Here is a 55,542-nt window from a genome sequence, read left to right as displayed (position 1 = left end):
GAATACGGTCTACATAATCGATGGTTACGCTATACTGTATCTCATAATCCATGTGAAATACGCATAGTTTCTTGTTCAGACGGTTACGCCGGATATAATCAATACACAAGTTCAAAAGCACACCACTGTCCTTACCTCCCGAAAATGAGACACATATCGTATCAAACTCCTTGAAGATGATATCCAGACGTTCTTGCGCCAGTTCATATACATTTTTAGGTGCACTCATAGTTCTCTCTCCCTCTTCATTTTCACATAGCGAGTCCAGACCTTTTCCTCCGTAAAACCCATCTCCTTAAACACATCGCAATCTTCAAGAAAACAGACGGCAGTGAGATCTTTCTCTTCATCCACCCCAGCAATGACCTTCTCCAACAGCCGCTTCAGCACTTCGTTACTCTTGCCTTTTATGTAATAGTTATTAATTACACATTCATATTTCTTGCATTCCACCGGAATGAAGCCGACAACCCGCCTGGATTCCGAAGCTATAAACCAATTATAATCCTCCGAAGTCCGGAAAGGATAGTTATAATTTTGTTTTAACACTTCCGGATTCATCACCAATGGGGCTACAAGCTGGTACAGCCGCTTATCTGTGCCTTGTAATTGCAAAATTTGTATCATCACTGTATCCGTTTTAAGAATTAGGTGTTAAATATAAAGGTTTATTAGGTCGCTGTATTCACCTTTTAAATAGATTTAAGAATAAAGCAACTTTATATCAAAATGCAAGGACAACAAATACATAAAGGCAGCAATGTCCGGTTTACTGCCCATCTCCGTTTTGCTGATAGCAGCTGCTGCCCTGCCAATATTGTCAGCCGGTGCATCCGGTTATCTTTTATACTAACACGCCTCACGCACCATCTTGCGCGCATATCCCCATACCACGCAATAGGCTGCCAACGGCACAATGAATGCCATCACCATGGTGAAATGGTCGGCCACCACCCCCATCAACAAAGGGCCTACCACTCCCCCTACCGGAGACATCATCAAGAAAGAAGAAGCACGCTTTGTATGGCGGCCCAGACCTCTCAGCGAGAGGGCAAATATCGTAGGGAACATGATGGCTTCAAAAGCATAACCGCATAACAGGGCTACCAATGACACCATACCTACATCAAGCAGCACCAGCGAAGTAGTAACCACCGTTCCCGTGGCGCATACCAGCAACATTCTCTCCGCACGGACGCGTCCCATAATCCAGCTACCGGTAAAGCGTCCCATCATGAACAATCCCAATCCGCCAAAAGAGAGTACCCATGAGGCATCACGGGCATTCATCCATCCCTGTTCCACGACATAATTGATAAAGAAACTATTGATGGAAATCTCCCCCACCTCATAGGAAAACAAAGCTATCAGCCCGAATACAAACAGCTTATGCGACCACAGTCCTATCCGGTTACCTTTATCATCCACCTCTTCCCGATGCTCTATTTCCGGCAGCCTGATTCTTGAGAAGACCAAGGCAACCAATAACACCACTACTCCCATACAGACATACGGCAACGCCACATTTCCCGTCCCACTCTGTCCGTCTTCCGAGAATAGAAGCAATCCGGTAAGCACCGGTGCGCAGATACATCCCAATCCGTTGAAAGACTGGGCAAAATTCAGACGGCTGGCCGCCGTATCCTTCGCACCTAGTTCCGTGGCGTATGGATTTGCCGCTGTCTCGAGGAACGTCAGCCCGCAACCAATGACAAACAAGGCAAACAAGAATAGATTGAACGACAGATAGTACTGCCCGGGGATAAACAACATAGAACCCAGCCCATAAAGCAACAATCCGAAAACCACCCCTCTACGGTATCCGAAATGGCTGATAAACAGTCCCGCAGGAATAGCCATAACAAAATAGCCCATATACATCGTTACCTGGATAAATGCGGAATGAGCCTTTGAAATGCTAAGCAGCTCCTGGAAATGTTTGTTCAGCACATCCAGAATAGCGTGGGCAAATCCCCAAAGAAAAAAGAGAGAAGTAATCAATATAAACGGGATGGTGTATTGCTTCCCGACCAATGGTATTCGTTTCTGATTCATAATATAGAATAAAACCTCTTCTGATTTATTAATGTATAGTTCGCCATGCTACATACGGCAAGACATCTCTTCTCATGACAAAACTTTAGTTATTGAGGCTGCAAAGATAAATAAAAGTCCCGTTCATTATCCAGAATTTTCATTTTCACTGTTAAACCGGGGAAACTTAACCATCTCCCACCTGCCTTATACACTGAATCTCTTGTCATAATCACCTCTCGCTCTTATGCAATACATTATCTGTACGATTTCGTCTCCTGTATGCCATGGGGGAAACTTTCTTGTGTTTCTTGAAAAATTTGCAGAATGCCGCCTGGTCCGAAAAATGAAGTTGTTCCGCAATTTGTGCCACCGAAATGCTGTCGTCCTCAAGCATGGCCATAGCCTGGTGTATCAGTTCATTGCAGATGACCGTATGCGGCGTCTTACCTGTCATCTCCTTGACAATACGTGTAAGATGCTTGTTAGAGATGCATAAGGCTTCCGCATAAAAATCGATATTGTGTTCTTCCATAAAATGTCTTGAAACAAGCTTCATGAAATTCAACGTGACAAAATCCCTTTTGCTTATACAAGAAGCTGCATCATCCATGTTCTCTGCGTGGGTGAACATGATGTTTCCCAATTCAAGACTGAAACTTCTGAAATAAGTCTCACAGAGTTCCTGCCGGTAATAATGTTGCGGATTTTCAAGTGTTTCTTTCAGCAGAAGCAGTTGTTTCTCAAGGATACCGTTTTCTTTCTGTGAGAGGTTCCAGACGGGAAGGCACAACCGTTCCAGCAAATGGTTCAGCGGACCGGGACGAAGATTCTTCAAGGATTCGCTGGCAAACTCGAAAGTAACGAACAGACACCAGGCCCGCAGATCCGGACTGGCTCCATTTATCCGGACCGTAACAGTATCCATGACATCGAGAAAGGAAGGTCCTCTCATTTCATATGCTTTTCCATTCAGTTCCAGCTCCAGAATACCATCACATACGAGCATATGCAAACGGCTTCTCTCAATAGTCTTACCTTCCAGTTTATGAAAATTTCCGGGAGATACCAGCAAGAGCAATCCCTCCCTACAAAAAGCGGGAGGAAACAACAAAGATAATTCCTTCTGTGTCATTTTAATTCCGTTGGGTTTACGTGTCACTGCAAAAATATAAAAAGATGTCCCGGTTGAACAATTTCATGCGTCAAATAGACATACTATTTGCTAATGTTTTTTAATGGAGGGCAATTCGGACAAATCCTTGCGCCGTTTGTACAAGAATGGAGTGGGATCCCCGGTTTATTTTCGCAGCATAAATAACAAATTTAACTAAAAAAGAAATGAAGGTAAGAAGTATTTTTGTATCAGTATTATGTTGCATGTGCCTGCTGACCGGTTGCCGGCAAAATGCAAGGCAACAGGAAGATGGTGGGAATTATCCCCTTATGACACTGAAGCCGGAAGACCGGCAGCTTTCCGTCAAATATTCAGCAGTGATAGAGGGAAAGCAGGATGTGGAGGTGCGTCCTCAGGTTTCGGGAACAATCACGCAGGTTTGTGTGGAGGAAGGGGCGCGTGTCCGTAAAGGACAAGTGCTGTTCATTATTGACCAGGTACCGTACAAGGCAGCCTTGCAAAAGGCAGAGGCTGCTGTGGCAGCGGCGGAAGCGGGCGAAGCGACTGCCAGACAGACATTGGAGGGCAAGCAGTCTTTGTTCGATGATAAAGTAATCTCGGATTTTGAACTGCGCACGGCACAGAATGACTACAAGAGCGCCAAGGCCGCCCTGTTGCAGGCGCAGGCTGAAATGACAGAGGCTCGGAACAACCTTTCCTATACAGAAGTGAAAAGTCCCGTGGACGGGTATGCAGGCATGACGTCCTATCGTATCGGAGCATTGGTCAGTGCGTCCATGACGGATGCCCTTATCCGTGTTTCGGACAATTCGGAGATGTACGCTTATTTCTCTCTGACGGAGAAGCAGGTACTTTCCCTGACAGCCCGGTACGGCTCTTTGGATAATGCCTTGCGGTCTTTTCCGGAAGTGTCGCTGGAATTGAATGACGGCTCGGTTTACGGACAAAAAGGAAAAATAGACGTTATCAGCGGTATCATTGATAAAACGACCGGGACGGTAAGCATGCGCGCCGTGTTCGGGAATAAGGATAAACGTCTGATGAGCGGCGGACAGGCGAATATCGTCATACCATACAACCGGACGCAATGTATCGTCATTCCTCAGGGGGCAACCTATGAGATCCAGAACCGTATTTTTGCCTATAAAGTGATGGACGGCAAGGCTGTTTCCACTCCGATAAAGGTATTTGAAATCAATGACGGGACGGAATACATTGTAGAAGAAGGATTGCAGGAAGGGGATGTAATCGTTTCCGAAGGCGCGGGTTTGCTGAAGGACGGTACGGTTGTATCCGCTGCAAGAAAAGAAGAAGCCGCAGTAAAAGAAGAAAAGGAGGGATAGCTTATGAAACTGCAAAGATTTATAGACCGGCCGATTCTTTCGATAGTCATTTCGGTCGTTATTTTAGTAGCCGGATTAATCGGTCTGTATGCATTGTCCGTGGAGCAATATCCGGACATTGCTCCTCCTACCATCCGTGTTTCTACTACCTATAGCGGAGCCAATGCGGAAGCCGTACAGAAAAGTGTTATCGTGCCGCTGGAAGAAGCCATCAACGGGGTGGAGAACATGACTTACATGACATCCACCGCCAGCAATACCGGCAGTGCGGAAATCACGGTTTATTTCAAGCAGGGCAGTGATCCGGACATGGCGGCCGTCAATGTGCAGAACAAGGTGTCCACTGCGACCTCGCTGTTACCGGCGGAGGTGACTAAAGTAGGTGTCACCACCATGAAGCGGCAAAGCAGTATGCTGAAAATCTTCGGACTTTACAGTCCGAAAGGGACATACGATGAAACATTCCTGACCAATTACCTGACTATCAATGTGAAACCGCAGATACAGCGTATCTCGGGTGTAGGTGAAGTCAATGTGATGGGAGGAGATTATGCGATGCGTATCTGGTTAAAACCGGAAGTAATGGCACAATATGAACTGGAACCAAGCGATGTGGAGACGGCGCTTTCCAGCCAGAACATCGAGGCATCCACCGGCTCCATCGGCGAAGACTCCAAGAACGTATACCAATATACATTAAAATACCGCGGAAGGCTGGAAACCGAACAGGAGTTTGAGGAAATCGTCATCAAGGCTTATGATGACGGACGTGTACTGAAACTGAAAGACATCGCCACCGTAGAGTTGGGAGCGCAGAGCTACTCCTATACCGGTACGGTAAACGGTGCCCCGGGAAGCACCTGTATGATCAACCAGACGGCCGGAACGAATGCCAATGAAATCATCACTAATATAGACAAGTACCTGGACGAGTTGGAGGAAACCCTTCCGGAAGACATGGAAATCGTGGAGCTGATGAGCACGAAGAACTTCCTTGACGCTTCCATCAACGAGGTCATCAAGACACTGCTGGAAGCTATTATACTGGTAGTACTGGTGGTATATGTATTTCTCCAGAATCCCCGTTCCACACTGATTCCCACCATCAGCATCTTTGTGTCGCTGATCGGTACGTTCGCCGCCCTCTATGTCGCCGGGTTCAGCATCAACCTGCTGACGCTGTTCGCGCTGGTGCTCGCCATCGGTACAATCGTGGACGATGCCATCATTGTGGTTGAAGCGGTGCAGACCCGTTTCGATGAAGGTTACCGTTCGCCCTATAAGGCATCCGTTGACGCCATGAGCGGTATCTCGTCGGCCATTGTCACCTCCACCCTGGTTTTTATGGCGGTATTCGTTCCGGTATCTTTCATGGGGGGAACATCGGGCATTTTCTATACGCAGTTCGGTATCACGATGGCGGTTGCCGTAGGTATCTCGGCCGTGAATGCCCTGACGCTTTCACCTGCCTTGTGCGCCCTGATACTGCGTCCGAACGAGATCCTGGTGGAAGGGAAAAGACCGGAGTTCTCCACCCGTTTCCGCATGGCTTTCGACTCGGCCTTCAAACGCATTGTGCTGAAATACAAGTCGGGAACCAAGGTCTTTGTCAAGCATAAATGGCTGGCATGGTCCTTGTTGGGGCTGGCGGTCCTGTTGCTCGGCTATCTGATGAACACCACCAAGACCGGCCTTGTCCCGTCGGAGGATACCGGGTCCATCTTTGTCAGCCTGGACGCGCCCGCGGGAAGCACGCTGGCCGAGACCGCAAGTATCATGGACAAGGTGGAGAAAGAGCTGAAGGAGATTCCGCAGATCGACAATTTCAACAAGGTTGCCGGATTCGGCATGGGTTCGGGCAGCGGCTCCTCTCACGGCATGTTTATCATCAAGTTGAAACACTGGGATGAACGGCAGGATGAGGAGAGCAGCGTGGATGCCATTTCCGAGGAAATCTACCGCCGCACGGCGGGCATCAAGAATGCCAACATCTTCGTGTTCTCACCGCCCATGATTTCAGGTTATGGTACAGGAAACAGCTTTGAGCTTTATATTCAAGACCGTAGCGGAAAGGGAATTGACGCCTTGAGCAAAGTGACCGACGGGTTTCTTGCCGAGCTGAACAAACGGCCGGAGATACAGATGGCCTATACGTCGTTCAGTGCCAATTTCCCTCAATACCGTGTGGATGTGGACGAGGCGCAATGTCAGCGTGCAGGTACTACCACGGATGCAGTTCTCGAGGTGTTGTCCGGCTATTTCGGAAGCATTTATGCCTCCAATTTCAACCGTTTCACTAAACTGTACCGCGTCATTATCCAGGCTCCTTCGGACAGTCGCAAGAACATGCAGTCGTTGGACAATATCTTTGTGAAGACAAGCGGCGGGATGGCACCGGTCAGCCAATTCGTTAAACTGACCAAGACCTACGGTGCGGAGTCACTGACACGTTTCAACATGTTCTCCTCCATCAACGTGCAGGGAATGCCGGCAGAGGGATACAGTTCGGGAGACGTCATCAATGCCGTGAGCGAGGTGGCGGCACAGACCCTGCCTACCGGCTACGGATACGAGTATTCCGGCATGACAAGGGAGGAGGAACAGATGGCGGAATCGCATGACACCGTTATTATCTACGGTGTATGTATCCTGTTCATCTACCTGATACTCTGCGCCCTCTACGAGAGTGTGTTTATCCCGATGGCGGTGATTCTTTCTGTACCTTTCGGGCTGATGGGAAGTTTCCTCTTTGCCCGTATATGGGGAATCGAAAACAACATCTACTTGCAGACGGGGCTGATCATGCTGATCGGGCTGCTTTCCAAAACAGCAATTCTGATGACTGAATATGCAACCGAACGTCGCCAAGCGGGTATGTCATTGACACAAGCCGCCATGAGTGCTGCTACCGTCCGCTTCCGCCCGATCCTGATGACAGCACTTACCATGATTTTCGGTATGCTTCCGCTGATGTTCGCTTCCGGAGTAGGTGCCAACGGCAACCGTTCTTTGGGTGTAGGTACAGTAGGCGGCCTGCTTATCGGGACTGTGGCCTTGTTATTTGTAACACCTGCATTCTTCATCGTATTCCAATACATCGAAGAACGGGTGATGGGTAAACGAAAAAAAGAGAGACAATCATGAAGAAGATAATATATATGATACTGTGCATGGCAGCGATGAGCAGCTGCCATATCTACCGCAATTACCAACGGCCGGAGGGCTTGCCGACGGACAGTCTTTACCGGGATACGGCCAACGGACCGTCGGAAGAAGATTCCCTGACGCTGGGCGACCTTCCCTGGCAGGAGATGTTCCGGGACACCTTGTTGCAGGACCTGATCCGCTACGGGCTTGAAAACAACACCGACATGCAGACCGCCCTGCTGCGCGTCGACCAGGCCAAAGCGCAGCTAAAAGCCGCACGCTTGTCGTTCCTGCCTTCATTAGCCCTGTCTCCACAGGGTACACTGACCGGTACTGACGGAAGTAAGACGGTGAAGACTTATGAATTGCCCATTCAGGCAAGCTGGGAGATAGATCTTTTCGGGAACCTACGCAACGCCAAGAAAGGCTCACAGGCCACGTTGTTGCAACAGGAAGCCTACCGGCAGGCAATCCGTTCGGACTTGATAGCGAGCATCGCCAACGGTTATTATTCACTCCTGATGCTGGACGGGCAGCTGGAAATCAGCCGTGCCACGTTGGAGGTATGGAAAGAGCAGATACGGGTCATGGAGTCGAAATTCAAAGTGGGTGAGGAAACAGAGAATGCCGTAAGCCAGGCCCGTGCCAGCCTGCACGAACTGGAGGCCACGCACAACGACCTGCTGCGGCAGCAACGCGAGGTGGAAAATGCGCTTTGCACGCTGTTGGGAACAACCGCTCGAAGCATTGAGCGGGGCAGTCTGGAGCAACAGACATTCCCGGAACGGATCAACGCCGGACTTCCCGTGCGGTTGCTGTCCAAACGCCCGGATGTGGTGCAGGCGGAAATGGTGCTGGCAAACGCCTATTATACGGTCAACCAGGCACGCTCGGCTTTCTATCCCAATCTCACACTGTCCGGAAACGCCGGCTGGGCCAACTCTCTGGGACAAGTGGTGAGCAATCCCGGCGGCTGGATACTTTCGGCTGTCGCATCCCTGACACAACCCATCTTCAACCGGGGAAAGCTCATATCCAACCTGCGTGTGTCCAAGGATGAGGAACAGATAGCCCTGCTCGCCTACAAACAGGCGCTGCTGGATGCCGGACAGGAGGTGAACGACGCGCTGTATGCCACGGAGTCGGTACAAAGAAGCCTTGACAGCCACCGGAGACAGTGTAAGGAGCTGGAACGTGCCGTACAGACTTCCGAGGCGTTGTACCGAACCGGCAATGCCACCTATCTGGAGTTGCTTACTGCACGCCAGTCGTTGCTGAACGCTCGGTTAAATGCGGTTTCCGACAGGTTCACATATTGCCAGTCTATTATTAATTTGTATAATGCGTTAGGAGGAGGATGTGAATGAAAACACTGATAATGAGAACACTGACAATAAAAACGGGATCCTATAGGATATTCCTGTTGATTTTCCTAGGATTGCTGACAGCCTTTGGTCCGTTTGTCACCGATATGTACCTGCCTGCCTTGCCGGCCATGATAGATATGTTTGGTACCAACACATCAATGGTACAACTAAGCCTGACCTCTTGCATGGTTGGACTGGCCGCAGGACAGTTACTCTTTGGCCCCATGAGTGACCGGTATGGCAGAAAACCGGTATTATCATGGACGCTATTCCTCTTTATCCTGTCCACGTTGCTTTGTCTGTTTTCGGCTGACATATATCTGTTTGTCATATTCCGTTTGTTTCAAGGAATTGCAGCGGCCGGAAGCATTGTCATTGCCCGTTCCATATCAACGGATATGTTTACCGGACGTGAACTGGCCAGAGTCCTGGCGATTGTAGGTTCCATCAACGGTATAGCCCCGGTACTGGCTCCGGTATTGGGAGGAGCAATGACCGAGGTTGGAGGCTGGGAGGGCATCTTTGCCATCCTGCTGTTTATCGGCATATTACTATTATTCGCCAGCCTGTATTACCAAGAATCCATACCCGTGGAGAGACGTGCCTCATCCGGTCTTTTACGTTTACCTTCATATTTCATGCCTTTATTGAGAAACCGTCCCTACATGGGGTATATGCTGCAGCTTGGGTTCGCCCAGGCTGCACTTTTCGCCAACATCTCTTCCGCACCGTTCATTATGCAGCAATACTACGGCTTTACCCCATTGGAATTCAGCATGTGTTTCGGCATGAATGCGCTCGCCGTGGTCATATCGGCTGCTCTTGCCGCCAAGTTCAGGCGTATAGAGAGGGGAACGTTATTGGGCAGTGCCGGTTTGCTTGTCTTTTCGGCTTGTGAAGCGGTGGCATTGTTTGCCGGTTGCAGTTTCCCCATTTATGAGGGGTTCATGCTCGGCATCCTTTTCTCGCTGGGGCTTTGCTTCACCTCCTCCACCACCCTTGCCATGGACAAAGGCAGGGAGCATTCGGGAAGCGCTTCCGCCCTGTTGGGAGCCGTCTCGTTCGCATTCGGAGGGCTTGTCTCGCCACTGGTTGGAATCGGGAATCCGCTACAGACCACAGGAATCGTGTTTGTGGCGTGCGCAGTGTGCTCTCTCGCCTGTGTGTATATGACCGAAGGGAGAAGGATCAGACATATACATTGACTTTTTAATCATTTATATCCTTTTGAATATGAACAGACTATTTGTTATGATGGCAGTACTGTTGGCCGGAATGTCAGCATATGCCCAAAGTGAGAAACGTATCTATACGAAAGCGGAGCGGAAAAGTGCCGAAGAGCGCAAGTTTCAGAAAAGAATGGAAACCGTCATGGATTCCATAAACTATGCGGATGCTGTCAAAGCACTGGAAGAACTGGATTTTGTTTTGGAAGCGGACCGTCTTGTCTTCAAACGGGGAGAGACGGCCTTTGTAACTTCCAATACGAATTTTATCTCCCTGTCGGATGACAATGCTGTCGTGCAGATAGCCCCTTTCAATGGCGGAGGCCCCAACGGCGTAGGAGGCATAACGGTGGAAGGACGTGCGTCGAACATCAAGATGAAGACGGACAAAAAAGGGAACATCACTTTCTCCATGAGTGTCATGGGGGCAGGAATTTCGGCAACGGTTGACCTTTCATTACCCAAAGGGACAAACAGAGCATCCGTTACCGTCAACCCGAATCTCAACTCCAACCGGATCACACTGGGCGGTTACTTGCTTCCCAAAGAGCGTTCATCGGTCTTTAAAGGGACCTCGTTCTAATTGAAATGCAACTATGGATGTAGAATAACGTAATGTACACTAAGACCTTTTTATATAACTTCCTCAAATATAAAGTATATTGATAATCAGTTAGTTACTGTTATCAAGATACAAATGATATGCAAATGTAAGTATAAAACCATATAGAAAAAGTACAAATGGACATTACTTTGTATGATAACATCCTTTTCTACAGATTAAGGGTTAACACAATGTTATACTACTGATATTCAGCATATTGAAGCTGTTCTTCCTTGCATTCAACAAAGAGTGTTAAATTATATTAAATCCTACAGGGCAATTATGATTCGTGCAAAGATAATATTTTGCAGTCAAAGGAAGAAAGACTTCTTGAACCACTTCTATGGTTCTATACTTCTGTTTCTGACGTAAGCTGACCCGTACGGTTTTCGGGTTTTAGACGGACATATATACAGTTTACTTTAGGTTAGCATATATATAAGAGCTAACCAAGGTAAACTAAAGTGTTTTTGTCCTGTAGATACTGCACTTTGTGGACTCTTTTCTCCTTTGACTGCAAAAACCTCTTATAGCCTTATCTCCACCTATAACGTCACTTCACACTGCTGTACCATGCAGTCTGCCATGTACCACCCCATCGGGCTTTGATAAGAATTGTGTTGCAAAGGTACCTGTCATGGCGTTCATCCTGCAAGGTCGGTGCCTGTGGTTTGTCCGTGAAATCTCCACGCTCTGATTGTGGCAGAGGTAGTATTTGACGGCAAAACCTTGCATTGATGAGCCATAACACCTTTTGGGGCAACATAATTCTTTAATCAATCCCGATGGTAGTTGGTTCTACATAAGGGAAGAAAATAAAAATTTTATCTTATGGCTAACATTTGCGACACTCAGTACAAGGTGACAGGCTCACGCAAAGCCGTGGCAGACCTTTGGAACACACTCCAAGAGTTGGAGGTGAACAGTAATAATGTGTATCTGTATCTCTTGGCAGAACACTATGGCATTGACTACGAGAAGAAAGGCATCTCGGTGAGAGGACACATCTATTGGGCAGAGTATGAGGAGAACGTGGAAGACGATTATGCCCTCTTGTCCTTTGACACCGAAAGTGCTTGGTCTTCATGCGACTTGTTCTTTGAGGAGGTGAACAAGGCACTTGGCGATGAACTTTCAATCAGTTGGCGAGAGGTTGAGCCAGGTTGCGACATCTTCTATACGCACGATGAGAACGACTTCTTCCCCGAAGAGTGCTACGTCACTGCATACGGAGAACTCTTTGAGGATTGTGAGGGTGCTTACTCCACCTTTGGTGATGCTATCAAGTTGTGGTGTGAGAAGACTGGTGTCTCACAGGACGGAAGAAGCGAACAGAAGATGATTGACTTCATCAATGAATACGAGTATGAGGCAGAGGACACGAATTTCTGCATCAATCCAATCACATTCGGCTAACAAGGAGGAACGGATATGGCAACGATAGACATGGAGCAGTTGGACGGCGTTGTAGGGTGTTTCTGCACCTTGCTTTATCCCCGAAGAGGTCAGACAGAGGGAACGATTGTCGAGGACTTGGGTTGTGAGGTCATTGTCCAGCTCATCAACGGCAAGGAAGTGACGGAGTACAAGGATGATGTTGTCATCTGTGAATAATCAGGAGAGAGTCTGTTGGCTATGTGGCTTGCAGACTCTTTCTTCCTTTGACTGCAAAAACTCTTTTAGGACAATCCTCCAATGAGGTTATGGCTGTTGTAACTGAAATACCTTGGGAGCAAGTTGTGCGGTTTGCTCACTTGCTCCAGTCCTGTTATAGAAGCGATGCTTCGACACCTGTATAGCGATACGTCGCCAAAGTCCCTTCGCCGTTTTAAGCGTCTCTGTACCTTGTTATAGGAATGGTCATTTCGCCTTTTGGTTTTACTCGTCTGTCTTTTGCGACTCTTCCTTGTCGGACACAGAACTTGGTCTTAGCATGATGACAGTGCTATCGCCAATCCTCTGATGTCTGTCCTCTTTTGGCTTGATGCCTCTATTGCTAAGCTGACCCTTAGGCTTGTCGTTCATCGTGCATCAGTGTTCATGCTCCTCACTCTTCTGATGATACAGCTGTAAGGTCGGATTTCCCGCTTCGTTTCTCCAGGCATACAGCCATAGCAGTGCCCCTGTCTGTTGCATACGGATTGCCTCCTTGCTTACAACCTTTGTTCCATTGTTTGGCCCCGTCTTTTTCTGAATTGAGCTATTTGAAAGCCACTTATTTTCTAAGTAGGTCTGCGGGGTTTCCCCCGCTTTCCCCTTCAAGAACCGTGCATGCGACTTTCACCGCACACGGCTCGTGTAATTCTTTTAATTATCTCTCGTTCTAAATAATCGGCTCTGTGTGCTGTCATGCACTGCATTTGAGCGGGCGTGTACGGCTTTTTGTTTCTTGCCGTTGCTTGAAGTATTCGTCGTATCGTGGGTCAAACGGATTGGCTTTCGACCTTATCTTCGTGTAGCGGAGTATCGGTGTGTGGGTCAGTTGGATAAGGCGATAGATTTTCTCCTTGCCTTTCTTATCCTTGCCCTTTGTTCCAAATATCCATCCACGTTTCCCGTCGTGTTGCCAATACTTCTTCTCTATCCACTTCAACGACTTGTCATGGTGTCTTCTTATCGACCATCTCCTCAGTTGGAGGAAGATTATGTGGTCGAGCTTGGAGAACACCTCCTTCGAGGACACATATCTGTAATAGTTCGCCCAACCGCTTATCTTGGGGTTGAGTTTGCCAATTACATCCGTCTGCTTGGCTGAGCGCATTTTGTATATTACTTCATGTGTCGACTCCGCAAACTTCTTCTGATTCTTCTTGCTCGGTTTAATCAGCAACATGCCGTTGCCATATTTCCGTATGTTGAAACCGAGGAAGTCAAAACCATCCTTGATATGTGTTATCAGCGTCTTTTCCTCTGAGAGTTCCAAACCTCTGTCCTTTAGGAATACGATTAGCTCTGACTTTATCTCTTCAAGTACCTCCTTCGTATCGCCAGTGACGATGAAGTCGTCTGCGTAGCGTACGAGGTTTACCTTGTTGGAGTAGGTCTTGCCGTTGTCCCTTCGGGTTGAGTGTTTGGCTACCAATGCTTCCATCCCATCAAGTGTGATGTTCGCCAATGTCGGGGAGATTATTCCGCCTTGGGGTGTCCCCTCGTCGGTCATGTGGAACACATTCTTTTCTATCACTCCCGCCTTAAGCCACTTGCGGAGCATTTCCTTGTCGATTATGACATTGTCAAGCAACCATTCGTGGCTGATATGGTCGAAGCATCCCTTTATGTCACCCTCAAGCACCCATTGAGCCGAGGTCTTCTTGTGAAGGCACTTGTATATCTGGTCTGTCGCATCCGCACATGAGCGGTATTTGCGAAAACCATAGGAGTTGCCGTCGGCAAGTGTCTCTGCTATGGGTTCAAGTGCCATTAGGAAGAGGGCTTGCATAGCCCTGTCCTTGATGGTAGGGATTCCGAGCGGGCGCATCTTGCCGTTTTTCTTCGGGATGAAGACACGGCGAAGAGGCTTTGGCTTGTAACCCCTCGTTGTCAAAGAGCTGATGGCTTTGTAGCGTCTTATGGGAGTGAGCCAGGTTTCCTTGTCAACCCCAGCAGTGCTACCGCCCGAGTTTGATGTCACGCGTCTCACTGCCAATGCCTTGGCGGAGAACGAGCTAATCAAGATGCGTTGGAGAGATTTCACCTTTCCAATGCGGTTTGCCTTTAGAGCCTCTACTATTCTGACTTGCAGCTTGCGTACCTCCTTCTCACACGACACCCAGTTGATGGTCTGCCATGCGGTCAGTGCGGCTGAGGATGCACACTTGGCTTGCGCCTCGTCCAATTGTCGTTTCTTCATTTACACAAGTTCTACATTTCATTTCGTAGCGAATTACCTGATGGAAGTCTGCCCGCTTTCGCGTGGGGTGATGTCCCAACCCCTATCCCCGCCATTACAGAGGGGCATTCGCTTTCTCCATCGTCATTTACCTACAAGCCGTTCGGTTGCTCTTGCGATTGACTTACCTGTTCCCATAATGAGATGAGGAGACCTATAGGCTTACCATGTTCCGTACGGATAACTTCGACTGATTTAGGACCCGCCTATCCACCGGTGGAGCGACATCCGTGTGGCTATTAGATAAACATAGCCAACCTATCCACTTGCCGTTTTGGCATGGCTCATAAACATCCGTGAGCCAATTCTTTGTCACGATGGTTGGTAACGGCGGTTACTTTACGTTGTCCTTGTCAGTCAGCCTAACAGCTGCGTCTTGTGATGTTCAAGACCTCGCCATATTGTCCCGAAGGCTTCGCACCCAGTCGTTGCCAACTACGCACGCTTCGGTAGGCTACTCTTAACGGAATAAGAGGTTCATTAGTTTCAAAGAACAATTATCTGTACGACTTCATGTCGCAATTACCATGCAAAGGTAGCGTGATGCTGCGAAGGACTTCCTCCTTCTTGTGTGGCCGCTATCGCTGTGACCAATAAAATAGTGCGTAATCTTCCTTTTTCTCCCTTACCGCCAACGACAAAAAGAGTATTGCGAACGATTTTCATGGTGCTTCCCACATGGTGCCACATCCCTGCTTTTGAATGCATGTAAAAATTAAGTTTCACTTTTAAATTCAATTCAAAATGAAAAAGATCGAGAACAACTTCACAGTTTCAGGTTTCGTAGGTAAGGATGCAGAAATCCGTCAGTTCGCAAACGCCAGCGTAGCACGCTTCTCATTGGCAGTAGGCCGTCAGGAGAAGAACGGCGAGGAAACCAACCGCGTATCGGCTTTCATGAATATGGAGGCATGGCGCAAGAACGAGCACACCGAATCATTCGACAAGCTCACCAAGGGCACGTTGCTCACCGTCGAGGGTTTCTTCAAGCCAGAGGAGTGGACAGACAAGGATGGCGTGAAGCACTCCAGAATCATCATGGTTGCAACCAAGTTCTACGAGTGTCCCGACAAGGAGGAGACTCCTGCGGAAGAGCCGGCCAAGCCAGCAACCAAGAAAGGCAAGAAATAGCCTTTCCTCTCCATAACAAGGCGACCTTCGGGTCGCTTTTGTTTTGCTCAGGGACATCAATCTGCTGTTATAGCGTGTGATAATCTTCTCTAATAACAACCATGTGCATTTATTAACCATAACGGCAACGCCGTCTTCCTTTATTCTAACCACTTCGTCCCTCACCATTTGCGAAACGTCACCAAGATGGTTGGCATACAGATATTCCCGGCTGATGGCGACAAAGTCGCTATTAGCCAAGAAAGACAGTATGCCAAGGTCTGAACGCGAGAGGACTGCCATCTATGCCACAAGATGCCGAAGCCGAGGCTTCTGATAATTGTGTCCTTTACTGGCTATCCACTCGCCTTGATATTCAGACCGTCAATCTTGCGACAGCTTCACTACCCACCCACACCTGCTTTACTATTCTTCTTCTCTTTGACTGCAAAATATTTTCTGTTATAAGCGGTGGTTTCGTCCAAGTGCGTTGTATCGCTTCGCCCCACACCTTCAGAACGGCATTACTGTACGGACACCGCACGAATCCCATGTGACAGGCAGCCAACAATGTCACTATCAGAAACTGACACTTCTGATAACTGCCTTTATTGCTGTCTGGCTGTCCCATTATCGGGCTTCGGCAATGTCCGTGTAATGCCATTCTGCCCACCCATACCACCTTTACCACTAATCAACTGTTTTACAATTTCTCTTCTGCTATACAAGAGGCAGTTCTTGTCCACTCAGGCATATTGAATGTGGCAGACATGTCTGCTACGTCCAATCTGCCTCAGTGTCCTGCGGCAAGGACAAGGCACATTTGTCATGCTGACAGGAGTGCCCGATTTGTCCGTTGCGCAACTGTCTCTTCTTGCCTGATATACGTTACTATCTACTTCTAAATTATACTGCTTTGCCCCACGCCTTTGCGAAGCGTTACATGGTCTGTCGTCATACAGACATCCTTGGCTGATGGCAACACGTTGCTATTAGCCAAAGCTGACAGTATGCCGAAGTACCGACGCGAGAGAATTGTCTGTCCGTGCTACAAGCTATCAAGGCTGAAGCTTTGATGACTTGCATCCCGGTCAGCCAACACACTCGCTTTATGTCGGTACAGCAGACCTGCAAACACTTCACTGCCCACCCTTACTGTTTCAATCTTTCTTCTTACCTCTTTATATATAACACATCATTCCTCTTGCAGCCAATATCAATAATCTTCTTCCAATCAGCGCAGTGGTAGGCATATTTCCTGCAAAGTTAGCCGCGTCTGAGACAATCGTCAAATTCTGCTTGAGGTCTTGTGACTGTGAACAATCTTCCTTTTCCTCGGAAAAGAGTATTCTTCACACATAATTTGTCTTTATGTCTTTTCTTGCGGCTTGTGGGAGCAGAAAATATCCCTCCACAGGCTGAAAGGTCTCGAAAGGAGGGAAGAGAAAGAAACGGTTAAGCGAACGCAGAGGGAATTTATTCACTATGCTGAGCGTAAGTTTCTTCAACGTAGTTAAACAAGTCCAGCGACATGGGCGACAAACTTATTTGTATCACTAAAAATAGAAAGGCAATGAAGATTATCATCCTGCATGATGCTGACGCACGCATCGAGTATCTTGACGTAGCCGACCACCTTCTCGGCTCAGACATCGAGGAGTTCCTCACCAGACAGGGCTTCTCAGTGAACAACATCACATGGCTTGTCACATCGGCAGACCATATCCCAGTGGTTTACCACAAGTATGACATCGACTGCAAGACCGGCGAGGCAACCCACACCAAACGAGAGGCAGAACTGCAAGACCTCACTATCCACGGACAACTCCAGGCATTGCAGCACCGGGAGCAGGACGAGCTGAAAGCGGCTCTTCGCAAGTACGGCACGGAGGTGGACGGAGGCTTTGAGGTGCATTTCGAGGGAGAGCAGCCCATCGTGGCAGGTTATCTCTTTGACGAGCCTCGTGACATCGTCATAGACGCAGCACGTTTGGATGCCGACGGAAACTTGTCGCTTCTTGGAGAGGACAAGGAAGTGAGGGATGGACAATACGACATAGAGCCAAGCGACATATTTGGCGGTCAGTTGGACTATGTCACGTCGAGTATAGGTGCATGGATGAAGTAGGAGCATGTATGACCCAGTGCATCGTATATGACGAGACGACCAAGGAGAGCGAGACCTTTTGCTCATTGACCGCAGCCAAGAAGTGGATGCGAGAGCGCATCAAACAGAAGCATGAGGTAAGCGGACAGAAGTACAGAGTCTATTCCGACGGAGAGTTTGTTAATTGCGGCTCTATCAGTCTCACAGGCAGCAACAAGTCTTTTGTCGCCAATACAAGGCAGACGAAGAAAGGATATTAATAACAAGGTAACGGCAAGCCTAACCAACTTGCCACACATATATTGATATGGAAAAGCAAATATTGAGTTTTAATGACTTGCCATCAGCATTGTCATTAGTAATAAACAAGCTGGAGATTTTAGAAGAAAAGTTTTCCACACTAATGACTCAAATTCAGCCCGATAAGGGATTGGAATGGCTTAGTGTTTCCGAATTGAGTGAGTATCTCCCTACCCATCCAGTTGAACACACAATCTATTGTTGGACAAGCAATAAACAAATACCATTCCATAAGAAGGGGAAACGTATCATGTTCCTCAAATCTGAAATTGATGAGTGGATGCAAGATAACAAGAGTAGGTCACGAGCAGAAATTATGAATGAAGCAATAGCTTATGTTCAATCAACAAGAAAAGTCATTTAAATAACAAGGTAACGGCAAGTCTAACCAACTTGCCACTATAACATTTTCACATTATGATTTACACTCACACTATCGGACGCATCGGAGCAAAGGATTGCCGCGTCATCACAGGTACACACGGAACATTCATGGCTGTTGACATCGCAGTGGACGACTACAGTAAGGGCAAGCAAATCACCACTTGGGTAAGGGTGAAGAGCAGCAAGGAGAACCATATCCGTTTGGCTGAATACCTCACCAAGGGTCGTATGGTGCTTGTGGAAGGCACACTGACTTCTTCCATTTGGACAGACCGCAACGGAGAGAACCACATACAGCATAGCATCATAGCTGACTCCATCGCCTTTGTCAATGCAGGGAAGAAGGATGCAACCGACACACCTGCAACAAAGGCACGCAAGGCAGCCAAGGCAGAGGGCGAGGCTCCCGTACCGCCAGCCGATGCACCGCAGGACAAGAGCGAAGACCTTCCCTTCTGAGGGTAGTATCAACTGAGAGTAGTACGTACTAATCGTAGTAAATCCGCTTTTACTATGGTTAGTATGTACTATCAGTAGTAGAATAGTAAAGTAGTATTCACTAATAGTAGTATCATGTTATGACACAGATAATTGCAGTATTAAATCACAAGGGTGGTGTAGGGAAAAGTACGACCGCAGTAAGCCTTGCGGCAGCTCTGCAACTGAGTAAGAAGAACGTCTTGGCTATTGACATGGATGGACAAGCCAACCTCACGGAAGCCTTGGGATTGTCCATCGAGGAAGAACAGACAGTCTATGGCGCAATGTGTGGACAGTACACCTTGCCGTTGGTCAAGTTGCACAACGGCATCACCGTCTCACCCTCATGCCTTGACCTGTCTGCGGCTGAGTTAGAGCTTATCAGCGAGCCGGGACGGGAGCTTATCTTGAAGGGACTTATCACCAAAGCCATCGCCAAAGAGCATTTCGACTACATCATCATCGACTGTCCACCGTCATTGGGCTTGCTGACCTTGAATGCCCTCACCGCAGCCGACTACATCATCATCCCTGTTCAAGCGCAATACCTTGCCATGAGAGGTATGGCAAAGTTGATGGACATCATCCGCATCGTTCAGGAGCGGCTCAACTCCAACCTTAAAGTGGGCGGCATCGTCATCACCCAGTTCGATCGCCGCAAGACGTTGAACCGAAGCGTGAGGGAAATCGTCAATGACAGTTTTCACGAGAAGGTTTTCAAGACCGTCATCCGTGATAATGTGGCTTTGGCAGAAGCACCCATCAACGGCAAGACTATCTTTGAGTATAATCCCAAATCCAATGGTGCCAGTGATTATATGTCTTTGGCAAAAGAAGTGTTAAACTTAAAATAGCATAGCCATGAGCAAGAGCAGTATGTTGAAAGAGGGAATGAAAGGCGGTCTCAACGGACTCCTTTCTTCCACAAAGAAGCCGAGTAAGGAGCAGATAGTCACAGAAACTACACCAGCACCACCTGTGTCTGTTTCTGAGACTACCGAAGTGCCGGTGCATTGCAATTTCCTTATCAACAAGAGCATCCACACGAGGATGAAGTACCTCGCCATCAAGAAAGGGATGTCCTTGCGTGATATTGTCAATGAGGCAATGACAGAATACCTAAAGCGGCATGACACATGAGTGCCGCGCGGTATCATCGCCGAACAGACGATGATACCGCTATCTCTTCTATAAACAGACTTTACTATCCGTAGTATGGTAGTAAAAACTATTCGACTATTATACTATTCGTAGTCGATACTACTTTTAGAAAATACTATCCAACTCATTTTTAGGGCAATAGTTTTCTCTGCTTGTAGGACTGTCTCCATGCTGATAAAAGGCAATGTCGTTCCCTATTACAAGATTTTCTCTTTTTCCCTCATATCAACTATCGTCCTTCCCCATATACAGCTTCGCCCCACGCCATCCCGCCCGTTTCCTCTTTTACATAACAGATTTCTTTTCGCCTGCCTTGCCGCTGCGGATATTGTTTTGCAAAGGTAATGCTGGCGATTGTTCAAACACCAAATCGTCCATTGCATTTGACCGAAAAATCTTCCTCTGCGTGCAGAGCGTATTTTTCGCTCCCGATTTGGCTTTTTGATCGCCATCACTCTTGGAAAGCAAAAAATATCCCTTGGGCAGGCAGGAAAAGCCTCCGAAATAAGGGAAGAAAAAACATAAGAGCAATGGCACACAAGAATGACTATCAAATCCAAAAGCAGTTAGACAAGCCTCAGACTTGGTTCTGCAAATACTATCCCGCACGCATCCGCAATGTGGGTGAGAAGGAGATTGCCGACAGACAATTAGTGTTTGACTTCAAGGACGGAAGAGCCTACGAGGAAGTGGCGCAGCGCACCGCAGAGAATATGCTGACACTCTACGGCAAGGGTTGCGTGAACATCGTCTTCGCCCCCGTTCCAGCATCCACAAGCGAGAGCAACGAACTCCGCTACAAGGCTTTCTGCCACAGGGTGTGTGAATTGACAGGAGCGGAAAACGGCTACGAGCACGTGAGGGTATGCGGAGAGCGTAAGACCATCCACGATAACCGCAAGAACGAGGATGAAGTCCGCAAGGCGAATGTCGTTGAGTTTGATGAGCCGTTCTTCGACAACAAAATGGTGTTGGTCTTTGACGATGTGATAACCAAGGGTCTCAGCTATGCCAAGTATGCCAACCAACTCGAAAGGCTCGGGGCATGTGTTATTGGCGGTATGTTCCTCGCACGCACACATTATAAAGTAAGGTAAAGTATGACAAAGTACGACAAGGCAGTGTCCGTATGCTTCAGCGGACACCGCAGCGTACCTTTCGCCAAGCGGAGGGAGTTGAAGCAATGTCTCAAATCGGAGATAGCCAAGGCGTATGCCGACGGCTACCGGTATTTCTATTGTGGCATGGCAATGGGATTTGACCTGCTGGCGGCAGAAGCCGCCCTTTCGTTGCAATGCGAGTTGAAGGACTTGCAGGTGATAGCCGTTGTGCCGTTCCGTGGTCAGTCTGACCGGTGGAGCAAGGAAGAGCAAGCCAAGTATGATGCCATCCTGCGCATCGTGGATGACGTGGTCGTATTGAGCGAGCAATACTACAATGGCTGCCTTCTGAGGCGCAACGACTATATGGTCAACCGCAGTTCACGTCTCATAGCCTACTTCGATGGCAATCCCAAGGGCGGCACGTTCTACACCGTCAGAGAAGCCAAGAGGCAGGGATTGGACATAGTGAATCTTCATAATAGTGTATAACCCATAAAACAGAAAATGCTTATGGACGATATTGTTGCAATCATCGTTTGCTACTTCGTGTTCGGAGCTTTGGGCAATGTGCTCAGAGCTTTGTTCGGCGGAGAGAGACGAAACGACTTCCGCCGTGACCGCTAAGCGTCTTTAAACCAAGATACGCTGACAGCCATACGTCTGCACCTTACCCCAAAAAGATGCAGCGGATAATTGTGTCCGTAGGCAAGGATATTCAGATTCCTCACCTTAACATTTTGATAAAAATAAAGATACTGCTGCCTATATTTCAAGACAGCAGTATAAACCTTACTCTGCAGGTGCCCATTTGCAACGCACAGGAGAGACGATTGCACCCTCTGCTTTCAGCTGCTTCATGGCTGCATCTACCTCTTTGCGGTCGAGACCGCTGAGTTCTGCGATTTTACCTGCGTTGAGAGGCTGACCAGCCTCTTTCATTGTTGCCAATACTTTTTCTTTTGCGTCCATTGTTTTGATGATTTGATGTTTTGTTTATAATCTTGTTATTAACTCTTGTATTTTGTCTTCCCTTATAATCTTCGGTTGTGCCTTACCTGCCAGAACGAGAATTTTCTTCCCGTTTCTGTAGATGTGCAGCTGTCTGCTTCGTACCACTGCTGTCAAGGTCTCATCATCCTGCATGGCTTGCCATATAGGATAATACACACCTTCTGGTTCAAACAACTTCTTCTGAAGGTGTGAGCACATGTTGGTTGTATCTATTGTCATATCGTTACGTCATATCATTAACATGATTCTGCCAGCTTCTTTTGTGAACATTTCAGGGAAACGGCAGATTGTTGCATACACCTGCTTGCTTGTCACAGGCTGACCGTCCTTTCTCAGGTGCAGCCTATGACGATTGATGGCATCGGCAATCTGGTCGGTTGTCATGCCGCCATTTCGCTTTACCATCACATATACTATGGCTTCTTCTATCTTCATCCTTTATTCATCTGTTTTTCAATCCATGCCATCAATACGGCAACAGCATATTCCTGTTCTTCCTTGGTCAGTGCCCTGCCTGCTGAGATGTGATGCCACTTGAAGAAGCATCCCCGGCAACAACAGCCAGTGGCATGTTGAGCCAGGAAAACAGGATGCCCACGCATGGGAGTCTGCTTGCCGTCGTTCGGTATGACAGCCGGAGCAAGTCTTTTTGCCACAAAGTCCTCTGCGTGTTTTCGTATCGTCGGCAATCCCTTTTCCATTACATACTCCCTGTCTTGCTTGGACAGATGGAACCGGCTGCGAAAATCAGACTTTGCCAATCTCTCAAAGAGATTCGTCAGGTCATACTCTTTCTTATCACCAGGAACGCTTTCTTGCGGCTCTTCCTCTTGGAACAACGATGGATATATGTATTTCTGTGACATCATTATCTGTTGCTTCTGATTTCTAATGTTATATCCATATATGACCGCTTGCCGTCTATATAGTCTGCATAGAGTATTTCTTCGCTTCTGCCTTTCAGAATATGGCACTTACCGCACAGCTCACAGTTGTGCAGACATCTCCATTCATTCAGAACGTAATCCAAACGTTCCTCTCGTGTAGATGATTCAATAGAGGGTGTGCTCATAATCAGTGTCTCCCACAGCGTGGTCAATCAGTGCCTGAAACTCTTCTTCCGTATAGTCTTCTTCCCAACCATACGTTACGTCCTTTATGCCCAAAGTAAACCCTAATGCCTCAGAATAGGATATGCCAATTTCAGCTGCAAGGTCTCTTGCCGCTTGAAAAATCTGCTCTTCTTTGCTTAAGGGCAGTTGTTTCGCTTTCTTATGTTTTTTCTTTGGTTTCCCCATTTGAGTATATTCGTTTAATAATCAGCGTTGATGGGCATCTTGAAATTCCTGTATTTCTTTCGGAGTTCCTCATTTTGCGCCTTCATTTCCTCATACATATCATTCAGTGCGTCAGGAAATCCCCATCCACAAGGGCTTGCCCAACGAAGGCATTGCTTGATTCGGGAATCATACTTGTCCCAAAGGTCATAAAGCACGATGTGGCGCAATGTCTTGTCGAAATTACTCTCAACAGAATCATAGAATTGCTCCCACATGTCTCCATAGTCATAAGTGAACTGACAGGCATTCTCCATATAGAACACCATCAATTCTGCGACTGAATCTTCCGAAGGCTTCAGTTTCTTGAAGTCGGACAATGCCTTGCGGCACACTGAGAAGCGTGTCTTTGGCTCTCTGTTTCTGCTCGGATAGAACTCTTCCCGTATGATGTGCTTATACTCTTCCAGCTTCTGGCCCTCATTCGGCTCTGCATAGAAGTCAAGATATTCCTTTGCCTCTTTCCGTGCAGAATAAAGTTCCAATACCATTTTTATTATTTCACTCTTGTCCATGGACATGAGGACAGACTTTAATTTAGATTTTGACATTTCTGCTCTTTTATCTTAAAAACGGGTCAATCGTTGCCAGCAACTCTGATTTCTGCATCACACCGCTCGTCCTCCACAACACTTCGCCGCGTCTGAACAGCATCAATGTGGGCACAGACTGTATGCCATACTGACTTGCAGTCACCCCATACTTGTCCACATCTACCTTGATGATGCGGATTCTGTCACCCAACACTTCCTTCACCTGCTCAAGGATGGGGTGCATCATCTTGCATGGCTGGCACCAGGTGGCGAAGAAATCGACCAAGACAAGTTGGTCACTTGATATAACGTCTTTGAATGTTTCCATTACGATTTTCTGTAAAATTATGCTATTTTCTTTCCTGTTATCTTACAATACTGCCCTGCAAATGTTAAAATCGAGAAGAATTCAATGAAAAACCTTCGTTATTTCAAAGAATATTCGTACCTTTGCAGCGCTCATCTATAGATAGAAGGAGTTTCGAGACCCGGTTGCCTTTGATGCAATTCGGGTCTTGCGTTTTATAGTGGTGTCTGCAATCTCTTTTTCATCTTCTTTTCCAAAGCCTTTAGTCCATACTCTTTGTTAAGATGGTATGCTGTCAACAGATAGAATCCGTTGCTACGTTGTTGTTCCAAGACAATAACATACTTTTCCACTTTATCATAGATGTATGTTTTCTTGACCTTACGCTTTTTGCCGTCCCTCTCTTCTATGGTAAATACATCCAGATTGTCTGGTGTCAATTCTCTCACATGGTGATTTATCCAATGAAGCCTTTGTGAACGAGCCATCTCGAATACTCGCTTTGGATAAGTCGTACCGTCTTCGTTCTCAACCATGATTTCTTCACAGGTAAGATGCTTGAACAATCTTGCCATGTCAATCTCGCCATCTGTCTTTATAGGATAGATGCGCCACCCTCTGAATGAGAATTGACAGTTATCTTCTATATCACGCTTGAATATTGCATGAAGATCATGCTCTCTTTCTCGTTCACTGAGATATGCCAGTTCCAGCAGCTCAGGGTATTTCTTGATAATATTCAAACTGCTCATTGGCTATTTCAGTGCGATAAAAAACAAATTAAACTTCTTTCTAAATTTGGGAGTTGTGGTGTTGAGACTGATATTACTGTGTTTTTTTATCTTTTCAATCAGCTTCATTTTGGCTCTCACCCTTCCTTCAACTTCTCCCTTTTCATATCTAAGGTTGTAGTTGATGGCTCCCATTAGAACATCTGCCAATTGGATGAAGACACTTTCGTGTGAACGTATAAACTGAAACCTGCCAATGGAAGAGTTGTATTCCATTATTTTTCTGAGCCTCTCCAGCTTATCGCTACTGCATGTGTCCTTGATATCCATATATATGTTATATGTATAATCCATGTCCATCTTGTGATGCAGCAATTGGTAGTACATGCGAAAGTAGAAATCATTAAACGTATAGTCTTCTCGTTTCTCGTCAATCTGACTCTTGTCAACAACCACAGCCCTAAATTCCATGTCATTCATAAAGAACCAGTCTATAAGCTCTGCATAGACTTTATACGTGGCCTCGTGGACATTTGTCCATTTCAGCTCATCACTATAGCCGTGCTTCTTCTTAATATCTTTTATGGCATCTTTTGCCATGCGGATTTGTGTGTATGCTATACTTGTACATCCCAAAAGCATGTAGGGATGACCGTCATGCACCATGTGGGTGCTTTCATCACAGTAGATGTTGAATGTCTTATTCATTGTATCTGTTTTTTGTTTATTCTTTATTCCTTTTCTTCAGCGGTCCACTATGAGGTCCACGGTTCAGCGTCACACCATGCTTGTTGAGTATGCGGAACACGGAACTTCGGCTTGTGAAGCCGCTGATGGCAAAGATGTCATCTATGCTGTGCCCCTCGTTGTACATGTTCACGATATTCTTCTCACGCTCCAGTTTCGACAGTGCCCTTTCCGACTTCTTGGGCGGCCGGATATTCTGTTGCAGATGGATGATGTGTGCCGATGCCTTGCGCAGCACGGCACACTCCTCAGAGAGTGACCCGAACATACGGATGACCTGTGAGGGCTTGGTGTCGGGGAAAAGTTCGTCAAACGTATCGATGCGGTCTTGGATGGAGATGATGCGAACCACCTTCACACGGCAGTATTCTATGAATGTAGCCAGTTCACGGGTGCCACGCAGTGCGTTACTGAACCTCGACACCACCAGCTCGTCGCCGCGCTCCAGACTCGATATGAGCTGCTTCCACATCGGGCGCAGCCTCTCGTGTTCGGACAGTTCCTCTATCACCTGAACACAGCCGTATTGCTGCATCCAAGCCTTGTCTTCTGCATACTCTTCGCCATTGGTGGCGATAAAGATGTAACCTACTTTTGCCATACTGTTGTACGCTATTAAATGAAATCAAGTGCAAAGGTACACTATTTTTCCGAGAAACAATCATACTTGAACGAAAAATCATACTTAAACACGATAATTTGCCATTTTCTTTTCACTTGATTTCATTGAAAATCATACTCGCAAGTATGATACACAAATAAGATTAAACTTACTGTCATTCTTGCAAATATATCGCTGAAACGCATTAACTTTGCACCGTCAATTTCAAAATCAGACTCAAAATAATGACAACAATGAAATATGAAACCCAACTTTTCGGAGGACAAACCAACCTCCATTGCATGAAGCAAATATTGCATAATGCAAAATCAAACTCGCATGGCTGTATCAGACTTGCCATTTGTATTGCCACTGCGTTTGCCGTAGTCATGCTGACAGCATGTTCAGACGGAAACGGCACGAAGTCGTTCCATTCGAGCGATGAAGCCATCAGAGAGTATCATGGCTTTCTGACCACTCTTCGACAGAACGGCAAGGTCTCAATTCAGACATTAGTTAAGATTGTCAACGAATGGCGCGTGTTGGACGATTCCGTGACATCGTGCATCTCACGTGACACTGTCAGGAAAGCCCACTCATACCCGTTCACGGTATATCATGAGTTGAACGACTCCATCCACATCGAGCTGTGCCGTATGGCGATGTCTAAGCAACGCACCTTTCACGACCTGCTCTATCTCAGAGAACAGACCTCTTCCCATGTTGGTGATGAGGAACTACAGCAAGCCGTGAAGGAAGCACAGCCATTCTTCGCTTCCTTGGATAGCCTGCCTATATATAATAAAGGTGGTAAACAGGCGGTACTGAAGCGTTACCTGCTGTTCCTGCAAAAATCCGCCAAGCAAGGCATTCACGGCAAGGAAGACCTGCTCGCTTTCATCAAGGAAGAGCATTTGTATTTCAAATCCTTCCTGCAATACCTGCCGGATTTTGCTGACGATGACATCGGTGACATCAGACGAAACACCGAACACTGCTGTCGGGAGATACTCCGTGCCGCCGACCGCAAGGATTTGTCCCACAAGGATGCAATGATATACCTCTCCATGCGCACCAACCACCGTCTGCTGCGCAACGCACAAGCGGCTATCGAGGATCTGAATAGTGGCAGGGTAAAGGACGAGCACACCATGCACGCCTACCTCCTGATGATGATGCAGCCGTTCATGACGATGGATGACCTTTCCGTGAGCGTGCTCTCCGACAAGGACAAGGCAGACCTCTACAAAATAGCCGATGCGCTCCCCAAGGAGATGGACGGTCTGGCCAAGAAACTGCACCTCGACAAGCAACGCCTGTCGGATATGCCCATGCTCATGATGAAGATTTATGTCACAAGATTATAAACACCCCAAACAGAGAATACGATTATGTTAGAACAGTTTTGCGATGATTTCCTTGCCGTCGTGCCTTTGCAGTTGCCAGAACTGCTGGACAAGCGCAAGATGGAGAAGCCTGTCAAGTATGACGATTACGTGCTTCTTACTTTCCAGTTGAACACCCCTTTCACGATAGAGGAGGTGATGGATATGCTCGAAGACGAGATGGAAATGATAATCCTCTATCACCACATTCCAAGCCGTCATACGGAGTTCGGACACAGCTGCTGTGCCTATTCCAACCCTTCTTTCGGACGGATGTTCAAGGTCAACGGCTCCACAGATGAGCGTGGCATGGTCAGCCAGATAAAAGTGACCATCTATGACTCGCTGGAGCACATGTCGGCAGATGTATGCCTCGACCTCAGTCTGCATTGCAAGAACGGGTTCTTCAAATACATGAAGCCCAAGGAGGAAGTCCTGCTCGACTTCATTTGAAAGTTACATTTGCCAGATGACAGTCCTGTTCTACCGCAACAACGCTCCATTCTGTTGTCCACAACAAAGGCCAAAGTCATGCCACAAGCTCCCGACCATCTGATGAAGGAAACGCTTTACATGAAGATTATCCATCTTCTCGACCGTCACCGCACATGGCTGGAGATTGAGAGCATCGCCACTGTCCGCAACCACACGATAGTCAGGAACGGCAGAATGACCGACATCCTCAGCCGTGTGCTTGTGGTCAAGGCCATCCACCATCATTTCCCCTACACGAGAGGGCAAGTGTGGCAGATAGCCGAGTACGACTTGGAACAGGCTATCAAGAGCCTTCGGACAACCGACGGAGCTTTCCGTCAGAGAATAATCAAGGGAGAACTGACACTGGAGGATGTGGAGCGTATCATATCCACTGCCACACACGGTGTCGTCCAGCCCGACCTGAGTCCACTTCCATTATTCACATGCTATACATATTATGACAAGTAAGATACTGTTTCTCATCCTGATGTCAGCGTTCTTCTTTGTGACGATGATTCTGCACAGAAGCCGCAGACAGTTTATGACACGGTTCTATCTGCGCATGACCGCGCTTGTGACAGCAAGGAAGCTCTACCGGTTGATGCTGCTCATCCTGCTGTACGTGTTCCACTTCCTCTACCTCTGTGTACACTATAACGACATAGGCGTAGTGGCTTCCACCATAGCGTTTGCCATATTCTTTGTCTTTATGGATGTGGAGAGGTGGCTACAGCGTCTGCACGAGGAGCGGACACCCTTCTGCATCGCCGCGTTGGCGGCAGTGGTGTTTGTCTTCACTCCTCATCTGTTCACGCTTGCTGTCACCATCTCCTTTGTCCTTCTGGCATCACTGTTCTATCCCTCGCGCATAGTCATATCGCTGTGGAAGAACAAGGCTGACCGCAAGATGCTCCTCGAAGACACAGAAATGCTCATCATATACTACTATTAAGTATCACCTGTATCATGCCGTTCCTTTTGTATAATGGAGCTGGCGACAAACAACAGTATTCACCAAACAGATTATTGAAATGAAGAAACAGAAACATAGAACGAGTTCCGGCAAGATGTCTGAACGGATGTCCCTGTTGGAGTTCTTGAAAGAGAGGTCCGGGATAAGGCTGTCGAAGCTCGAAGCCTACCTTGACCTTGTAGACAAGGCTTCTGTACAGTACATCCCCAAGGATCTGTGCAAGCAGGAGTTCAGCCTGTCCAACGGGCAGTTTGTAATCACCATTACCGAACTGGCAGGATGCTGGCATTGGCACCGCGCCACTGTCCGCACCTTCATCGAGCAGTTGGAGAAGATGAACCAGATTTCCGTCACCCGTCTCACGAAGAGCCAAATCATCACCATCCCGATGTTGGCTGAGACACCTGCCGTTTCTCCGATTGACGCAGCCTTGGATGTGTTCCGCCAGAAGATGTGTACCGCATTGGACGAATGGCGAAGCGGCAAGATGTCCGCATCGGCTTGCGCCTCGGAATGTGAACAACTCTACGAAGATGCAACAGAGGAAGTAGCCATTATCTTGCAGAAAGCCGACAATGGCAATTCAATTGGCAAGGTGCCATGCGGAAGAAACATTCCCGAATCTGTAGGACACGCCTTTTGTATGACTGCACTCACAGCTGTCTGCGAAGCCACCTTCCATCAGGTGCTTTCGCAGGAAACAGATAACGCCCTCGTTACCTCCCTTCTTCCCTTCTTTTACAAAGACCTGGGAGGAGACTGGCTCTCATTCATCGAGGCGGCAAAGGCAATATCAGAATTGGCATTGGATGGCAGCTCACCAGCCTTGCATCAGGAAAGCGCAGCCATCAAGTCACAGTTTCAGTCACTCTGCCGACCGTTCCTTGCCATTGTAGCCAACCAAGAGGGCTCCTGTCCATCAAAAGGCTGTATTAACCTCTAATAATCACCGTACAACGCTTCTTCTTTTCTACTGGCACAGTGTTTACACGTCTGCCATTGCTGTAAAATAATCGGGCTTGCCCGTTGGTCGGAAATGAGGGAATTTGGGTAGCCTAATACCCCTCTTGGTCTCCGACCATCGGGAGGCTGTCCTTACAAGCAGCAAGCTGGAGACAGGAGAGTTGTACACACATAAAAGGAAATAGGTTATGGCAACACCAAAACAGGTTATGGATTTCCGACCATCTAAGGGAATCACCACAGCACAGAGCAACGAGCACCAACGCCGTTGGACGGAAAAGGGTTGGGGATCCGCTGAATCAACAGGCAACTACGACCGCAGCCGTGAGCGGCTCAACTTCGAGGTTCGGGGCGGCAAGGTTTGTCCTATAGACAAGAGCCGAAGCATCCCGGAGCGCATGGCAGACATCCTGCGGAGCCGTGGAATCAAAGACCCCAACGAGGGACTGGCAGAGCCACGCTTCCGCACAGTGGTCAATTTCATCTTCGGAGGCTCACGAGAACGTATGACAGAATTGGCATTCGGTGACCAGAAGGTGAATCTCACTCACGGAGCGGACAATTCGCATCTAACCCGATGCAAGGACATTGAGGAATGGGCAAAGGATGTTTACCGCTTTGTTGCGGACAAATACGGTGAGGAGAACATCGTCGCTTTCATCTTACACTTGGACGAAACCAATCCGCACGTTCACTGCACCCTCTTGCCAATCAAGGACGGCAAGTTTGCATACAAACAGATATTCGCCGGAAAGGACAAGTACGAGTTTTCTGCCAGGATGAAAGCCCTGCACAGCGAATTTGCCGATGTCAACAAGCGTTGGGGCATGGAGCGCGGAACTTCCGTCTCAGAGACGGGAGCACGCCACCGCACCACCGAAGAATACCGCCGCCAGCTGTCAGAACAGTGCACCACCATTGAGCAGTCCGTCGCCACCCATCAGCGGACACTCGCCTCGCTCCAATCGGACATCCGTCTGGCAGAGCGGAGAGTAAAAGGACTCACCTCAATGGTCAACAACCTCTTGCAGGAGAAGGCTGAGAAGGAGGCGGCACTTGCTGAATTGCATCGGCAGATTCTTGCAGGTCACGACAATCCTGATGCTCTCCGTCAGCAAGTCCAAGAGCTGGAGCAGGAACTGTCCGCTATCCAGTCGAAACTGGACGACAAGCAGGAGAAGCTCTCAGAGGCTGACCGCAAGCTCGATGCCCTGCGTGAGGAGATGACCGCCATGAAGGAGCGCACGGAGGAGTTGCGGCAGGAGGCACACAGATATTCCGATACTATCCGACAAGGTGCGGACACCGTTCTCAGAAATGCCCTTCTCGAAAACATGGTCAGCGAGTTCTCCGAACGTGTGGCACGGCTTTCCAATGAGGGCAAGGACGTGTTTGACGGTTCCCTGCTTCAGGCCTTTGCGGAGAATGGAACGGAGGTGATGTACTGTGCCACGCTTCTATTCCTCGGCTACGTCGATGATGCCACCACCTTTGCCGAAGGTCATGGCGGTGGCGGCAGTTCGTCCGACCTCAAATGGGGACGTGACGATGACGAGGATGAACGCGCTTGGGCACGCCGTTGCATGATGAAAGCTGCACGCATGATGCGCCCCTCTTCCGGCAAAAGGAAGAAACGATAAGCGGCACTGTCACGTATCACCTGTTATAGTATTCACCAGATTAAATTGAACAACATGAGAAAAATACTTATTCTATCCCTTGGCTTCGCCCTTTCATTGGGTGCGCAAGCCAAAGACTATCACCGCACGGCGGACACCACCACCGTTGTATGCAGACTTTCGGCAGACGGTATGCTTCGTCCGCTTAAACCTTCCTACATGAAAGGGGCATTGGTAGCTTCGCCATGGACGGACAACTGGTTTGTCCAAGCGGCAGGAGGAACTACGGTCTTCCTCGGCAAACCGCTCGGATGCAACGACCTATTCGGTCGCATGAAACCGGCATTCTCCGTGTCGATCGGCAAATGGTTCACACCTTCCGTCGGCGGTCGTCTGAACTATGGCGGTATGCAGTTCAACGACTGCAACAACTCCTCGCAGGACTACCAGTACCTGCGTGCTGATTTCATGTGGAATGTCCTCGGCAACCTCTACAAGGACGATGTACACACTCTTGCCAGATGGAGTGTCATTCCATACGTGGGCGTGGGTATGCTGCACAACAAGGTGAATGCCCACAAGCCCTTTGCCATTTCCTACGGCATACAGGGGCAGTATCATCTCTCCCCACGCATTGCTGTTACGGCAGAGATAGGCAACATGACCACCATGCAGGATTTTGACGGCTATGGCAAGGCACACCGCCTTGGCGACCATCTGCTGTCCGCATCCCTCGGCCTCTCTGTCCGCATCGGCAAGACTGGCTGGAAGCGAGTGATAGACGCTCGCCCGTACATCGCACAGAACGAATGGCTTTCGGCATACGCCTCATCCCTTTCTGACAGCAACAGCCGCTATCACGCCCAGCACGATCGAGATTGTCAGACTCTGGAGCAGCTGCGCAAGATTCTTGCCATCGAGGGACTTCTGGACAAGTACGGCCACCTCTTTTCTGACGATGCCGCTTCTTCCGTCACAAATGGCTATCCTCGAAACGACTACAGCGGTCTCAACTCGCTGCGTGCAAGAATGAGAGACAAGTATGGTAATGGTCAAAAGACAAAGGTCATGGAGTCCGCCTCTTGTACAGAAGAATATGGCAATGCTGAAGGTGAGCCGGAAGACGATTACCTATCGCTCATCCACTCAGGAAAGGCTTGCATAGGTGCGCCCATCTATTTCTTCTTTGAACTTGGCACTGACAGGTTGCTCAACAGGTCACAGCTCGTCAATCTCGACGAAGTAGCACGCATCGCCAAGAAATATGGCTTGAAAGTTAAGGTCATCGGCGCTGCCGACAGTGCCACAGGCAGTGAAGCCATCAATGATAACCTCAGCCGTTCCCGTGCCAGATTCATTGCAGAGGAACTGATGAAACGTGGTATGGAAAATGGCACCATCTCTCAGATTTTCGATGGCGGCATTGACGATTACTCGCCCAATGAGGCGAACCGCCATACCAGAATCCTGCTGTATCTATAGCCAGACATACAGCTCCGAACAAGAGCACTAAAACTTTTTTTTCATTGATAAATTTTAGAAAGGGAGGGCTTGTCCGTGATGGATAGGCCCTCCCTTAATCATATATGTATTAACGCATATTCTATGCGCATATCTTTTTTTTATCCGTGTTTCTCAGTACTTGACCAGTCAAGCAGGAAGTCATATATACTCATTATCTGTATGCCGTTTTCGTCGCTCCACTGCTTGGTATGTTCTCCCACGATCAGCAGTTTGCGGAAAGAGTCATCTACAAGACGCAACGACCGTTTCTCCTGTTCCATCTTTTCTGCATCGGGCATACGCCACGCCGACTGGATGTAGATCCGCTCGCTCCCTTTGTTGCAGACAAAATCCACTTCCAATGTCACCCTCTGCTGCTTTCCTTCCGTATTCCTCACTCGATGATAGACGTTACCCACATCCACGAGCCATCCTCGCATACGCATCTCATTGTAGATGACGTTCTCCATGATATGTGTCGGCTCGCTCTGACGGAACGACAGAATAGCATTCCTCAGACCTACGTCCTGATAATAATACTTGGACAACGAACCTATGTATTTCCGTCCTTTGATGTCGAACCTTTCGGATTTTTCGATAAGGAAAGCATCCTGCATATATTCCAGATAAGCCGACACTGTCTTGTCGGTTATGCTCTGCACATTGCTTACGGACTTGAACGTATTGGCTATATTCAGTGCATTGACAGGTGCTCCTATACTGGATGCTACGGTCTTCGACAATTCTTCAAATTCAGGTCTCAGTTCTATGTTGTTCCGCTCGTAGATGTCACGTAGATATACCGTGCGATAAAGGCGACGCAGGAAATCAGCCTTCTTCTCATCCCCAACCTGTGTAAGTAGTTGCGGCAAACCTCCGTACAGTCTGTATTCAGCCCAACCGTCTTCTTTCGAACCATCATACACCGTCATGAACTCCTTGAAGGATAGTGGCCACACATGTATCTCGTCACCTCTGCCTCGGAATTCCGTCACCAGGTCAGAGGACAGGAAACGCGAGTTGGAGCCTGTGACATACACATCCGCCCCTTCGGTAACTGACAAGGAAGAGAGCACCTCTACAAAGTCTTCCACCTCCTGCACCTCGTCGATGATGATATAATAAGTCTCATAGTCAATCATCATCTTTTCCACCCAGTCCAACAGGTAGTCCGGGTTCTTGAACTCTCTGTTCTTCCTACTCTCCATGTCGATGACGAGAATATGGTCTTCTCTCACGCCCTCATCCAATAGATGCTGATGAAAGAGTTTCTTCAGAAGGAACGACTTGCCTGAACGTCGCAATCCTGTGATTATCTTTATGAGCCCGTTGTTCTTTGAACGGCTCAACTGTTCTATGTATCTATATCTGTTTACTATCATATTTTACGAAAAACTGTCACTTGTGACACTTTTTCGGAGGCAAAGTTATATATTTTATCCTAAATCAAAGAAAGAAATAAAGAAAAATGCACTAAAAATCAATGATTTTCCTGTTTTGTAGTGTCTATTCCACTTGCCGATGCCCATTTTTCTTTGCAAAGTTACTGCCCGGGCGAATGGTCAAGTACCGCCATGCTAACAGGCAGAGGACTGAACGACAGCTTTCCGCAAATCAAAGATTTGGGTATTTCATTAACTCCTCCGTCTGTTTTCTTGCCTTATCGCCCTCATTCCGCAGTCTTTTGATGCACGAAAAATCAGTTCCCGACAAGAGGAGCCGAAAGGCTTCAAAAGGAGGGAAGAAAAACAAGTTGAACAAATAATTTCTTTGCGTATGGAATTACACAGATTATCAGAAAACGAGCAGGCATTTGTCGAGTGCTTCTCACGGTTCGTAAACGGTCAGATGGGGTCAGCCGCCAAGGTAGGCAATGCCCTTGCAGATGACCATCGCTATCTTATCAACGAAAAGGGCAAGGTGGTGTTTGCCTTCTTGGAACGCCTTGCCAACGACTATCAAAAAGGTCGTTATGACCAGCGTGACGAGTGGGTGTGCCGATTGGCAGCAGAGGCCATCGAACACCTTGTAGAGAACAGAATGTATTACAGAACACTTAACAACGATTGACTATGGCAAGCAGATTGATTACACCCGTATTGGAGGAGATACTGAAATCCTATCCTCTGTATTCACAGGACGGCAAAGGCAAGGATGCCGTTTGTGTGGCAATATTCTTCATCGGACACGTCCGTTGGTTCGTACTTGAAGGACAGCCGGAAGGTAACGACACCACGTTGTTCACCATCGTATGCGGTCTGCATGAAACGGAGTATGGCTATACCTCCGTCAATGAAATGGAGAGCGTAAAGGTGGATGGCTCCAAATATGGAGTGGACGAGATATTTCAAGTGGAGCAGTTGGACGGCTTCAAGCCGGTGAAACTGAAGAGCATTCCAGACGAGGATTTACAAGCATTCCTTCATAATATGGAATGACCCCAAATTAAATCAGCCGCAGGGACATTACTCCTTGCGGCTGACTATTGTTAGTACCTACTATGAGTAGTAAAGCCTACGATTAGTATATACTACGATACTACTCTCATCTTCGGAAAGCGGACTTGGCAACGTGCTCCTCTTGTACCTCTTCCTTCTGGTACTCCTCCATGTCAAGCAGTTGCTCATACGCAGAGCTGATGTTTGCGTCCATAGAATGGTTGTGGCTGAAAGGGAAGGTATGCTTCACAGAGAGTCCTGCATTGGTCACAGTCCCCACATCCAGGCTATCCTTATCCTTGTTATATTGCAGGTTCAGCAAACCACCATTCGGCATTTGGAATATCGGCATTTTTCGCTGCGCCAATTCCGAAAACTCTTCGGCGGTCATCTCCCTCGCCACAGCCTTCACGTCCTCACTGGCACGTCCTATGCCATAGCGAGTGATATGGTCACGCACTTCTTGCTCCGTATGCTTCAGGAACACCTCATACGTACCGCCGACACTCCCGTTATAGACCACTGCAAAGTCCTTGTCCTCTATTAGCAGGTCATCGCCTCTGTTCTGGCACGGCTTCCTGTAGGTCTGCTCCTCGTCCATGCCGTTCCCGTCATAGTATTCCTTGGCAAGCGTCAGCAGTCCTTGATAGTCACCTTTCTCCTTTAGCTTATCCAGTTCCGATGTGTCATCCGTTGATTGGAGATAGGCGATGGAGGCATAATAGACGTTTTCTTTCGATTGTGAAGGCTCTGTCAGGCTTTTGTACTGGGCAAAAGCCTCCTGATAATTGGTGTCAAGGTCTTTGCCGTGGTCGTAAGGAACAGAGAGTTTCACTTCCAGACCGTTACTCGTCGGCACAGCAATCTTTACAGAGTCCTCCTTCTCATGATGCTGGATATATACAGCAGAACCATTATATGCCAAGACTGCATGGTCGCCGTCATCTATGGATAGATAACTTTTCCCTTGCCCGTTTTCCTGCTCAGCCTTTTTCTCCTGGTCTATCTCCATAGCAATCTTGTCGATATGCTGCGTGAGCATTGAGGTAGCTTTTTTCACATCGAGTAGCGTGGTCTTGATGAACTGCGGCGACTCCTTCAGCGAATCCAGCCAAGACTTCAAATAGGCAGCCGAATCTCCTTTCAGATGCTTTGTCATGCCATACCGCTGAGCGGTCAGCGCAGCCGTCAGTTCTGCCACCAGTTCCTCGCGTGCATACTCTGCCGAGCCGAAGGTAGCGGGCTTGATGCGGTCTAACTGTCCCTCCGCACCCGTGGAGTGTCCCATCTCGTGGAAAAGGTTCGAGTAGAAAGACTCCCCATCCTTGAACTGCCTTTTCTCAGGCATCACAATCTCATTCTTGCTGATGGAGAAATAGGCGGAATCACCGAACATCGGTTTGATGGGACATATCCAACGGTTGTCCGCTATCATCCTATCCACGGGTTCAAAGGCAAACTGCTCGTCCTTCTCTACCTTGGGCATCGAGTATTCCTGTTCCAGTTTCTCCCAAAACTCTGGTCTGACCTCCTTCAGGTTGGTCTGCGCCACATTGAAGACATGGTAAGTCTGAAGCTTTGGATATACATTGTACTTTTCGCGCTCTTCCTGAGAGAGCAGTTTGTAGTCCTCCCACTTGATGTGTTCCTTTGTTTCCTTATTGACCACCGTAAACGTGGTGAGCATCACGGGGAAAGAATGCTCACCTTTCAGTACTGACACACGGGGCTTCTGTTCCTCGTCTTTCTTGCCAGTTTTGTTAAACTGCTGTATGCGGTCGAAGGTACAGAAGCGAGGAATCTTGTAACCCTCCTTCTCGCAATGCAGGAGCAACATCATAGCGTTCATGCCATTATATTCTCGTCCGTTCAGGTTTTTCGGCCATTGCAACGCACCTTCAGTAAACCAGGGCTTTTTCCATCCGTCTTTGCCCGACAGCGACTGAATACGCTCAATCATCATATCGGCAAACAGGTCGAGTGCCTTGTCTTCGGCACTCGGACCTTCCTTAGCATAAGGCTTTCCCATAGTCAATTAACCATTATAGGGCTGCGGAACATATTCGCTCATTTCAGACACTCGGCAGGAGAAGTCCAGTTTGTCATTGAAGACACTGACAGACAATGCCCCTTTGATGTTCGCTTTCACGCCTGGTTGCAGCCATGCCTCGCATTTGCCATCGAATAGGAAGAAACTTACCCAGATGTATTCAAATCCGTCCTGTACTTTCTCTGCGCTGAAAGCGGAGAACTGGCAGTACGGCACACCATTCTTGTCCGTCTTGTCCTCAATGCTCTTGCCCACCTTGCCGCGGAACTCCATCACGCCCTTGATGCAGTCCTCTGCCTCGTCAGGCTGGTGGCTGATGCTGCTTGCCGACAGGTTGAAATAAAGGACATCGCCCCATTTTCTTGGTACCAATACACCGGCTACCTCAATGCGTTCGCCGATGTTGCAGCTGCCCACCTCCGTCAGTGTCCCATCTTTGACGACCGACACCTCGATGGTCTTGTTAATCCCGCTCTTCGCTGGAATGACTACGTTCATGGCAAAGCTCACGAATGCCTTGCCCTCCTTGTTCGTGCGGCAGGTCGCAGCCTTGCTGACCGTTCCGCACACTGTTACATTACATTTGATCATTGCTCGATACTATTTGAATTATACATATCCATCGTCCAAGTGAAATGTCTTAGCAATGACAATAATCTCTTTTCAATCATCATATACTAGCGCACGTATCAGTTCATAGACTATCCACGCTGCTATGATAAGTTGGAAGCCGAGATAGATGATGGCCACGGTCTGACCGAAAAGCCATTGGGTAAGCATGAAGTGTCCTGCCACAGCTACCATACCCACCAGCAATGTACACAGATGACTTGCTATCCTTTTCATTTCCTTTGCAGATTTTGTTGTTGACTCTCAGCCTCCATCCCTTGCTCGAAGTTCTGCGAAGCCTGCTGTGTCGCCACGATGCCTGTCACCATTCCCGCAATCTTCGTCCGTTTGCTTTCTTCCGACAGATTGGCATTGCCCAAAATGAGCGACAGGCGGTTCATCTCCGAGGAGGTCAGTTCACGGTCAATCTTCACCGTACCGCTCTCTGCATGAAGCACAGTCTTGCCGTTCTCACCCACAGTAATGGTGCATTGCCTCATGCCTGGAACAAGCGAGGTCAAATCTACGAGCCGGTTGGCTGCCATGGCAGAGATAAGTCCTTTTTGTCGTTCCTCATCATTGCTGTCAATCTGCGCTGCCAACATCATCAGCGACATGAAGGTGGTCATCGCCATGTCGAGTATAGGGTCATTCGTTCCCGAAATGCCCACGCCGCTGTCCTCCGAGGAAAGGATTTTCTTCATCCAGTCCTCCGACGAAACCTTCTGCTCCTGTGGCGCATTGCTCTTGTATTTTGCCAACAGGTCATTGCCGTTATGCAGGGCCTGTAGCTTGATGTTGCCTTTCTGTCCGATTTCTGCCAGATAAGCGGCTGGATCCATATCCCTTTTTGAGCCGTCAGCCGATACACTCTTCACTCCGAAATGCAGATGCTCGCCAGTGGTTCTGGTGCCGGTATTTCCCGACACCCCCAACTTCTGACTGGCATTAACCACGTCACCTACCTTTACTGCTATGTCAGACAGATGCAGGTAGGAGCATTGCACCTTGCTGCCATCCTCACGGCTGTATTCCACGGTGACGGATTTCCCTCCTGCCGTGTTCGCATTATGGTTCACCGCCACCACCTTGCCGCCGTTCTCCGTGGCCAACACCGCCTCATGGTTCGTCTTGATGTCAATGCCCTTGTGCATCTGCTGCTTGGTGGCATCCATCGGATCCTGGCGATTGCCGAAAGGCGAGGTGATGAAGAGAAACTCCTCTCGCTCCACAGGAAAGGAATACCCGGCAGACTGCGGTACATGGGCAGCAGGCATTTCTCTACGAGGATTATTCTCCACCCCGAACGACCGACCTTCTGCCCGCATCTCAGCCATCACCTCACTGTCATACTTGTCCAGTCCGTTGGCTTCAATGATGCGCTGCAGACTTGCAGCATAACCGCCGCCCGTGGCATAGCCGGCACGCTCAATGCCCTTCGTCCATCCCTTGTAGTCGTCAGGCGACAGCGTGAAGCACTGCGCATAACGCTTGTTCTGCTTCAGGAACTGCGAGTGATGCTCATAACTGTCACCCACGCTTTTGTACTTACAGAATTTCTCGTTGGGCCTATCATCCGTATAGACTCCATACTCTCCGCCATTCTTCAACCACGATGCCGTAGCCTTGATGCCAAAGTGGTTGTTGCATTCGCGCGACAGTTGGCTCTGTCCGTTGCTGCTCTCCAGTATGGCTTGCGCCAAGATGACGGAGGCAGGAATCCCATACATCCGCATCTGTTCTTTGGCTTCCTCCGCATATTGTGCGGCATACGCTGCGTTCTTTCCCATAAGCCTATCTCCTTAGACTGGTGTGTTGTTCTGTTTCTTGACTTTCCTGTGCCATCTGCTTTCCTGTCTCTTTTCCAGGTGACACCATCTCCGTAATTCCACGCTTCGATGATGTTGTCTGCTTCGGCATTTCCAACTGGTCACAGATGGCCACCCGTTCACCAGCACGAATGAGCTTCGGCAGATAGGTGTCGAGGGCATGATATGGGAATCCTGCCATTGCCAACGGCTTGCCTTCATCATCCTTGCGCCCATTGCTCTTTGTCAGCGTAATACCCAATATTTTGGATGCCTTCACCGCATCATCCTTGTAGGTCTCATAGAAGTCACCGCAGCGAAACAAAAGAATGGCATCAGGATGCTTCTTCTTCAAGTCAAGATATTGTTGGACAAGGGGAGAGACAGCAGCCTTGACAGCCTTTTCATCCTTCTTTTCTTCTTTCTTTTCCTCTTGTTTCTTCTCTTCCCTTTGTTCAGAGCTTTTATCTTCCTTAAGTACCACTTCCTTCTGTTCATCATGCTTATCGACAATTGCCGTCTCCGCTTGCTTCACCTCCGTCGCTTCTTCCTGCTTCTCTTGTGTACTTTGCTCGACATTGTTGTCTTTCTGCAATACATCAGCAAACAGCGAGGCGGCAAGGTTCTGCTTGTAGGAATCCCTGTCAGGAGCCACCCACAATCGTTGCCATTGTGACGGACTGACACTTCTCGGCTGCAACTTCTTGCCGTCAATAGTGGCTGCACACAGGCATTCGCCCGATTTGGCACGGAATACTGCCACACGCTGGATGCGGTTCAAATCAACCTCCTGCTCATTACCTCCGAAGATGTCCACCTTCAGGTCGGGTTTCGCCTCTGCCATAGCATAATACTTCTGTGCCAGTTCCTCACGCACACGCTCGATGTTGTCCATCGACTGCTTCAAGGTGGTGAAGAAATGATTGAGGTCTCCTTTGTCGGGATAGACGGCAAAGCCCTCCTTACCTTCGGGCTTGATGTACAATGCCCACCGCTCCTTGTCATCCTTTACCAACTGCACATTGTCGAAACCGATGTCACGGCTGTGGGTTACGGCCTCAGAAGCATCCAACGAGGATAGGTCTTCGATAGACCAGTTGCGCAGTCTTGATACCGTGATTTTCTTGTCGGCGAAATAACTGTCGTCGGGACGGAAGCCCAAGGCTCCGTCGGGATTGTAGAAACGCACGTTGTCATAACCCTCTTTCTGCAAGGCATTGGTGAAGCGTTGCTTGTTCATGCCCTTGATCTCGTTGTTCACCTCCAACGATGCACCCTGTGGCAGCACCACATCGGCGGTCTTGCTGGCATCATCACGCACGATGACCACAGTACGCTGCTCCTCGTTGGGATGCTGCTTGATTTCGTCTGCTACGAAGTAGTGGTTGGGCAACTGCACCTGTATCTGCGCCGTCTCTCGCTGATGCTGGTCGGTGGCATACTCCACCTTTTCACCCAGTTCGGCTTTCTTCAACACCTTCAGCGCACCGTTCACCTCACTCTCGATGGCATCAATCAGACAAGGGTCTTCCTTCAGTTCCCTCGTCCAATAGTCCACCATGCTAAGGCTGTCCTTTGACAGACGGGCAGGCAGTCCCAGTTCGAGCATCTTCACGCCCGAAGCTATCTCAGTGATGAGTCGTTCCTTCTTCACGGCATCCTCCGACGGGGCTTTGCCGTTCTTCATGACCATGCCCTCACGTGCCAACCGCTGCTGATGACCGGTGGCAGACACCAACTGACGCATCATCTCCTGTACATAGTCATTGTAGTGCTCGAAGTCACGCTGCCGTGGCAGGTAGATGACATCCTTCTCGGTGTCGTAGTGCGCCACACCCGTGCCGTCCTGACGTACATTCACGAGGTTGTCCTTCATCTTCTGAAGGAATCCGTTGACGCACCCATGCAGCTGCTTGTCCTCCTTGTCGCCATAACCTCTATCCTCCACCGTGCCATCCTTCTTCAATGCCGTAGTGTAGGCTGTTTCGTTAGCCATAGGCAGTAGCGTCTGGTCGATATTGAACAGCACACGGATCTCACGGTTTTTCACTCCCTTGTACTGCTGTTTGTCCTGTTCCGACAGTTCTGCGTATGCCTCCTTGGTGATGACATCGTCGGGATTGTTGCGGTTGACGTACTTATTCCAATTGTAATACAGGAACGGCACACCTTTCTCATGCTCCCTCACGCTCTCACCCCGTGCCTTCGCTTCGGAGAACTGCGTAAACAGATTGCTCTTGCAACCCTTGGCATCGGAGTCAAGGGCAAGGACAAGGGCATTGAACGGACTGACCGAAAAGCCCTTGGGATAGAGCTTCGGATAGAGTTTGCCGCTTGCATTCAACCAATGTCCCTTGGCATCCACCGCACTCGTCAGTGCCTCAGTGAGCAGCGACACCTGCTTCTCCGCCGTCCGCTTCTCAAATTCTGATTTCTCTTTCATGCTTTTATCTTTTTGTTTATCTCAATCACATTCTATAATTGGCTTACCAAGCCACCGTTCCCGACAATTTTGTTGTCGGGCTTCACTGTATTCCCCTCGGTCGCACCACGCTCTCCCGTGCCTGCTCTTCGTACTGCATTGCTGCCATCTGTCGCATCTGGTCGTTCTTGGCAAGTATGGCGTTAGCCAATGTATTCAGCGGCAATGCCCCCGACTGATGCGCCCCAATCACACTGTCAGGCAGTTGAATGGTACAAGGCACATGGTCAATGTTGGCAACGAGACACCGCCCTTGCAGCATCGGGTTGCTGATACGAGGATTGAGTGGTTCATCAGGATATTGGCGGTACTGAATGCGAGATGCAGCAGGACTAACTGTAGGTGCAATGCCTTCCTGCTGTTTCCTGCCCAGCACCTCATGTCCCGCTTTGTTGAGCAGATTGGCACCTCCCATACCCATCAACAGCATCTTCAGTATAGGATTCTTCACGAACATTCCAGCCACGATAGAGGCCAAAGGAAGGAGGCTATTGTCCATATTCAGCGATTTTGTCTTGCCAGTGAACAGTCCCACCAGTACATCGGGCAGCATCGCCAACACATAACCAAGGTTCTTGCCGATGTCTGAAAAGCCGTTCAGTCCAAAACTCTGCAACAGCCCGTCCCATCCATTTTCGTTTGTTTGTAAGGCTGTTTCCTCCTGCTGGACTACAGATGGTGTTGCCTCTTCAGTCGATGAATCAGGAGTTTCTTTCGGTTCTGCCTTCTTCTCCTTCTCAGCCTCTGCATCCAGTCTCGCCTTAACCTCCAGATACTCGTCTTCCTGTCCAGGCGCAACTATCAAGGGCACATCCTTGTACTTGCCTGTACGTTTGGTTGCTTCGTTTCTCTGAGGGTCAAGGAACGTACCTTTGTTCCAAGGAAAAGAGGTCTGCTCGGTTTGTTTCGTCCAATCCATAAAAGTGATATTGCTCGTGGGAATCTTGTTCTTGAAATGGCTGTTGGTAGCCTTGATATAGCTGTTCTCGTGGTTCTTGATGACTTTTGCCTGTTTGCGGAATGAGGCGAAGACGTTGGTGCCCGTACCGAAAACTCCCTTGCTGATACACTCCTCGACACAGACCTCTTGGCTGCTACCTTTCTTGCTTAGGTGCTCCATGCCGACATTCATCACCATATCGATACCGACAAACTTGGCGAAGGTTGCCCATGAGCCAATCCCTCCCATGGCCACGACATCGGCACCCGCTCCGGCTGCCCATCCCGCTGCCTTCTCTGTTCGAGAGGGCTTATAGGCTGCCTCTCCTTTGGCTTCTATCTCTGCGGCAAGGGGTGACTTGTTCAGTTCGTAGGGCAGACCGAACAGACTGCTTTGTGCCGCCTTGCGGATGATATAGTCGGCAGAAGATGTTGGCATACGGTCTTTCACCATTTTTTCTATCATCAGCTGCTCCATGCGGTGATCGATATAGGCGTATGCCAAATCACAACCGAGTTGTTTAGAGAGTGCATCGTACCGCTCTCGTCCTATCTCCGTCACCACCGCCTTGCGCCATTCCTCAGCCATCACGGCAAGGTCACGCTGCATATCCTTGTTGCCGACAATAGCCTCCTTGCACATCGCCAGATAGTCTTCGGTGGTCTTGCTGTTCCACTTGCCTGTAATCTTCAGCGTGGCGTATGGGTCATCACCAGGCATATTGGCAGTGGCCAATGAGCGTAGGATGCCAGCCGTACTGTTGGAGTAGGCTCGCATCTCGTCTGCCTGTCTGTTGGACAAGTCCCGTTGCACCCTGCCCATCACGGGGGCAAGGTGACACCCGAAGTAGTCGCCCATCAGACGCTCTATCTCTGCGAATCGCTGACTGTTCTTAACTGCCATATACCTTGTTTATATATTATACTGCTGTAATATCTGTTCCTTTGTCTGCTCGATGGCATTGTGATATATCTCCATCTGCTTAGGATAGTGTTCCTCCAACCATGCGTCCTTGTCCACTTGGCAGTGGATGAACTGCACGGCCATACGTTCCTCAATCTCCACGGAGGGTTCCCCCTCTTCCTTACCATTGAACCATGCCTTTGTCCACCATCTCACGCCAGCCCGGTCGGGATAGACGCTCACTATCCTCGGAATGTCGAAGCTCTGGATATCCACGTCCAAGTCGGCAAGAGGGTCGATGATGCCGTCATGCGTCAGGGCTTGCTCTTGGAGTTTTTTTTTAACACCTCGTCCATCGTGGAGAGATATACCTGATGTCGCATGGCAAGATAGTTGAGAAAGTCGGCAATGAGCAGGTTCTGCACCTTAGTCGCCAAAGGCATACAGCGGTTGCCGATGCCCAAGGGATTAGCCATGCTCGGCATGGTCTCGTAGAAATAATGCTTGCTCGCTCCCAACGAGAAGATGTTTCTCAACGACTGCTCCGTATGTTCGGGCAGAGAGTATGCTCCTTGTTGAAGGTCCTCGAAGTAGGAGGGAAGGAAGCGGAGCATCAATGCCTCTATCTCCTGACGGTCGGTGTCGTAGGGTGAAGGGATGTTCATGTCCAGTTCATTGATGCCCATTTGGGAATTGTGCTCCAATGCCTTGATATTGCCGTAGAGCATGGTGAGGAACTCCAACGGATTGATTTCCTCTCCGTCAAACCTCACCTCCATGTGCAGCAGGTCGCCACTGATGGCGATGGTCTGACCGGCCTTGACGCTTTGGGAGAAGTTGGCGAAGACATTGGAGAGATGCCTGTAAGTCACTTCGTATTTGCCGTAGCGGATGGTCTGGTAGATGCCATGCTCCGCGTCCGACCCAATGGCAGAGACGGTTCCCGTTGCCACCGCCGACAGCAGGTAATGGTTCACTGAGAAGTCTATGCCGTGATGGAAGAATGTTTCTCCCGTCACGGGATTTTTCTGCTCTCCGTAACCCAAGGACATCTGCACGTCCTGCTTTATAGGCTCCTCAAACGGCATACAGTAGCCGCTCGATGAGCGCAGTATCATTTCTTCTGTATATCTCATATCACTGTATATTGGTTATCGTTTCATCCCTCTGCTTTGGGTCTCTGCTTCTTTCATGTTCTGCCCATGTGAAGACGTACCGCCTCTGTTAGGCAGAGTTTGCGCCACCTTAGAATTGTTCCCGATGATCATCGCTCCAAGCAGGGCACCCGCAATCTTGCTCATCCAACCAAAGCGTCCGAATACCATGAAGGCGGCAGCCACCAGTCCGACGATGCTCATACCCGACACGTTGCCCTTGCCGATATTGCCAAAGAGATTGCCTATCATGTCGCATCCTACGCCTCCGAACATATTCCTAAAGAAATCACTGATGCCGCTGAACTGGGTGTCCATCTTTCCGGCTACAGTGTTCACCGCATCAACGGCTTCACCAGCCTTGCCCGTCAGACGTTGCACATCGTTGGCGGTTTGTGCCACCGCTTCCGTGGCATTCTCGCCGATGACAGCATCACCTACGATGCGTGCCACGCTCTTGTCTGTGGTCAGCTTCTCCCATGTCACATAGCCTGCGGCACTACCCACTGCGGCCGTCTGCATAGCCTTGCCGGCTCCCATAAGGGTGCGTTGCGGGTGGAGTGCCGCACTGCCTAAGGTCTTTCCAGTTACTCCGATGACATGGCCAGTACCTCGTGCCGCCTTGCCACCATATTTCAATAATGAACTCCAAAATCCCATATCTTATCGTTTTTTAATCACGGTTTGACTTCGTCTTCTTCTGTCACGACTCGGCATAGCTCGAACAAGTTCGGCTCTGCTCTCGCTGCTCCATCAGTTTACGTTCTTGCCCACCTGCTTCCACCGCCTCTTGGCAGCCGCTGCTATCTCGGCTTTGTTCGCTTTGGTGGGTCTTGCCCCTTCGTCTATCTCCATCCAAACATCGCCCATGGTGGTGTATTTCACCGCCCTCGTCAGTCGCTTCAACTGCTTGTTCATCTTCTTCAGTTTGGGTCGGATGCCGAAGACTATCTCCACACGCTCCTTCTCGGTCATCTTGTTGCCCGACAGGCATACCGTGCGTATGTCATTAACTATCTCGATGCTGTTCATAATCAGCTCGCGGTATATCTTGTTGCGCTTGGCTGACAGGGCTACGGCAAGTCCGTTGGCAGGATGGGCATCCAACTGCGCCACCAATCCACCCATATTGTCCACCAACTGACCTATCTCGTGATAGAAACCATATATCTGTGCGGCATAGCTGACGATGGAACGGAAGGAGTCCAGATAGTTGTTGAACTCCCGCTGCAGGTCGGTAGTGGCTTCCACTTCCTCCTTGGTCCAGATATGGCCGGTGGATTGTAGCAGCATCACTTTCTCCTGATTCTTCAGTTCTTTCTCCGCCTTGTTGGTGTACATCAGAATCATCCCCGCAAGAGTCGGGTCGTTCTGCGCCCGCACTCCTGCAAAAGATGATATAAACATAAAAATGGCAATTGATATGAAATACTTCATGACTGATTCCTTTATCGTTAATCACTGATGGTCATACGTCCTGCTCTGCGCCATCTGCTAAGGGCTTGGGTGGCTATCTCTCCATTGCTTCGGTCTATCATCCCTGCCGTCACGCCGTTCCACACATCGGTCATGGTGTAATATCGTATAGACAGATAAAGACGATGCAGCTTCTTGCTGAAGGCACTCAGCTTGTCGTTCAGTGCCCACAGCGTCTTGCTCCTTTCCGCACCAGTCAGCATGTTCTCTTTGCCTCCTTTGGCGACTGCATCTTTCAGCAGTGTGAAGACGGACACCAATTCCGTGGCGGTCTCCATATACAGGTTGTTCATCGAGAGGGTGGCAACGATGCCTTGCGGATTATTGTTGATGGCCTTGCGCATCTTACACAAGGTGATGAATATCTTCACTCCATCGTCGTACAGATAGGTACAGGCTTTGAGGGAAGAGGCATAACCACTGGCGGTTTTCAGATAACTGTTGTACTTCTTCTCCCATTCGTGTATCTTGGTGAACTCTGCGGCGATGGTATTCTGCAACAGGGCAGTCTTGGTCTGACCTTTGATTTCCTTCTCTATCTCACCGTTGATGGCTTCGTTGCCCTCTGCTAATGCCATCCATTCCAAAGGGTTGGCAGTCACAATCTGTGCATGGGCTGACGGCACGCTCAGTACCAATGCCACGACAATGAACCAAATCTTATCTATTCGTAATCTCATATACGCCCTTTCTTCGTTTGTTCGTTTCTACTCTTGTTCGTATCACACTCACCACGTCATAGCTGTTGCTGATGCCGGTCATTTCCAGTTTCGGTGTCGTTCTATCCATCGACAACACGGTCACGCTTTTCAGTCCGCATAACTGTTGTATCAATGTCTGATGCTCGGCAAAGTCCACCACTCGGTACAACTCCATGTAGTTCACGCTCCGCTGAAACACTCCGTGCTCACAGATGAGTTGCTCGCTCCCGATATGGTAGCGGATACTCCTCAGATAGATGAATCGGTAGAGTAAACAGAGGGAGAACAGGAGGCTGAAGACAAGCAACAGGGTACTATATGCACAACCGGGCAATCCTCCGATTAGGAGCATTGCCACGCACAACAGCAACAGAGGCAGTTCGTTGATGAAAAACTGTCCGATGCTGGGGCACAAGGTGATGATGCTATTATCTTCTTGTCTCATACGCTTCTATGATATGTGTTCTTTTCTTCTTTTTCCCTTTGTTTCTCTGCCTTGCCGGCTGCGATAAACTCGGCATAGTCGAAGGTATCTGGTTCGCCCTTGGCAATCAGTTCTGCTGATTTCTTGTTGAGCAGCGCATCGTTCCAGTCCTTGTAGCAACCCAATGGATGATAGGCTTGCACATGCTCGTGACGGAAGCCCATCTCTGCTGCCACCTTCCTGAAGTTTGCAACAAACTGCCGCCCTGCATCGTCCTTGTCAAAACCCAAATAGTGCCGTGCGTTGGGAGTAACGGACAGAAGTCCTCGCATCTGTCCCTCGGTGGGTGTGCCGCCCGTAGATACATACACCATCTTTACAGGATTTATCTGATACTCTGCCATGGCATCGTAGGCACTCTCAAACCATACAATTTCGCTTGCTTTATCCAACGGCTCGCCCGTGAGGTTGGCAATCCACAGTCCTTCACTGCTGTTGCTTCCTTCTGCCTTGCCCTTGTAACCGCCGCTACCGTCCATCTTCGGTCGTCCTCGTTCCTCAAAGCCCACAGTCTTGTCGGGTGTCTTGGGCAGTACAAGCGGAAAGGCAAGGTTGGCAAAGGTAAGTCCATCCGTCCGATGCTTAGTAGCCAGACAGAAATGCCGATGAAAAGCATACTGCGTATAGAGGTCGATGCCTCGGAACTTAAAATAGGGATAAAACCTTTTCTGCGTTTCCCTGTCCTGCGGATTGAACTTGTGGATGTCGTAGTCATTCAGGTTGAATGGCTTTCCGTCCTTTCTTGGTTCTGTAATCTTCGATGGTCTGTCCTCTATGGGTTGGTTGAGCAGTCGGTTGCAGACGAGGTTGACGAGTCGGTCAGGAGACATTCCCACCTTGTTCTCTGAAAACATTTCTGGATGCTCCTTGATGAACGAAATGACATTATACACCTTCTGCTGCGGTGGTTGGAAGCAACATTTCCCATTCTGCGTGACAATGAACTTATCACCACGCACCCGTCTGCCCTCACTGTCAGTACGCACATACGACGGATAACGCAAGCCATCTCTCTTGTTCAGATGATACCCTGCGTCCACCAGTACTTCCTGTATGCTCAACCTGTCCAGAAAGTCATCGTATGTCAGTTCACTACTCATTATAAATTATAAATTGTAAATTATACATTGTTAATATCCTCTCCTTATCTCCGTGGCAACATGATTTGCTTCTGCCTCAAAGTACCTTGCCGCAATCTCCTGTGGCGAATCCACTCCCGGTTTGAAGTAAGGACGTGGACCGCCATGATGCTCTGCATAGAACTCCGGGGCTGGATGGTGATGATGGTGGCTTATGTCATGCGCCACCTCTGCTGTAACGACTGCTCCTGCCGTCAGAGCCGCCAATATCTTCGTGCCCAGTCCGGCGTTGGTTTCGGGGCGTGTCTTCATATCCACTTCACTGAAAACCTTGGAGAAGAGTTTCATGCGATGGTAGTCATCCACCGCCAAGAACTTGTCGTAGTCCTTCTGCTTGATTTCGTGCGTGATGGCTTCTCCATTGATAATGGCGGTCATGCGATACTTATCTTCGCCTTTCTTATCTCCCTCCATCGGAGGCACTTTCTCCACCATGATGTCACCGACTTTCACTTCACGCCCATGCGCTCCCTCACGATACCAACCCTTGTTCTCATTAATCAAGGCAAGGTCTTCACCTCTCACCATGGCATCGCCTTGCAACACGTCACGTCTGACAGTCTCGTCCTCTTCCAACGGAAGCAACCGTTCCTCGTCTTGTTGCTGACGCTGCTGCAACTCCTGTTCAAGTTCGGGATGCAGATGCAGGTCGATGCGCTCCTTGCTATTCAGTGTGTCCATCAGGATTTTGTCAGCAAAGTCGTCCTTGATGATGCCATTCAGCAGTTCCAAGCGTTGAACGACGGGCACTTCCTTGATGGAGTTGGAGGTGAGTTTCTTCAGTTCCTCATCTGTCAGGTCATACACCATGTCGGCATTGACGCTGTTCGACTGAATGGTCAGCGTCTTCGCATTCTCATCAATGATGATGCCATGCGATGCCAGACACTCCTGCCACTTCTCATTGGTGAAATAGACAGGCGAGGTAATCAGTTCCTTATAAGGCTTGGCTGGCTCCGTGCTTCTCGTGCGGCTGATGGAAGGCATTATGATTCCCTCCAAATCTTTCAGCACATCCTGTTGCTGAGGGCTATAACTCTGTTGCTGTCCCTTATAATAGAACCCATAACCGCCGCTCTGCAATTCGCCAGGCTTCATTCTGCCGTCCCAACGTTCAGGCACAATCGGGGCTTCGGGGAAGAACAATCGTCCTCCAACTCTGCGAAGATGGAATCCCTCCTGACTGCGTGGTGTCCAACCTAAAAAGGGTGGTGGCATATCGATGCGCCCCATCCGTCCATACTCGCCGATACCAACACGATAGCCGTGCAGCCCCATAGCTACACGACCGTTGGCATTGCGTGCATGAACGAAGTTCTTGGGCATATAGAAGTCGTTGCCCACAATGCCCGTAAAGGTATTGTAGGCTAACTTGTTGGCATGATTCGTACCCCAGTCGGTCAGAGCCAACATCTGCTTCTCGGTGATGTTATAGGTAAGCAGCGGACTGTCATGCCCTTGCACCACAAGCTGATAGCCGCTGCCATTACTCACCACATGAGCCTGCATACCATTGCGCATGAGCAAGTCACGCATCTCTGGTTGCAGGTCCATCTGTTGGGGATTCGTATTCTTTCTTATCGCCATACTTATTCTTCACTCTTCATTCTTCACTCTTCATTTATCATGCTTCACCGTTCTCTATTGCCTTCTCCAGTTCCTCATCTTTGTGATGGACAAACTGCTCCGCACTCTCTTCACAAATGCAGAGTCCGTTGTTCAGACAATAGCTCTCATATTCTTCCTGCCATTCAGCAGAATGATGGTTGACATACTCCAACCAACCGTACTCGCCGCTCTGTATCTTCTCGACGAGCACATCCTCTGGATAATATTTATTTGATGCCATATACTTATTATATTATGTGTAGATTATTTGTGCATGGAAAAAGAGGCGCGGTTGCGCTCTCCATTCTTCTTCTGCTCATTCCAAAGTTCTTCCGTGTATTCCTCTTCAGGCACATAGTCAAGATTACCGTCATCGCCCATTACCCAACAGCCATAGCACCCGAAGGTGTATTTGTCCCACTCTCGCTTGGTGTTCTCCTTCCACTTCTGACTGTCGCCTTGATTAATCCTTATGCCGGTCTTATCGTTCAGGTCAATACCCACCGTCACCTGTTCGTCCTCCATGATGAGCGTGAGCGGCTCACCCTTCTGCATCACGGTCAGTTCTGCCGAACTCAGTTTCAGTTCATCCTTCAGCACCTCCAAGTTGCGCCCGATGACAGGCGTAGGTACCGACATCACCTGATTGGTCTCCGTGTCAATCTGCACGAAAGCCTTGCTGCTCCTGCCATCAGCATCCTTAACATCGGCAAGGATAGCCTTTCCAGCCAGCAAGTCCTCCTGCTGTTCCTGAGTAAAAGCCTCCAATGGTGATTTCTCCAACTGCGGATAGAAGACCACATCCACCTTGCCGTCCTCCATACGGACCAACGCAAATCGGGTGCGGCTCTTCAATGTCTCGCCCTCATCATTATTCACCTGAATGGGCAGCAACGGTGAACGTCGTCCCTGACCAATATCTTCCAACGCCCACATGGGCAGGTCTTCAATCTTCTCTTGTGTGAGACCAAAACGAGCCAGTGTCTGATAAGGCACCTCGCTCTCTTCAAATCGTACTTGCTTCATACTTTAACTTTGAATTTGAAATTAAACTCATGCAAAGTTATATACCTATTCAGAGACAAGCAGAATTGCATAAGATAATGCGTGTTATTTTTGACGATTATTATTATTTGAGTTTGATTTCTGCTCAAAAATCAAACTCGATTGCTATATTATGTTACAATCTTCTTGTCTTCCCTTTGTTCTTTATGCCAGTCAAAGAATTGCTTGTTACTTTTGCACCATGAAACGATTTCTACTCATCACAATAGCAGCAATATTCTGTTCATCAGCAACAGTATGCGCTCAGTTCAATACCGTCACACAGACTAAGGTACACCGCAAGGCTGTGCCAAAAACGACGCAGTCCGCAACATCCGAACAACTGCCTCCGTGCTCGCCGCATCAGCGGCGAGACTCTCTTGCCTTTGCCCCATTACAAACCCAAACGGAGCAGACCGACCGCCACACGGCACTTGTCAGTCCACTCCGTCATATCTCTGTCACCAGCCCTTTCGGCTACCGCAGAGACCCATTTACAAAAAGAAAAGCCCTACACAACGGGCTTGATTTGAAGGCAAATTACGAACCCACATACGCCATGATGCACGGCGAGGTCATCAAGGTAGGCAAGGACAAACGTTCAGGCCTCTATGTCACCCTCCGTCACGGCGACTTCACCGTCAGCTATTGCCACCTCTCCCAAACTCTCGTCACCAAAGGCACCCACGTCCGTCCCGGCATCATCATCGCGCTGACAGGCAACAGTGGTCGCAGTACTGGTCCCCACCTGCACCTCACACTCAAAGACACAAAAAAAGGACGAGCCATCGACCCGTCCATTCTTCTCAATCTTATCAAGCATCCACTCTAATAGAACGCCTTGTCTTTTGTCGTTCACATCCCCCCTTCCGCATTGCAATAATGTCTTAAATATCTAATCCTCAACAATTTCTATTCTTGAAAAACAAGTGTTTTATTCACGAATATAATATGATTTCGTGAAAGATGTCATAAGATGATACTAATATCTATGCTATTTGTCAATAAAGAACCCGTTTCTATGCAGATATTCTGAAACGGTTAGTGTTCCAATCCCTATCTGCTCACACAACAAAGGAAGTTTCTTGAACAACTTACCGTCATTCTGCTGCCTTGTTTCCTCCGTCATTACTTGCATCTCTTCCAGATGGATAGCGTCCGAGTGTCGTACATTCAGTGCATAAATGATAATCTTAGCATCACCTGTTTTAAGGTATTCTTCCTTTTGCTCTATGTATTCTTCTTCAGTCAGTTCCTGCTTCTTCAGTCTTACACAGAAATTGTTGTCTATCATGTTGCTGAATCTCTCTGGGGCACATGGAAATAGATCCTTTGTCGGAATGACCAATTTCTTGTCTTTGAGGAAAGGCATCTTTTCAACTGCAATTCCTTTGGAGGTGCGTTTTGATTCATCCAGAATCACATCAAGTAGCATCAAATCCTTGCGGGAGAACGCCTCTTCCAGGAATGAGTACAACTGTCCGTCCTTATCCAAGGGAAGATAATTCTTGGCAATCATCACCAATGAGCATGTATCAACAACTATCGCCATAACTCCCTCTCAAAATTTGCTGGTTTGACATTGAGTCTCGAACAGAAAGTGGTCTCGTTGACCACTCCATTGAAATAGGCATATTGCATGGTTTTCAAGAATAGCGGAGAAATGATGGGCTTTGGTGTTCGCCCGCCTCTCTTCTCAGAGTTTTTCAACTTTTCCTGTTCCTCTCTTCTTCTGTATTCCTCTGCCAATTCACTCTTGACATTGCTGTAGCTCGAATAGCTGATTTTCCTGTCGATATACATCCTTGTATATAAGGCAAGACGGCTAATGTGCGTCCGTGCACTGATAGCCTTGAAGAGGTCAATGCAGTAGTCGTTACGGGAATCTACACATGCTATGTTAGCAAGTGTTTCTGCTTCTTGTCCCATAATGAACTGATATGCAAAATCATTGCACCATCTTTCGACATCACTGTATGAAGTCTGTGCCGAGATGTCCATCATGTCCACCGACTCCACTTCTTCAATCCCCAATAGACAATGCCCCAATTCATGCGCCAGAGTGAATATTTCTCGCTTGTAATGCTTATGATGCTTAAGCACTATCACATTGGGCTTAAGGTAAAAACCGTCAATGTTGGTTTTCTCTTTCTTGTTCCATGTCTCTATGTATTCAAAGACAAAAATGCCATGATCGGCGATTTTTTCTATCATCTTCACAAGAAACTGCCTATGATTGACAGTTTCCCCGGGATAAAAAAAATCTCTTGCACGTACGGCTACTGTCTTAGGGTCATCTTGTAGGGTGTAGTGTTCTATGTCAAACTTCACATCCAGTTGCGACAGTTTGTTGTATGCATCCAAAGCGTTTTTCAGACTCTCGAATCGGTTTACAGTACGGATCGACTCCAAGTTCAGCTCTGTTCCGAATGAGGTCTTGCGGAAGAAGATACTGCTGCTTGCATTGGTTGACAACTTAGAATAGTCTTGAAAGAAACTGACTTCTTTGTCGAATATCTCACCTATACGCTTCAACACCCCCAAATCAATAGAATCTCCACTGATGTCTGCGGCTCCTGTTATCCGTTTCCTGCCTTTGTTCAGAAGAGACAACAAGTCATCCACCGACATCTTGTATAATGCCAGCAGGTATTCTAAACGTTTCTTGTTAATCTCTACTTTCATATCAGCCTCGATTGAACTATTGTTGTTTTGATGCAAATGCTTAGGCACAATTTTGCGTTGCAAAATTACACATTTTCACTTAAATGGGCGAATTTTCATGCTGAATATCACTGGAATTTATGTTTATTTTGCTAAATCGCTACATTTTGCCACCAAAAAGACACAAAAATAGGACGAATCATCGACCCGTCCTTTTGTTTTTAGCCTTTTTCGTTCTAACCACAGCCTGCAATGTTATTCATCAACTGGTTCATCACTCGCATGTCTCATTTCGTAAACTGTCCATAAGGCTAACACACATTCAATGGCTATCACGGTAATGGCCGCAGTCATGCCCCACCAGTGGGCAATAAGCATAAAGATGCCAGCCTCAATGCACAACGCAAAGAGGATGGTAACAATAAGTGATAACCCGTTGGCGGAATTAATTTAAGTTGATAA

63 protein-coding genes and 1 pseudogene (1 of these 64 only partly in view) are annotated in these 55,542 nt (G+C 48.5%); 27 read left to right on the top strand and 37 right to left on the bottom strand.

Annotated features, from left to right (window positions below):
* On the bottom strand, positions 1–229 hold the 5' portion of the coding sequence (locus HMPREF9446_RS02005; protein ID WP_009123712.1) for a DUF3440 domain-containing protein. The gene continues 1,061 nt to the left of window position 1, outside the view; only the first 229 of its 1,290 coding nucleotides appear in the window; the start codon lies at positions 227–229; its stop codon lies beyond the left edge, outside the window.
* A complete protein-coding gene (locus HMPREF9446_RS02000; RefSeq protein WP_009123711.1) occupies positions 226–627 on the bottom strand; it encodes a hypothetical protein in 402 nt (133 codons plus the stop codon). Before HMPREF9446_RS02000 ends, HMPREF9446_RS02005 begins: the two co-directional genes overlap by 4 nt.
* Before the next feature lie 85 nt (positions 628–712).
* Between HMPREF9446_RS02000 and HMPREF9446_RS19425 the strand changes: the two are divergent.
* Positions 713–823: pseudogene (locus HMPREF9446_RS19425) on the top strand (chromate transporter); the annotation flags it as partial.
* A 26-nt stretch (positions 824–849) separates the two neighbouring features.
* On the opposite strand, the gene HMPREF9446_RS01995 reads toward HMPREF9446_RS19425, so the two are convergent.
* Positions 850–2,055 carry a sugar MFS transporter gene (locus tag HMPREF9446_RS01995; RefSeq protein ID WP_009123710.1) on the bottom strand — a complete coding sequence of 402 codons (1,206 nt, stop codon included), beginning with the start codon at positions 2,053–2,055 and terminating at the stop codon, positions 850–852.
* A 211-nt stretch (positions 2,056–2,266) separates the two neighbouring features.
* Complete coding sequence (locus HMPREF9446_RS01990; RefSeq protein ID WP_009123709.1) at positions 2,267–3,169, bottom strand: helix-turn-helix domain-containing protein; 903 nt, start codon at positions 3,167–3,169, stop codon at positions 2,267–2,269.
* 206 nt (positions 3,170–3,375) lie between these two features.
* Here HMPREF9446_RS01990 and HMPREF9446_RS01985 point away from each other — a divergent pair, with 206 nt between their 5' ends.
* The 5 genes from HMPREF9446_RS01985 to HMPREF9446_RS01965 are packed head-to-tail and all read left to right on the top strand — an operon-like array spanning position 3,376 to position 10,838.
* A complete protein-coding gene (locus HMPREF9446_RS01985) occupies positions 3,376–4,515 on the top strand; it encodes an efflux RND transporter periplasmic adaptor subunit (RefSeq protein WP_039968264.1) in 1,140 nt (379 codons plus the stop codon).
* A gap of 3 nt (positions 4,516–4,518) precedes the next feature.
* Positions 4,519–7,659 carry an efflux RND transporter permease subunit gene (locus tag HMPREF9446_RS01980; protein WP_009123707.1) on the top strand — a complete coding sequence of 1,047 codons (3,141 nt, stop codon included), beginning with the start codon at positions 4,519–4,521 and terminating at the stop codon, positions 7,657–7,659.
* A complete protein-coding gene (locus tag HMPREF9446_RS01975; RefSeq protein ID WP_009123706.1) occupies positions 7,656–9,029 on the top strand; it encodes an efflux transporter outer membrane subunit in 1,374 nt (457 codons plus the stop codon). Before HMPREF9446_RS01980 ends, HMPREF9446_RS01975 begins: the two co-directional genes overlap by 4 nt.
* Before the next feature lie 11 nt (positions 9,030–9,040).
* Complete coding sequence (locus HMPREF9446_RS01970; protein ID WP_039968262.1) at positions 9,041–10,234, top strand: multidrug effflux MFS transporter; 1,194 nt, start codon at positions 9,041–9,043, stop codon at positions 10,232–10,234.
* A 28-nt stretch (positions 10,235–10,262) separates the two neighbouring features.
* On the top strand, positions 10,263–10,838 hold the full coding sequence (locus HMPREF9446_RS01965) for a DUF4251 domain-containing protein (RefSeq protein WP_009123704.1): 576 nt from the start codon (positions 10,263–10,265) through the stop codon (positions 10,836–10,838).
* A gap of 574 nt (positions 10,839–11,412) precedes the next feature.
* Here HMPREF9446_RS01965 and HMPREF9446_RS18045 read toward each other — a convergent pair.
* On the bottom strand, positions 11,413–11,625 hold the full coding sequence (locus HMPREF9446_RS18045; RefSeq protein ID WP_007837487.1) for a hypothetical protein: 213 nt from the start codon (positions 11,623–11,625) through the stop codon (positions 11,413–11,415).
* 65 nt (positions 11,626–11,690) lie between these two features.
* On the opposite strand from HMPREF9446_RS18045, the gene HMPREF9446_RS01960 reads away from it, so the two are divergent.
* Positions 11,691–12,275 carry a hypothetical protein gene (locus tag HMPREF9446_RS01960; protein ID WP_005816332.1) on the top strand — a complete coding sequence of 195 codons (585 nt, stop codon included), beginning with the start codon at positions 11,691–11,693 and terminating at the stop codon, positions 12,273–12,275.
* 15 nt (positions 12,276–12,290) lie between these two features.
* Entirely contained in the window at positions 12,291–12,473 is a 183-nt protein-coding gene (locus HMPREF9446_RS01955) for a hypothetical protein (RefSeq protein WP_004319908.1), read from the top strand.
* A 733-nt stretch (positions 12,474–13,206) separates the two neighbouring features.
* Here the strand turns inward: HMPREF9446_RS01955 and ltrA are convergent.
* Positions 13,207–14,709 carry a group II intron reverse transcriptase/maturase gene (ltrA, locus tag HMPREF9446_RS01945; protein WP_007897400.1) on the bottom strand — a complete coding sequence of 501 codons (1,503 nt, stop codon included), beginning with the start codon at positions 14,707–14,709 and terminating at the stop codon, positions 13,207–13,209.
* Positions 14,710–15,492: 783 nt separating this feature from the next.
* On the opposite strand from ltrA, the gene HMPREF9446_RS01940 reads away from it, so the two are divergent.
* Positions 15,493–15,879 (top strand): single-stranded DNA-binding protein, encoded by a 387-nt coding sequence (locus HMPREF9446_RS01940; RefSeq protein ID WP_004319910.1) that lies wholly within the window; start codon positions 15,493–15,495, stop codon positions 15,877–15,879.
* A gap of 355 nt (positions 15,880–16,234) precedes the next feature.
* On the opposite strand, the gene HMPREF9446_RS01935 is transcribed toward HMPREF9446_RS01940, so the two are convergent.
* A complete protein-coding gene (locus HMPREF9446_RS01935) occupies positions 16,235–16,549 on the bottom strand; it encodes a hypothetical protein (protein ID WP_224204806.1) in 315 nt (104 codons plus the stop codon).
* A gap of 882 nt (positions 16,550–17,431) precedes the next feature.
* On the opposite strand from HMPREF9446_RS01935, the gene HMPREF9446_RS01930 reads away from it, so the two are divergent.
* From HMPREF9446_RS01930 to HMPREF9446_RS01905, 6 genes are all read left to right on the top strand, one after another.
* Entirely contained in the window at positions 17,432–17,986 is a 555-nt protein-coding gene (locus tag HMPREF9446_RS01930; protein ID WP_005816324.1) for a hypothetical protein, read from the top strand.
* Positions 17,974–18,225 carry a hypothetical protein gene (locus HMPREF9446_RS01925; protein WP_007837480.1) on the top strand — a complete coding sequence of 84 codons (252 nt, stop codon included), beginning with the start codon at positions 17,974–17,976 and terminating at the stop codon, positions 18,223–18,225. The genes HMPREF9446_RS01930 and HMPREF9446_RS01925 overlap by 13 nt, the downstream gene beginning before the upstream one ends.
* Positions 18,226–18,272: 47 nt before the next feature.
* A complete protein-coding gene (locus HMPREF9446_RS01920) occupies positions 18,273–18,629 on the top strand; it encodes a helix-turn-helix domain-containing protein (RefSeq protein WP_007837478.1) in 357 nt (118 codons plus the stop codon).
* A 53-nt stretch (positions 18,630–18,682) separates the two neighbouring features.
* Positions 18,683–19,108 (top strand): single-stranded DNA-binding protein, encoded by a 426-nt coding sequence (locus HMPREF9446_RS01915; protein ID WP_005816321.1) that lies wholly within the window; start codon positions 18,683–18,685, stop codon positions 19,106–19,108.
* A 119-nt stretch (positions 19,109–19,227) separates the two neighbouring features.
* Positions 19,228–19,983, top strand: coding sequence for a ParA family protein (locus HMPREF9446_RS01910; protein ID WP_005816319.1), 756 nt, complete (start codon positions 19,228–19,230; stop codon positions 19,981–19,983).
* 7 nt (positions 19,984–19,990) lie between these two features.
* Complete coding sequence (locus HMPREF9446_RS01905; protein WP_005816317.1) at positions 19,991–20,269, top strand: plasmid partition protein ParG; 279 nt, start codon at positions 19,991–19,993, stop codon at positions 20,267–20,269.
* Between the two features lie 306 nt (positions 20,270–20,575).
* Here the strand turns inward: HMPREF9446_RS01905 and HMPREF9446_RS18035 are convergent, their stop codons facing one another.
* The gene (locus HMPREF9446_RS18035; RefSeq protein WP_225494525.1) at positions 20,576–20,827 is read right to left on the bottom strand and encodes a hypothetical protein; all 252 of its coding nucleotides are present in this window, start codon (positions 20,825–20,827) and stop codon (positions 20,576–20,578) included.
* Here HMPREF9446_RS18035 and HMPREF9446_RS01900 point away from each other — a divergent pair.
* Together HMPREF9446_RS01900 and HMPREF9446_RS01895 are read left to right on the top strand one after the other, a co-directional pair.
* Positions 20,821–21,387, top strand: a complete 567-nt coding sequence (locus HMPREF9446_RS01900) for a hypothetical protein (protein ID WP_005816315.1) — start codon at positions 20,821–20,823, stop codon at positions 21,385–21,387. The two genes, HMPREF9446_RS18035 and HMPREF9446_RS01900, sit on opposite strands and share 7 nt — an antisense overlap.
* 3 nt (positions 21,388–21,390) lie before the next feature.
* Positions 21,391–21,882 (top strand): SLOG family protein, encoded by a 492-nt coding sequence (locus HMPREF9446_RS01895; RefSeq protein WP_005816313.1) that lies wholly within the window; start codon positions 21,391–21,393, stop codon positions 21,880–21,882.
* A gap of 300 nt (positions 21,883–22,182) precedes the next feature.
* On the opposite strand, the gene HMPREF9446_RS01890 is transcribed toward HMPREF9446_RS01895, so the two are convergent.
* From HMPREF9446_RS01890 to HMPREF9446_RS01845, 10 genes are all read right to left on the bottom strand, one after another.
* A complete protein-coding gene (locus tag HMPREF9446_RS01890; RefSeq protein WP_005816310.1) occupies positions 22,183–22,362 on the bottom strand; it encodes a transcriptional regulator in 180 nt (59 codons plus the stop codon).
* Between the two features lie 24 nt (positions 22,363–22,386).
* Entirely contained in the window at positions 22,387–22,623 is a 237-nt protein-coding gene (locus tag HMPREF9446_RS01885; RefSeq protein ID WP_005816304.1) for a hypothetical protein, read from the bottom strand.
* Between the two features lie 9 nt (positions 22,624–22,632).
* On the bottom strand, positions 22,633–22,839 hold the full coding sequence (locus tag HMPREF9446_RS01880; protein WP_005816302.1) for a hypothetical protein: 207 nt from the start codon (positions 22,837–22,839) through the stop codon (positions 22,633–22,635).
* A complete protein-coding gene (locus tag HMPREF9446_RS01875; protein ID WP_005816300.1) occupies positions 22,836–23,273 on the bottom strand; it encodes a DUF4186 domain-containing protein in 438 nt (145 codons plus the stop codon). Before HMPREF9446_RS01875 ends, HMPREF9446_RS01880 begins: the two co-directional genes overlap by 4 nt.
* Positions 23,274–23,456: 183 nt before the next feature.
* Positions 23,457–23,702 (bottom strand): hypothetical protein, encoded by a 246-nt coding sequence (locus tag HMPREF9446_RS01870; RefSeq protein WP_005816298.1) that lies wholly within the window; start codon positions 23,700–23,702, stop codon positions 23,457–23,459.
* A 14-nt stretch (positions 23,703–23,716) separates the two neighbouring features.
* Entirely contained in the window at positions 23,717–24,292 is a 576-nt protein-coding gene (locus HMPREF9446_RS01865) for a DUF6155 family protein (RefSeq protein WP_007837469.1), read from the bottom strand.
* Positions 24,293–24,302: 10 nt separating this feature from the next.
* A complete protein-coding gene (gene trxA, locus HMPREF9446_RS01860; protein ID WP_005816294.1) occupies positions 24,303–24,602 on the bottom strand; it encodes a thioredoxin in 300 nt (99 codons plus the stop codon).
* 194 nt (positions 24,603–24,796) lie between these two features.
* The gene (locus HMPREF9446_RS01855; RefSeq protein ID WP_005816292.1) at positions 24,797–25,333 is read right to left on the bottom strand and encodes a hypothetical protein; all 537 of its coding nucleotides are present in this window, start codon (positions 25,331–25,333) and stop codon (positions 24,797–24,799) included.
* A 3-nt stretch (positions 25,334–25,336) separates the two neighbouring features.
* Positions 25,337–26,020, bottom strand: coding sequence for a DUF3800 domain-containing protein (locus HMPREF9446_RS01850; protein ID WP_005816290.1), 684 nt, complete (start codon positions 26,018–26,020; stop codon positions 25,337–25,339).
* Positions 26,021–26,036: 16 nt separating this feature from the next.
* Positions 26,037–26,660: a recombinase family protein gene (locus HMPREF9446_RS01845; protein WP_005816288.1), complete on the bottom strand. Its 624-nt coding sequence runs from the start codon at positions 26,658–26,660 to the stop codon at positions 26,037–26,039.
* 254 nt (positions 26,661–26,914) lie between these two features.
* On the opposite strand from HMPREF9446_RS01845, the gene HMPREF9446_RS01840 reads away from it, so the two are divergent.
* The 7 genes from HMPREF9446_RS01840 to HMPREF9446_RS01810 all read left to right on the top strand — a co-directional run bounded on the left by HMPREF9446_RS01840 (position 26,915) and on the right by HMPREF9446_RS01810 (position 33,559).
* Positions 26,915–28,027, top strand: a complete 1,113-nt coding sequence (locus HMPREF9446_RS01840) for a hypothetical protein (RefSeq protein WP_005816286.1) — start codon at positions 26,915–26,917, stop codon at positions 28,025–28,027.
* Between the two features lie 24 nt (positions 28,028–28,051).
* The gene (locus tag HMPREF9446_RS01835) at positions 28,052–28,498 is read left to right on the top strand and encodes a hypothetical protein (RefSeq protein WP_004319947.1); all 447 of its coding nucleotides are present in this window, start codon (positions 28,052–28,054) and stop codon (positions 28,496–28,498) included.
* 54 nt (positions 28,499–28,552) lie between these two features.
* Positions 28,553–28,990, top strand: coding sequence for a hypothetical protein (locus tag HMPREF9446_RS01830; protein ID WP_224204808.1), 438 nt, complete (start codon positions 28,553–28,555; stop codon positions 28,988–28,990).
* A complete protein-coding gene (locus HMPREF9446_RS01825; protein ID WP_005816282.1) occupies positions 28,980–29,474 on the top strand; it encodes a hypothetical protein in 495 nt (164 codons plus the stop codon). The genes HMPREF9446_RS01830 and HMPREF9446_RS01825 overlap by 11 nt, the downstream gene beginning before the upstream one ends.
* A gap of 79 nt (positions 29,475–29,553) precedes the next feature.
* Entirely contained in the window at positions 29,554–30,438 is an 885-nt protein-coding gene (locus HMPREF9446_RS01820) for a hypothetical protein (protein WP_005816280.1), read from the top strand.
* Positions 30,439–30,646: 208 nt separating this feature from the next.
* Positions 30,647–32,098, top strand: a complete 1,452-nt coding sequence (gene mobV, locus HMPREF9446_RS01815; RefSeq protein WP_005816278.1) for a MobV family relaxase — start codon at positions 30,647–30,649, stop codon at positions 32,096–32,098.
* Between the two features lie 54 nt (positions 32,099–32,152).
* Entirely contained in the window at positions 32,153–33,559 is a 1,407-nt protein-coding gene (locus HMPREF9446_RS01810) for an OmpA family protein (protein ID WP_005816276.1), read from the top strand.
* A 140-nt stretch (positions 33,560–33,699) separates the two neighbouring features.
* Here the strand turns inward: HMPREF9446_RS01810 and HMPREF9446_RS01805 are convergent, their stop codons facing one another.
* Positions 33,700–34,962 carry an ATP-binding protein gene (locus tag HMPREF9446_RS01805; RefSeq protein WP_005816273.1) on the bottom strand — a complete coding sequence of 421 codons (1,263 nt, stop codon included), beginning with the start codon at positions 34,960–34,962 and terminating at the stop codon, positions 33,700–33,702.
* Between the two features lie 394 nt (positions 34,963–35,356).
* Between HMPREF9446_RS01805 and HMPREF9446_RS01800 the strand changes: the two genes are divergently transcribed.
* Positions 35,357–35,650: a hypothetical protein gene (locus tag HMPREF9446_RS01800; protein WP_005816271.1), complete on the top strand. Its 294-nt coding sequence runs from the start codon at positions 35,357–35,359 to the stop codon at positions 35,648–35,650.
* A gap of 2 nt (positions 35,651–35,652) precedes the next feature.
* Positions 35,653–36,018 carry a DUF2958 domain-containing protein gene (locus HMPREF9446_RS01795; protein WP_005816269.1) on the top strand — a complete coding sequence of 122 codons (366 nt, stop codon included), beginning with the start codon at positions 35,653–35,655 and terminating at the stop codon, positions 36,016–36,018.
* Positions 36,019–36,124: 106 nt separating this feature from the next.
* Here HMPREF9446_RS01795 and HMPREF9446_RS01790 read toward each other — a convergent pair whose 3' ends face one another.
* The 16 genes from HMPREF9446_RS01790 to HMPREF9446_RS01715 all read right to left on the bottom strand — a co-directional run bounded on the left by HMPREF9446_RS01790 (position 36,125) and on the right by HMPREF9446_RS01715 (position 52,398).
* Entirely contained in the window at positions 36,125–38,047 is a 1,923-nt protein-coding gene (locus HMPREF9446_RS01790) for a zincin-like metallopeptidase domain-containing protein (protein WP_005816267.1), read from the bottom strand.
* Between the two features lie 6 nt (positions 38,048–38,053).
* A complete protein-coding gene (locus HMPREF9446_RS01785) occupies positions 38,054–38,659 on the bottom strand; it encodes a hypothetical protein (RefSeq protein WP_009123702.1) in 606 nt (201 codons plus the stop codon).
* 72 nt (positions 38,660–38,731) lie between these two features.
* Positions 38,732–38,914 carry a hypothetical protein gene (locus HMPREF9446_RS01780; protein WP_005816263.1) on the bottom strand — a complete coding sequence of 61 codons (183 nt, stop codon included), beginning with the start codon at positions 38,912–38,914 and terminating at the stop codon, positions 38,732–38,734.
* Positions 38,911–40,467 carry a glucosaminidase domain-containing protein gene (locus HMPREF9446_RS01775; RefSeq protein WP_005816260.1) on the bottom strand — a complete coding sequence of 519 codons (1,557 nt, stop codon included), beginning with the start codon at positions 40,465–40,467 and terminating at the stop codon, positions 38,911–38,913. Before HMPREF9446_RS01775 ends, HMPREF9446_RS01780 begins: the two co-directional genes overlap by 4 nt.
* Before the next feature lie 4 nt (positions 40,468–40,471).
* A complete protein-coding gene (locus HMPREF9446_RS01770; protein ID WP_005816257.1) occupies positions 40,472–42,928 on the bottom strand; it encodes a MutS N-terminal domain-containing protein in 2,457 nt (818 codons plus the stop codon).
* Positions 42,929–43,010: 82 nt separating this feature from the next.
* Entirely contained in the window at positions 43,011–44,810 is a 1,800-nt protein-coding gene (locus HMPREF9446_RS01765) for a hypothetical protein (protein ID WP_005816255.1), read from the bottom strand.
* Between the two features lie 9 nt (positions 44,811–44,819).
* Positions 44,820–45,092 (bottom strand): hypothetical protein, encoded by a 273-nt coding sequence (locus tag HMPREF9446_RS01760; RefSeq protein ID WP_007897422.1) that lies wholly within the window; start codon positions 45,090–45,092, stop codon positions 44,820–44,822.
* 32 nt (positions 45,093–45,124) lie between these two features.
* Positions 45,125–45,946, bottom strand: a complete 822-nt coding sequence (locus tag HMPREF9446_RS01755; RefSeq protein WP_005816253.1) for a M23 family metallopeptidase — start codon at positions 45,944–45,946, stop codon at positions 45,125–45,127.
* A gap of 15 nt (positions 45,947–45,961) precedes the next feature.
* On the bottom strand, positions 45,962–46,624 hold the full coding sequence (locus tag HMPREF9446_RS01750) for a hypothetical protein (RefSeq protein WP_005816251.1): 663 nt from the start codon (positions 46,622–46,624) through the stop codon (positions 45,962–45,964).
* A gap of 93 nt (positions 46,625–46,717) precedes the next feature.
* Positions 46,718–47,401 carry a hypothetical protein gene (locus HMPREF9446_RS01745; RefSeq protein ID WP_005816248.1) on the bottom strand — a complete coding sequence of 228 codons (684 nt, stop codon included), beginning with the start codon at positions 47,399–47,401 and terminating at the stop codon, positions 46,718–46,720.
* 17 nt (positions 47,402–47,418) lie between these two features.
* Complete coding sequence (locus HMPREF9446_RS01740; RefSeq protein WP_005816246.1) at positions 47,419–48,120, bottom strand: hypothetical protein; 702 nt, start codon at positions 48,118–48,120, stop codon at positions 47,419–47,421.
* Positions 48,101–48,586 carry a PH domain-containing protein gene (locus HMPREF9446_RS01735; protein ID WP_005816244.1) on the bottom strand — a complete coding sequence of 162 codons (486 nt, stop codon included), beginning with the start codon at positions 48,584–48,586 and terminating at the stop codon, positions 48,101–48,103. The genes HMPREF9446_RS01740 and HMPREF9446_RS01735 overlap by 20 nt, the downstream gene beginning before the upstream one ends.
* Positions 48,583–49,725, bottom strand: coding sequence for a toprim domain-containing protein (locus tag HMPREF9446_RS01730; protein WP_005816242.1), 1,143 nt, complete (start codon positions 49,723–49,725; stop codon positions 48,583–48,585). The genes HMPREF9446_RS01735 and HMPREF9446_RS01730 overlap by 4 nt, the downstream gene beginning before the upstream one ends.
* A gap of 30 nt (positions 49,726–49,755) precedes the next feature.
* The gene (locus HMPREF9446_RS01725; protein ID WP_005816239.1) at positions 49,756–51,351 is read right to left on the bottom strand and encodes a hypothetical protein; all 1,596 of its coding nucleotides are present in this window, start codon (positions 51,349–51,351) and stop codon (positions 49,756–49,758) included.
* Between the two features lie 37 nt (positions 51,352–51,388).
* A complete protein-coding gene (locus HMPREF9446_RS01720; protein WP_005816237.1) occupies positions 51,389–51,613 on the bottom strand; it encodes a hypothetical protein in 225 nt (74 codons plus the stop codon).
* Positions 51,614–51,636: 23 nt separating this feature from the next.
* Complete coding sequence (locus HMPREF9446_RS01715) at positions 51,637–52,398, bottom strand: DUF4099 domain-containing protein (protein WP_005816235.1); 762 nt, start codon at positions 52,396–52,398, stop codon at positions 51,637–51,639.
* 220 nt (positions 52,399–52,618) lie between these two features.
* On the opposite strand from HMPREF9446_RS01715, the gene HMPREF9446_RS19345 reads away from it, so the two are divergent.
* On the top strand, positions 52,619–53,248 hold the full coding sequence (locus tag HMPREF9446_RS19345) for a M23 family metallopeptidase (RefSeq protein ID WP_007837448.1): 630 nt from the start codon (positions 52,619–52,621) through the stop codon (positions 53,246–53,248).
* A gap of 162 nt (positions 53,249–53,410) precedes the next feature.
* Here the strand turns inward: HMPREF9446_RS19345 and HMPREF9446_RS01705 are convergent, their stop codons facing one another.
* Positions 53,411–53,968 (bottom strand): DUF4411 family protein, encoded by a 558-nt coding sequence (locus HMPREF9446_RS01705; RefSeq protein WP_005816230.1) that lies wholly within the window; start codon positions 53,966–53,968, stop codon positions 53,411–53,413.
* On the bottom strand, positions 53,959–55,101 hold the full coding sequence (locus tag HMPREF9446_RS01700; protein ID WP_007897423.1) for an ImmA/IrrE family metallo-endopeptidase: 1,143 nt from the start codon (positions 55,099–55,101) through the stop codon (positions 53,959–53,961). The genes HMPREF9446_RS01705 and HMPREF9446_RS01700 overlap by 10 nt, the downstream gene beginning before the upstream one ends.
* Positions 55,102–55,542 lie beyond the last annotated feature (441 nt).

It is taken from the genome of Bacteroides fluxus YIT 12057, from assembly GCF_000195635.1.
Classification (GTDB): domain Bacteria; phylum Bacteroidota; class Bacteroidia; order Bacteroidales; family Bacteroidaceae; genus Bacteroides; species Bacteroides fluxus.
The sequence above is the reverse complement of the archived record's forward strand: the minus strand, read 5'-3'. Positions and strand labels throughout refer to the sequence as shown.

Excerpts from the sequence above, each read along its gene's own strand:
- HMPREF9446_RS01985 (WP_039968264.1), top strand. The coding sequence starts at position 3,376 with ATGAAGGTAAGAAGTATTTTTGTATCAGTATTATGTTGCATGTGCCTG.
- HMPREF9446_RS01755 (WP_005816253.1), bottom strand. The coding sequence starts at position 45,946 with ATGAGATATACAGAAGAAATGATACTGCGCTCATCGAGCGGCTACTGT.
- HMPREF9446_RS01900 (WP_005816315.1), top strand. The coding sequence starts at position 20,821 with ATGGCACACAAGAATGACTATCAAATCCAAAAGCAGTTAGACAAGCCT.
- HMPREF9446_RS01910 (WP_005816319.1), top strand. The coding sequence starts at position 19,228 with ATGACACAGATAATTGCAGTATTAAATCACAAGGGTGGTGTAGGGAAA.
- HMPREF9446_RS01770 (WP_005816257.1), bottom strand. The coding sequence starts at position 42,928 with ATGAAAGAGAAATCAGAATTTGAGAAGCGGACGGCGGAGAAGCAGGTG.
- HMPREF9446_RS01785 (WP_009123702.1), bottom strand. The coding sequence starts at position 38,659 with ATGATCAAATGTAATGTAACAGTGTGCGGAACGGTCAGCAAGGCTGCG.
- HMPREF9446_RS01745 (WP_005816248.1), bottom strand. The coding sequence starts at position 47,401 with ATGAAGTATTTCATATCAATTGCCATTTTTATGTTTATATCATCTTTT.
- HMPREF9446_RS01955 (WP_004319908.1), top strand. The coding sequence starts at position 12,291 with ATGGCAACGATAGACATGGAGCAGTTGGACGGCGTTGTAGGGTGTTTC.
- HMPREF9446_RS01865 (WP_007837469.1), bottom strand. The coding sequence starts at position 24,292 with ATGTCAAAATCTAAATTAAAGTCTGTCCTCATGTCCATGGACAAGAGT.
- HMPREF9446_RS01845 (WP_005816288.1), bottom strand. The coding sequence starts at position 26,660 with ATGGCAAAAGTAGGTTACATCTTTATCGCCACCAATGGCGAAGAGTAT.
- ltrA (WP_007897400.1), bottom strand. The coding sequence starts at position 14,709 with ATGAAGAAACGACAATTGGACGAGGCGCAAGCCAAGTGTGCATCCTCA.
- HMPREF9446_RS01940 (WP_004319910.1), top strand. The coding sequence starts at position 15,493 with ATGAAAAAGATCGAGAACAACTTCACAGTTTCAGGTTTCGTAGGTAAG.
- HMPREF9446_RS01855 (WP_005816292.1), bottom strand. The coding sequence starts at position 25,333 with ATGAGCAGTTTGAATATTATCAAGAAATACCCTGAGCTGCTGGAACTG.
- HMPREF9446_RS01960 (WP_005816332.1), top strand. The coding sequence starts at position 11,691 with ATGGCTAACATTTGCGACACTCAGTACAAGGTGACAGGCTCACGCAAA.
- HMPREF9446_RS01885 (WP_005816304.1), bottom strand. The coding sequence starts at position 22,623 with ATGACAATAGATACAACCAACATGTGCTCACACCTTCAGAAGAAGTTG.
- HMPREF9446_RS01980 (WP_009123707.1), top strand. The coding sequence starts at position 4,519 with ATGAAACTGCAAAGATTTATAGACCGGCCGATTCTTTCGATAGTCATT.
- HMPREF9446_RS01870 (WP_005816298.1), bottom strand. The coding sequence starts at position 23,702 with ATGGGGAAACCAAAGAAAAAACATAAGAAAGCGAAACAACTGCCCTTA.
- HMPREF9446_RS01875 (WP_005816300.1), bottom strand. The coding sequence starts at position 23,273 with ATGATGTCACAGAAATACATATATCCATCGTTGTTCCAAGAGGAAGAG.
- HMPREF9446_RS01880 (WP_005816302.1), bottom strand. The coding sequence starts at position 22,839 with ATGAAGATAGAAGAAGCCATAGTATATGTGATGGTAAAGCGAAATGGC.
- HMPREF9446_RS01820 (WP_005816280.1), top strand. The coding sequence starts at position 29,554 with ATGAAGAAACAGAAACATAGAACGAGTTCCGGCAAGATGTCTGAACGG.
- HMPREF9446_RS18045 (WP_007837487.1), bottom strand. The coding sequence starts at position 11,625 with ATGTTGCCCCAAAAGGTGTTATGGCTCATCAATGCAAGGTTTTGCCGT.
- HMPREF9446_RS01925 (WP_007837480.1), top strand. The coding sequence starts at position 17,974 with ATGGATGAAGTAGGAGCATGTATGACCCAGTGCATCGTATATGACGAG.
- HMPREF9446_RS01810 (WP_005816276.1), top strand. The coding sequence starts at position 32,153 with ATGAGAAAAATACTTATTCTATCCCTTGGCTTCGCCCTTTCATTGGGT.
- HMPREF9446_RS01975 (WP_009123706.1), top strand. The coding sequence starts at position 7,656 with ATGAAGAAGATAATATATATGATACTGTGCATGGCAGCGATGAGCAGC.
- HMPREF9446_RS01725 (WP_005816239.1), bottom strand. The coding sequence starts at position 51,351 with ATGGCGATAAGAAAGAATACGAATCCCCAACAGATGGACCTGCAACCA.
- HMPREF9446_RS01835 (WP_004319947.1), top strand. The coding sequence starts at position 28,052 with ATGTTAGAACAGTTTTGCGATGATTTCCTTGCCGTCGTGCCTTTGCAG.
- HMPREF9446_RS01970 (WP_039968262.1), top strand. The coding sequence starts at position 9,041 with ATGAGAACACTGACAATAAAAACGGGATCCTATAGGATATTCCTGTTG.
- HMPREF9446_RS01890 (WP_005816310.1), bottom strand. The coding sequence starts at position 22,362 with ATGGACGCAAAAGAAAAAGTATTGGCAACAATGAAAGAGGCTGGTCAG.
- HMPREF9446_RS01805 (WP_005816273.1), bottom strand. The coding sequence starts at position 34,962 with ATGATAGTAAACAGATATAGATACATAGAACAGTTGAGCCGTTCAAAG.
- HMPREF9446_RS01720 (WP_005816237.1), bottom strand. The coding sequence starts at position 51,613 with ATGGCATCAAATAAATATTATCCAGAGGATGTGCTCGTCGAGAAGATA.
- HMPREF9446_RS01915 (WP_005816321.1), top strand. The coding sequence starts at position 18,683 with ATGATTTACACTCACACTATCGGACGCATCGGAGCAAAGGATTGCCGC.
- HMPREF9446_RS01750 (WP_005816251.1), bottom strand. The coding sequence starts at position 46,624 with ATGGGATTTTGGAGTTCATTATTGAAATATGGTGGCAAGGCGGCACGA.
- HMPREF9446_RS01840 (WP_005816286.1), top strand. The coding sequence starts at position 26,915 with ATGAAATATGAAACCCAACTTTTCGGAGGACAAACCAACCTCCATTGC.
- HMPREF9446_RS01700 (WP_007897423.1), bottom strand. The coding sequence starts at position 55,101 with ATGAAAGTAGAGATTAACAAGAAACGTTTAGAATACCTGCTGGCATTA.
- HMPREF9446_RS01790 (WP_005816267.1), bottom strand. The coding sequence starts at position 38,047 with ATGGGAAAGCCTTATGCTAAGGAAGGTCCGAGTGCCGAAGACAAGGCA.
- trxA (WP_005816294.1), bottom strand. The coding sequence starts at position 24,602 with ATGGAAACATTCAAAGACGTTATATCAAGTGACCAACTTGTCTTGGTC.
- HMPREF9446_RS01780 (WP_005816263.1), bottom strand. The coding sequence starts at position 38,914 with ATGAAAAGGATAGCAAGTCATCTGTGTACATTGCTGGTGGGTATGGTA.
- HMPREF9446_RS01930 (WP_005816324.1), top strand. The coding sequence starts at position 17,432 with ATGAAGATTATCATCCTGCATGATGCTGACGCACGCATCGAGTATCTT.
- HMPREF9446_RS01800 (WP_005816271.1), top strand. The coding sequence starts at position 35,357 with ATGGAATTACACAGATTATCAGAAAACGAGCAGGCATTTGTCGAGTGC.
- HMPREF9446_RS01730 (WP_005816242.1), bottom strand. The coding sequence starts at position 49,725 with ATGAGTAGTGAACTGACATACGATGACTTTCTGGACAGGTTGAGCATA.
- HMPREF9446_RS01990 (WP_009123709.1), bottom strand. The coding sequence starts at position 3,169 with ATGACACAGAAGGAATTATCTTTGTTGTTTCCTCCCGCTTTTTGTAGG.
- HMPREF9446_RS01740 (WP_005816246.1), bottom strand. The coding sequence starts at position 48,120 with ATGAGATTACGAATAGATAAGATTTGGTTCATTGTCGTGGCATTGGTA.
- HMPREF9446_RS01995 (WP_009123710.1), bottom strand. The coding sequence starts at position 2,055 with ATGAATCAGAAACGAATACCATTGGTCGGGAAGCAATACACCATCCCG.
- HMPREF9446_RS01735 (WP_005816244.1), bottom strand. The coding sequence starts at position 48,586 with ATGAGACAAGAAGATAATAGCATCATCACCTTGTGCCCCAGCATCGGA.
- HMPREF9446_RS01965 (WP_009123704.1), top strand. The coding sequence starts at position 10,263 with ATGAACAGACTATTTGTTATGATGGCAGTACTGTTGGCCGGAATGTCA.
- HMPREF9446_RS01705 (WP_005816230.1), bottom strand. The coding sequence starts at position 53,968 with ATGGCGATAGTTGTTGATACATGCTCATTGGTGATGATTGCCAAGAAT.
- mobV (WP_005816278.1), top strand. The coding sequence starts at position 30,647 with ATGGCAACACCAAAACAGGTTATGGATTTCCGACCATCTAAGGGAATC.
- HMPREF9446_RS01765 (WP_005816255.1), bottom strand. The coding sequence starts at position 44,810 with ATGGCAGTTAAGAACAGTCAGCGATTCGCAGAGATAGAGCGTCTGATG.
- HMPREF9446_RS01715 (WP_005816235.1), bottom strand. The coding sequence starts at position 52,398 with ATGAAGCAAGTACGATTTGAAGAGAGCGAGGTGCCTTATCAGACACTG.
- HMPREF9446_RS01895 (WP_005816313.1), top strand. The coding sequence starts at position 21,391 with ATGACAAAGTACGACAAGGCAGTGTCCGTATGCTTCAGCGGACACCGC.
- HMPREF9446_RS01775 (WP_005816260.1), bottom strand. The coding sequence starts at position 40,467 with ATGGGAAAGAACGCAGCGTATGCCGCACAATATGCGGAGGAAGCCAAA.
- HMPREF9446_RS02000 (WP_009123711.1), bottom strand. The coding sequence starts at position 627 with ATGATACAAATTTTGCAATTACAAGGCACAGATAAGCGGCTGTACCAG.
- HMPREF9446_RS01795 (WP_005816269.1), top strand. The coding sequence starts at position 35,653 with ATGGCAAGCAGATTGATTACACCCGTATTGGAGGAGATACTGAAATCC.
- HMPREF9446_RS19345 (WP_007837448.1), top strand. The coding sequence starts at position 52,619 with ATGAAACGATTTCTACTCATCACAATAGCAGCAATATTCTGTTCATCA.
- HMPREF9446_RS01905 (WP_005816317.1), top strand. The coding sequence starts at position 19,991 with ATGAGCAAGAGCAGTATGTTGAAAGAGGGAATGAAAGGCGGTCTCAAC.
- HMPREF9446_RS01825 (WP_005816282.1), top strand. The coding sequence starts at position 28,980 with ATGACAAGTAAGATACTGTTTCTCATCCTGATGTCAGCGTTCTTCTTT.
- HMPREF9446_RS01920 (WP_007837478.1), top strand. The coding sequence starts at position 18,273 with ATGGAAAAGCAAATATTGAGTTTTAATGACTTGCCATCAGCATTGTCA.
- HMPREF9446_RS01850 (WP_005816290.1), bottom strand. The coding sequence starts at position 26,020 with ATGAATAAGACATTCAACATCTACTGTGATGAAAGCACCCACATGGTG.